Raw genomic sequence first — 57,671 nt, 5'->3', positions numbered from 1 at the left:
CCGTCTATGCCTCCCGCCTTTCTGCCGTGGTGGACGGGCTGGGGGACTGGGCAGAGGTGCTCACCCTGTCCATCGGCACTGATGGCAATGCGGGCCAGAACAGGCTCACACTGCCGATCAACCAGCTTCCCACGGTGACGGCGGACACGATCAGCGTGCAGGTGGTGGCATGATCGACATACGGGAGACCATCCTCGCCCAGTATGCCAACAGCCCTGCCCTCACCGGCATCCTCGAGCGCTTCAATGCGGCGGTGGACCCGCAAAGGTCTATCGAGACCTTCCTGCATGATGTCTGGAACCCGGCCACGGCCAAAGGCTGGGGGCTGGACGTGTGGGGGAGGATTGTTGGGGTCGGGCGGGTTCTACGCATTGACACGACAGGCTATTGGGGATTTGCACAAGGCTATCCGACCTCCAGAACCTTTGGTGAAGGCATCTGGTATTCCGGGCGTAGAGCAACAGCCAATTACCGCCTGACAGACGAAAACTACCGCCAGCTGATCCTAGCCAAGGCAGCAGCAAACATTTCTGCCGGGTCCATCGCTGACATCAACCGCATCCTCATGATCCTCTTCGGCAACCGTGGCAACTGCTACCTGGCCGATACGAGCGACCACACCATGATGCTCGTTTTCTCCTTCCGCCCCACAGCCATTGACGTTTCCATCATCGCGTCCGGTGTGCTGCCCCGCCCCTCTGGCGTGCAGTACCGCTACACCTTCATCCCCCCTGCCAAAAATGATTTCGGGAATGACATTCTATGAAGACTTCCGACCTTCCAGAGAAAATTACCGTTCCTTTTGCCCAGAATGCAGGTCTGGCCTATCGGCGTGACATCCCTCTCCAGAGCAGTGATGCAGGGGCGGCCTCTTTCATGCTGGGTTTCCCTGCGCTGACCTTTCAGCCTACGGGGGCTGGGGGCACACCACCAGATGGCCGGGACATGAACGGCATCCTGTTTGCCCTCTCATCCATCGCACGGGCATGGTGTGCAGGCACCACGATGACATTCGATGCGTCATTCGCCCATGATGTCGGAGGCTACCCGCTGGGAGCTGTTCTGCGATCCACCACGGACCCGACCATTCTGCTCATCAGCCAGCAGGACGGCAACATGACCAACCCCGCAACCGACCCTGACGGAACATACTGGCGGCGCATCGGCAATGATGAGGCACTCCAGCACACACTGGGGGCCCTCTCCGACCGTCTGGACAGCAGGCTCAGCCGTCTTGATGGAGCCTCAGCCAATCTCCTGTTCGCCGCACTCTATCAGGACGGATCAATGCCCGCTCCCCCAGCATGGGCCACACGCCTTCATGTCGTGGCACTGGGGGCAGGAGGGGGAGGTGCCAACTGCCAGGCATGGGGCGAATTCTCCAACACCAATTCTTCAGGCGGTGGCGGTGGAGCTGGCGCCTATGCAGAGGGTATCTTCTCCATCTCTCCTGCCGATACCCTGTCCGTCAGGGTCGGTCGGGGGGGCACCACAGAACAGCCTGGCGGCGATACCGTACTGTTCATCAACGGAACTGCCGTCATGACGGCAGGTGGCGGCAGAGGAGCCTCATGGCAGGCAAAGGCCTCCAGTGCTGGGGCCCCTGGCGGTTCCGCACATGGAGGAAACATCCTCATGCAGACCGGTGCCCCAGGGTCAGACGGGCAGAACGGCCCGTTCATTCTTGTTGGCAACGGAGGCGACTCTGCTTTCGGGGGCGGTGGACGGGCCGGTGCACAGGGAGGACTGGATGCCTCCTCCTTCGGTGCGGGAGGAGGTGGAGCCTATGATGCCTTCTCCAAAAACACACTCTTTTCTGGCGGCACAGGAGGCAACGGCCTGATCCGCTATCGCTGGCTGGTCTGAGCGTCATCCAGCCTTTGGGACCGCCCGCAGGCGGCGCAATGAAACCAGCATGAGGAAACCATGACACAACCAGCAAACAGGGTTCCTGCCTGGCGCTCCTACACGGCAACGGGAAACCCGACAGACATTGTCCCCTCCACAACCGTTGCCAGGGAAATTGGCGGCAAGATTGACGCCATCAACGGCCAGGCAGCGGGGCTGACCATTGATGGTGACAGTACCCTTGCAGGAGAAAAAGTCCGGGATGTTCTGGCCCGCTTCCCGGAAAAACTGGTGACCAGCTACGGTGTCACCCACGACCCTGACGGCCAGCACACAGCCGCCAACAGTGCCGCCTATCAGGCCGCCATCAATGACTGTGCAGGCACCTTCCGGCTGGTGCACCCTGCCGGGCTGTCCGTCATGCTTGGAACGCTCCGCATCACCCGCCCGGATACGCATCTCGTCCTGGATGGTATCATCACCCTGGCGCCAGACAGCAACACGAACTGTCTGGACATCTATGCCCCCGGCCAGTCTCTGGAGCGGATTTCCATCACGGGACAGGGAATCATTGACGGAAACCGGTCCGGCCAGCAGGGGGGACAGACCGCCGTAAGTGGCGGCATATGCGCCAACACGCTGAGCCATACAGACAATACGCCTGATATGCCTTCATTTCCAACACGGATCGACAATCTGCTGATTTCCGGAATCACGATCCGCAACACCTTCAACTGGCCGCTTTCTCTGGGGTTCATCAGCAACAGCCTCATTACCAACGTCACACTGCTGGATGGCGGCAACAGCCCCCAGTTCATCTGGTCGGCTGACAACTGCTGGTTCACGGACAGCCTATCAACCGGTCACACCGATGGCGGTTTCGTCTTCTACATGGGCTGCCGCCGCTGCGGGGCCACAGGTAATACGGTCTCCGGCAACCATGACGGGATCGGCGTCTATGCCGACAGTTCCGACCAGCCCGCCAACGAGAACATCCTGATCGCCAACAATCATGTCCACGACAATGCCGACGGGGGCATTGGCATCACGACGACAGACCAGAAAAGTGCAGACGGGCTGATCCAGCGGAACATCCTCATTACGGGAAACATCCTCTCCAACAACAATACGCACGGACGCAACGGGGGCGGATCCATCGGCATCGTGGCGGCTCATGGCGTACAGGTCCGCAACAACCTTGTATCCCGTGATGGATCAACCGCCAGAACGGGCAACCCGGTCTATGCCGCCTATGTCTCAGACAGCTGCCAGTTTGTCGAAATTGAAGGCAATCATTTTGAGGATATCGGCTCCACTGCCAATCCGGGAACGGCCATCTATCTCAACAGGCCCACTGGCGCCATCATCCGCAACAACATATTTGCCAACACGGCCGGTACCTCCGGCCCGCTCCGTACAGGCCTTGGCGGAACGGTCGGTGCTGCTGGCCTCATCAGCGGCAATGTAGCAGCCGGACCAATGGCCGGCCCCCTACTGGCTCTGGCATGGCAGACTGATACAGCTTTCATCAGCCAGCCAGATGGCATGGGCGGACTGCTGGATACCCTCCCCCGAAGCAGCAACATCGTGGCATCAGGCCATTATGACTATGATGGCCGTACACTGAGCAGGCAGATCGGTGCCACGACCGATGATACGGGCCTCTTCCTCCAGACAGCACGGAACCAGACCACGGGAGCCGTTTCCGGCGATATTGTCCTGAACAAGGGCAACATCTTCCGGGTCTTTTCCCTCTCGCTGAACGGGGCCATCACCACACCGAACGGCCACGTCCTACTGAACATACGCAGCCCATCCGGCGCACCGCTCATGATGCAGGTTTTCACCATAAAGGCAGCCCATGGAGACAGGGTCACCTTTCCGCAATCCTTCACCAGCGACACCGTGTCGGTAATGGTTCCGCCATTCCATAACGGAACCAACATGATTGTTGGTGGCCCCTCAACCCTCTCCCCACCGGACCGCACCGGCTTCACGGTTGGAAAATTCTGGGTCGGACTGGGAGGTGCCAATATTGATCCGGCCGATGACATTACTGTCATGGCCATTGGAGAGCTTTCGTCATGACCCAGAACATGGCCTATTTCGCCATAATTGATGAAGGAGCCGCCATGGAGCCTGTCCCCATCCGTGGCTGGACCATCATTCCCCTCACGCAGGACAGGAAACAGGCCGATGGCACCATAACCGCCCACAGCCTGACGGAAGAAGAGCTGCTCCAGCAGGTCACACCGCACATGCCTGCGGGAAGCCGGGCCATCCGCCTGCATGTCACGGATGAAGACTGGAACGCCCGCCCTGTTGTAAATCCAGTTCTCTCCAAGGGGGGCATCACACAGGGAAAAACACCCTCCACCACCCTGCGGGACCAGGCCGCCGCCATGATGCTGCAGGTTCAGCAACAGGCAGCCATGACTGCCGCCATGGGCGAAACCTTCGGCCCCAAAATGCGGGCCTGTGTCAGCACACTGAGAGCCATCCTGGATGGTTCTGACACACCAACGTCCCTCCCCACGTTACCCGCCAGACCAACAGATTGAGAGCCCCCATGAATCCCTATTTTGCAGGCTGTTTTCTCCTCACCATGCTGGCCTTTCTGGGAGGGCTGATTGCCTATGCCAACAGGGCTGGACGCAACAGCGCACGGGTCCGGTCCAGCCAGCAGGACGCGGCAACAGCCCAGGCCACAAGCAAGGCCGCCCGCACCATGCTCGAAGCCCGTACCAACGGCCTGCGGACCCGCACCCAGCTGCTGGACACACTGGAAAAGGGACAATTCTGATGGCCCCCGCTCCACCGCCTGCGGGACTACTGGCAGGGCTGGCCTTGTGCCTGCTGGCAGGCTGCAACCAGCCTCCCTTTCGTCCCCTTTGCCCGGCGCTTGTCCATTATTCGCCAGAAGAAGAGCGGGCTGTCGCCAGAGAGCTCCATCTCCATCCTGACCTGAAGGAAACGCCCCTCTTCCTTCTGGATTATGGAAATGAACGCCATGAAATTCAAAAAATCTGTAGCTGACCACCACGCTCTCACCCCACATTGACCGCCCGCCAAGGCGGTTTTTTTTTATGGAACTGCTCCCATGATGCCCACACACCTTCCTGACAGGATCACCCCTCTCAACGAGCGGATTGCCGCCCTGGAGGCAGTACAGGCCCGTCATGATGAAGACCTCACAAAGCTCAGCAACAAGATCGATAATCTGGCGCTGGAACTTCATGCTGGCATTGCCTCCCTGAGCGAACAGATACGGGAGAGTAATTCATTACGGTCACGCACTGTTACAGCCGCCATCACAGGCGGCGGTGCGGTTGGCGGAGCAGTCGCCGTGGGGCTCTATCAACTCATCCACACGCTCTACCCCCATTTCTTCGGAGGCTGATGACCATGCCCCAGACACCCACCCGGCCACCCCGTGGCATCCGCAACAACAATCCGGGCAACCTCAACTTCGCCCATCAGTCCGGCGCAATGCTGGAGCCTGCGGAGCCAGGCATCACGCCCCGCTTTGCCCACTTCTCCACATCAGAAGCTGGCCTGATGGCCTTGCGGGACCAGCTCTGCCGTTACATGGTACGGGACAGGCTGGATACCGTCGCCTGCATCATCAGCCAATGGGCCCCTCCGGCCGAGAACGATACCCGACGCTACATTGATACTGTTGCGCAGGCCCTTGGCGTGACGCCAGATACAGTCCTCGGCCCGCCTACGGCCACCCTGCTTGCCAGCCTGATGGAGGCCATCATCCACTACGAAAATGGCCAGAACCCTTATGGACGGCTGGTGGCCCAGGTCGCAGCAGCCCTCCCTGCCCTCCGGCAGACCCCAGCGACCTGACTGACGCTTCCATCTCATCATACATCAATCCCATGACCGCCTCTCTGCGGCCTTATCATCACGGAGATACCGCCAATGGATATCAGCTCCTTTTTCACCACCCTGCCCGATGGTCTCCAGAACTACGTGGCACTGGTCATCATCCTCTGCAATCTGATGACCGTGTTCATCCGCCCGCCAGCGGCCGGTTCCCGCTGGATACTGCCATACCGATGCATATCCACGCTGGCACTGAATGTCGGTTGGGCCAGAAATCACCTCCAGCCAGGGCACCCAGCGAAAGAAGCCTCACATAATTCCTGAGCCCCAGGCAGAGACCGTCTCTCTCCGCCCTCGCCTGTGAGCTGTCTCACCTGCTACAGAACAGACAGCGTCATCACGTCAGGACCATCGGCCATGTCACATGCTCTCATTGCCTGCCTGCTCTACGGCCTGGCGGCCTTCGCTGAAATTGCAGGCTGTTTCTCTGTCTGGGCCTGGCTGCGGCTGGGGCGGTCCCCGCTCTGGCTCCTGCCCGGCGGGCTGTGCCTCGGCCTGTTCGCTATCCTGCTGACATTCAGCCCGGCTGACCATGCCGGGCGAGCCTATGCCCTGTATGGCGGCCTCTATATCATCACCAGCCTCTTTTGGGGCTGGGCCGTGGAGGGTCTGGCACCGGATGCATGGGACATGGCAGGGGCTGCCCTCTGCCTGGTGGGAGCCCTGCTCATTCTTCTGGCCCCCCATAGCCGGACCTGACCACCTGCCTCAGGACCGATAACTGAAGCGTGGCAGTGTCCAGTTGTAGCGGATGGAGAGCAGACGGAAACTGATGCCAAAAATCATGGAGATCAGCAGCTCGATGTTCCTGTTGTCCACAATATGGGAGCAGCAGAGAAACACGACCCCCGTACTGACAGACACCGTGCCATACAGTTCGGACCGGAACAGCAGCGGAATGTCATTGCAGAGTATATCCCGCAGCACGCCGCCCATACATCCCGTGATCATGCCAGAAATGATGACACAGACCACAGAAAGATGTTCCGTCATCGCTACCTGGCAGCCCATAACGGTAAAGACGACAAGGCCAATTGCATCCAGAAACAGGAACAGTTTGCGCAACCTGTGCATGTGCTGGGCCACCATGATGGTGGCCAGGGCGGCAAACCCGGTAATGAGCGGGTAACTGGGATGCCGCACCCAGGACAATGGATAATGGTTGAGCAGCACATCCCGGATGGACCCTCCCCCCAAGGCGGTGATCCATCCCAACAGGAACACCCCTACAAGATCCATCTCCAGCTTGCCCGCCAGCAGGGCAGCCGTCATGGCCTCGGCAATGATGGCCACGATATACAGCGTGGTGTAGAGATCAAAGGTCATGCCGGATTCCCTGCCATGCGCCACTCTGCCAGAAAAAATGCAGCCCTGCCGCCTAGCGGACCACCAGCCGCCCGTAATTGGCGAACAGGACATGCGTGTCATCCTCCCCAAAGGGTGCTCCCTTCTTCAGGCAGAGGATAAAACGATTCATGAACCGCATGGAGGCCAGCGTATCGTTGGCAGCATCACCGTTGAATTTCACCATCAGATGGTTGAAGTCACCATCAACCGCATAATAGCGCTCAGATGAAAAACACTCACAAAGAGCATGAAACTCCCGCTCCATCGAGCTGACCATCTGCCGGTAAAAGAGATGGGATGCCTCGATCTCACGATAAAAAGCCTCATGCCGGGGCTCGACCCGTGGGTGTGCAGTAGGGAAAGCTGTCAGATCCTGTGAAAAAAGCTCATGCTTGGACAAACGCCCGATCTTCTTCCCCAGCTGGCGCACCTCCGCCTCATAACCAAGCAGACTGTAAACTGAATCAACCATAAAGATAGCTCCCTCCCTGAGCCGTCTTCTCTACCCGAGGGCAGAGACATGAGGCATGACGGACCACATGACATCGCAGAATGAGTAACATACCTGTACACACAGCAGAACGGCTTTCTTGCACAGGCATGACGGCATGTTTTACCGGTCAGGATGGTTCAGGGCCCAGCAACGTGATGTCACGACATTCTGATCCCTGGCAGGATTGGGCATCGTCAGGGCACACAGGACCGTACTTCCAGCCCTGTCCGGCATATCCCCCCGGAACAGAACCAGCACCTCCTCCCCTCCGGCCTGATGGGCAGCAACAACACGGTATTGCCTGTCCAGCAGGGTTTCCAGGGAATCTTCAAGGGGCGTCATCCGGGTTGGAATGGCCAACGGGCTGTACGGCGCCTTGATTCCTGAAGCCGGCAGGGCCAGCCCAGCCGCCATGGCACCAGCCGGAACCATGAGACAGGCCAGAAGGGCCATGCTGCCTTTCGTAAACCGCCACACGGTCCAGTCTCCCTTCACGTTCAGAACAGCTTCGCCGCAATGGCACCAACCTGCACCGTCCCCTTGAAATAACGATTGGCTGGCAGAACAGCCGTAGCCTGGCCATCATGCATCTTCAGGACGCCTCTCACCCGCGTGAAAATGGACGTCGCATGATCGCTGTTCTTCCGGCTCAGGTTGGCAGAGATCACATAGCTTACCGTACCATCATCATACCCGCCACCAGCACCATGGCGCAGACGCACCCTCATGCGGTACTGGTCCAGCCTGTAGCTGTCCTGACCGATGGAAACCGTCTTCTCATCCTGTTCCTGCCGGATATTCGGGCCGATCTGGGTCTTCAGCACATCCACTGGCGTGCTGTTGCCCGCCACAAGGGCTGTTGGAGACAGCTGGGCCTGCACCTCATACACACGGTCCAAGCCCTCTGCCTGGGCAGCTCCAGCCATTAAGCTCATGCCCAGTGCCATCATCCCACCATAAAGACCGGCTTTCCCATATCGTACCATCATCAGTCCCAGAACCTCCCTATCATTCCACACTTGTCACAGACCGGCAGGGCACAGATGCCAAAGGAGGCCCAGCCTGTCACCATGACCGTCTCCTTCCCGGCAAGCTGTCATTTTGTTCCCCAACCGGAACATGAATTAACATTCACACATCAGCTTTGCCGTGCAAATCAAGATTCCGACAGAGAAGGACTTTCAGCCCGGGCTGGAGCGATCATCAAGAAGAATCTGCATGAAGGTCAAATCCAGCCAGCGCCCGAACTTGCAGCCGACCTGCCGACACTGCCCAACCACAGCAAAACCCAGCTGTTCATGCAGTCGGATGGAGCCGACATTGCCCGATTCAATCCCGGCAACCATGGCATGATATCCCCGCTGGCGGGCCTCTTCCAGAAGAGCCACCATCAGAGCCCTCCCGATCCCGGCCCTCTGCCTGTCCTTGTGAACATAGACGGAATGTTCCACGGTATGACGGTAGCCATCCCAGGCGCGCCATGGCCCGAACGTGGCATAACCAGCCACTCCACCCCCGTCATCAACGGCCACCAGCACGGGAAGGCCTGCCTCATCGTGGGCTTTCAGCCAGGCGGCACGATTGGCACTGTCCACCACCCTGTCATTCCATATGGCTGTCGTCGTACTGACAGCATGGTTGTATATCCCGGTAATGGCGGCAATGTCCCTGTCTTCAGCTGGCCGTATCTTCATCCCTGCTTCCTCTTCTTCCGGGCCCGCTCCCCTACCTGCCAGAGGGCCTGCCCATAGCAGTACGTTCCACAGAACAGGCAGCAAAAACAGCACCCTTTCATATTTTTTGCAGAAGCCTCCAAAAAACCATTCCTTTATTACGTAAAATTAATTACTGATGCCTGAAGATGACATCCATCACCCCCGCCTTGGAGAACAGAATCATGTCGTCCTCCTATCACTTTCTTTTTCAGTTGACCGTCACAGCTTCCCTACTCGTTGGTTTTGCGGCAGCAGGACCACTCAGCGGCCTGCGCAAACGCCTCCCCTTCCGGCGGCAGTAAGAAGCGGCGGCAGTGCGGCATGGAAGCCTGACATCAGGACTCCTTATATCCTGTATAAATTATACAGGTTTGACGTCTCTTCCCTCTTCCCCATAAAATCCGGCCCATTACAGAGCATGATCCACCTGCCAGCCTTCCTGTAGCAGGCGGAATGCGGGGAAGCCGGAGGGAGCATGAGACTGGAGACTGCGTCTGAGCCCGTTTTCTTCTGGGGCGGCCTTCTGGCCGGGGCCGTGTGGGCCGTGCTCCTGTGGATGCAGCTCCCCGGCAATACGCCCAGACCCGAGAAGCTGGGCCGTACTGCCGGTGTGGTCGGCATTGCCCTGTCCAGCGGGCTGGCATGGCTGCTATGGGCTCATGTCTTCGGTGCCATAGCCGCCTTTTTCTGCCTTGGTGGGCTTGGCATGGTACTGCTGTGCATCATGCCCATCCTCTGGGCCATTCTCATTTCCACCCAGTCCCATACGTCCTGATGGAGGAATCACGAGGCAGGGACAGGCGGCCGGTTCCCCCACAGCCCCATCCTTCTGCCGTATTGTGGCTGCGATTGGGCATCGGTGGCCTGCTGGCAGCTCTTTTCATCATGGCGGCCTGTTGGGCAGACATAACCCTCCCCTGTTTCCGCCCTTATGGCATGACGGGCTTCTGCCTGCTGATGACGGGCGCCTGTCTGGCCGGGATTACGGGGCTGACCCTGTGTATCGGCCTCGGCCCGTGGCAGAAGCTCCAGCATCTGGCCATCCGGTACCGCGCCCTGCATGGCTGGATCGGCATTACAACCGGCACTCTGCTTTCCATGAGCTTTCTGGCCGGAACCATGACCCTGTTTGCCGCCCCTCTCCAACAATGGAGCCAGCCGCCTCTGCCGGACCATGGAGCCCTTCCACTGGCAGACATCCCCGCAACGCTTGACCAGATTCTCACATCCCGGACAGAAGACCTACCCTCCATCTTCCCCGGCCTCCATTACAGGGTCGGCCTCAAAACATCAGATACGGCCACCCTCAGCATCCCGACAGGGCCAGAGTTGCCCCTCGGCCTGCCAGCATCCCATATTCTCATCAGCCTGCCTGCCTCTCATACTCCCTCCCTTCACCAGCTGACCCTGTCCCCTGTTCCCACGTTCATCGGAGGGCTGCACCGCCGTCTGGGCCTGCCACTGCCTGAAAACTGGGCCATGCCTCTTGTCGGTACCGTCTGCCTCCTTTACGGCCTGGCGCTGCTCTCCGGTGTCATTCTTCTTCTGCCCGGCATATGGCGCCACCTCATGAGCGTCCGCCTGCAGGGCCACAGCCGCCGCCTCTGGCTCGACCTCCACAGTCTTCTCGGCCTCTGCTCCCTGCCCTTCCACCTCATCATCGCCCTGACAACGGCACTTTTTGCCTTCTCGCCGCTACTGTACCCTGTCTCCTCGAGGCATGACGGCATCCAGCAGGCAACTGCCAGAAAGGTACCACCAGCATCATCGCTTCTTCCCCCCGAAAAAGCCCTGTCCTTCCTGCATGAACTGGCACCAGATTTTCATCCCCTCACGCTGGATTATGTCCTGTCCCCTCACGGCACGGACAGTCAGGCCGAGCGCCTTGCCCTCCATGCCCCGCTCTACAATGCCAATGGGGAGCGGAGCCTGCCTCCAGCAGGACAGTCTTATCTGCTGGCAGAAGGAACAGACCTCCAGAACCCGCTCATTGGCCGGGATCGTGGCGCTGTCCTGCTGACCCCCGAAACAGGCCACCTGATCGACAGCCAGAATCTACCCGGCCAGCAAACACCCGCCCGCCATATCCTGACATGGTGCCTCGCCTTGCATTTCGGGAGTTTTGGCGGCGAATTTGTCCGCTGGCTCTATGTGGCACTGGGTCTGTGCGGCGTCGGTTTTTTCCATGCTGCCAACCAGCTCTGGCTCAACACCCACCGCCGCAGGAAACCGGGACAGACATCCTGCGTGGAAACACCCGCCACCCTCTGGCTGGGCCGTCTGAGCGAAGGGACACTGCTGGGCTGCCTGCTGGGGCTGTGCGGCATCATCGCCATCAGCCCCCTCATGACCCATCTGACACCGATCCCCCATCTGTCCAGCGTCTCAACGCCGGACATGGAACACTCATACCAGCAGACCAGCCTAGCCTACCATGGGCTGATTGCCTTGACACTGGTCAGCTACTGTCTGCTGCCCAGAGCCTTATGCCGCGGGATCATTCTGGCCCTTGCGGCCTTCTGTCTTTCGGGAGCCGTCACAATTGTGCTTATGCGTCATACAGCCGTGCAGACCCCTCTTGCGGCAGAACTGACCATCGCCTTCAGCTTTGCCAGTCTGGCCCTCTGGGCTGGGAGTCTTCTCACGCTCTACCGTTGGAAACAGGTCGCTCCCACTGGCAGGTGATACCCCCCAGCGGAAGCCGGCCTGATACATGCTCAGCTCTCGGAGGCATCGGCTGAAGCATCAGCCTGACCCGCCTTTTCATCGTCAGCAGGCAGGCCCGCCCAGTCCCGAATCATCGTCTCCGTCAGGTAAAGCAGGGTTGGACCGATGAAGACACCAGCAAAACCCAATGTGGACAACCCACCAAAAGCGCCCACCATGATAACGATGACAGAAATCCGCACATACCGGCGAATGATGAGCGGCTGAAGGAAATTGTCTCCTGCAATCACCACAAGCGCAAACAGCAGCATGATAATGGCGTGCATCAACGGTGCCGTAAAATAAAGCCAGACGGTGCTGAGAATCATCACCCATGCCCCACCGAACTGTAGAACACAGGAAATGAACATGACCGCCGCCACGACACTGCCCATCGGCATACCGGCGGCCATCAGGCCAACCCAGCCGAACAGTGATTCAAGAATGGCTGTCAGCGTGACACCCAGAGCAACACCTCGTGTCGTGATCTCGGCCTGCTTCAGCAGGGCACGTCCCTTTCTGCCGCCAAGCTGACCACCAATCCGGTCCAGAAGCATGATGATGCCCTCCGCCCGGCCCAGCAGCAGCACCATGACGATCAATGTCAGAGCGAATTCCAGCAAAAGAGACCCAAAGCTGCCCGCTGATGCCAGAAGAACATGCAGGATCTTCTCTGGCGACGGGATGACCTGTTTCAGCAGCTCCGGCAGGCTGTTTTCCCGCAGATGATCCCAGAACGGAATGATATTGCCCCCAACGTAAGGGATACGCCCCACCCAGGCGGGCGCTGCTGGCAGCTGTATTGTCGGCAGGATCCCAATGAAATGGGACACGGCATCAACATGCCGTGCAAAAATGACGATCACCAGCACGGCAGGCAGGAAGAAGATGATCATGGCGGCCAGGACGGTAAAAAAGACCGCCGCTGACCGGCTGCCAAAGCATATGGTCTGCAACCGCTGAACCAGCGGCCAGAGCGTGACAGAAATCGTTGCCCCCCAGAGAATGGGGGGCAGGAAAGGATGGATGATCCATACCGCGGCCAGAAGCAGAAGCCCCACGGCCAGAGCGGTCAGTACTGGCCGGACCGGGCTGACCGCAGCCCGGGTCGTAGCCTCGGCTGAAGCAAAGAAATTCCTGAAACGCGTTATCATGACCTATCCTGAGCAAAAAGGTGCCTGTATGGCCCCAATAAAATAGAATCCCGGGAAAGATGGAAGACCGGTACCATGACTATGGTTACAATCTTTTCATCCACACCTCGTGACCTATCTCAATGAAAACTGCTAAAAGATTGCTGGGACGGATACCGGCACGGTATCGTCTACCCGGCGTTGCCAATTCACCACATGAGAGGATTTACCTGCATGTCTCAGAAAGAAAACAATATCGCCCGCAGCATGACCCGCGAAGACCTCATCTTCGCTCTGGTGCAGGATGTGGTCCGCATCGAAGGTCCGAACACCAAGATCGACCGTGCCTACCTTCTCAAGCTCGTGGCTGAAATTGCCCGTTCCGTCGACGGTAAGTAAAACCTCCCTGCACGACAGTGGCATGGAAAGCCAGGGTGCCAATCACCCTGGCTTTTTTTTCATGTCTGGGACCCATCATCAGATGGCAGCGTCATAGAAACCTGCGGCACCATGAGGCTGATACCTTCCTGGCTGAAACGTGCCAACACCCCGGAGACAACAGCCGTTCTCACGGCATCACTGTTCGTGCCCCGTGCAACATAGATCGCCAGCGTCGCAGAAACCGTATCCCCCACCTTGTCGCCCAGCCAGCTCTGCGGGGCCGGGTCCTTCAGAACATCCGGCTGATCCGCCACGACAAGCATGAAAAGCGCCTTCACCTTGTCCACACTCACATTGGTCGGTACAGCGAAAACAAGGCTCATCTTCAGCGGATTATGACCCGCACTGTAATTCTGCACATTCGCCGTGATAAACTGGGAGTTGGGAACAATGAGTGTCGTTCCATCACTCAGCCGGATATCCGTTGCCCGGACATTCACACGCTGAATCACCCCCGTATTGCCACTGATGGTGATCTTGTCCCCAGCCTGGGCCGGACGTTCCGCCAGCAGGATCAGACCAGAAATGAAGTCTTTGACGATGGACTGGAGACCAAAACCCACACCCACTGACAGCGCACTGACAACCCATGTCAGATTCTGTACGGAAATGCCGATCATGGCCAACAGCTTGAGCCCCGCAGCGATCCACAATGTATAAGTCAGAATGCTGATGATGGATGTCCGTGCCCCATTATCCAGGGACGTGACCGGGAACAGACGTGTCTGCAGCCACTGTTGCAAAAACCGTATGGCGTAATAAACGCCCACCAGCAGCAGGGCCGCTCCCACTATCGTCCTTGGCGAGACGGGCACACCAAACAGGATACCCCCACCAAAGACATGCTCCAACTGCCGCCATGTCCCGATGAAGGAAACACCATTTCTGCCCTGCAACAGGGCAATGAATACCATGACAAGGCTGAGACCAACCAGCGCCGTGGTGATAACCTCCATCTGCGCAAGACGGCGGGCACTCAGCTCCAGCTCGGTCCACAGCCGCCCAAGACGGCTCTGTGCCGAAAAGAGGAACTGTGAAAAGTCCCGCCACGCCTGCATGAGCAGCATGACGGCCCCAAAGGCATAAAGCAGCGTCAGCACCCAGTCATTCAGCAGGAAAGCAAAGGAGATATAACCACTCAGAACGGCAACGGCCGTCACCCCCATGAGCAGGGCAGAAACACCATGCAGGGGAATATGCTGGATCAGTACGGCACCAATATCCTGCCCCGTACTGCCTGCCTCCACATCACCCAGAGCCGCCCCGTTTTTCTGGTCACGTTTGCTGGAGCGGCACGTCAGATACAGCAGGATGGATGTGGAAAGCGCAAATGCTCCTTCCAGCACGGCATCCAGCCCGGGGCCGACATCGCGGCTGACTTCGGCCGTCCGCAACGCTCCGTAGAACAAAATTCCTCCACCGAGAAGCAGACTGCACGGCAGGCACGCCCTGCCCAGAAGCCAGCGCTTGAGGGACACCCCGGCCCCGATGATGAAACCACACACCGGCAGTGCCTGTGTCAGATACGCACCCTGCATGGCGGGCACGCCATCACTGTCGAAACCCACAAGCTGCCAGCCCTGCCAGAGGATTTCCGCCAGCAGACCACACAAGACACCGGCCAACACGCTCCCCAGGGCACGCTGGCTGCGGATCACGCCCCCCCAGCTCGCCTGCCCCCGGGCTGAAGCAAGAACACGGGTCGCCAGCTGCCTCAGCACGAAGCCAAACAGCATGACCAGGCAGCCAATACCCAGAACACCAACCAGTGCCCTCGGCTCATCCTGCCCCATATCCCGGAATGTCGCATAACCATCCGACAGGGCCCGCCGCCAGAAACCGACCCCCAGAGGAGAATCGACATGCCGTACCAGCGCTCCCTGCTGGACCTTGCGGCGCAGGTCGTCCAGCTGACCTTCCAGCTGGCGGGTCTGAAGATCACAGACACGCATCCGCACCAGAAGAGCCGTAATCCCCATGGAGGTTTTGCGGGCCGTGACACGCTGCCGGGTGATGGAAGCATCCTCCCCATCCTCGGCCTTGTCGCCAAGAACCTTCAGCAGGGAATTGATGGAGCCCTCATAAGCCTGGATCTGCGCCATCCCGTCCGTCACATGCTGGCGGACCTTCGCCACCTGCTGCGTGTAGGAATCCAGCAACCGCCCGGCAGGCAGCCCCTTCAGTCCCCCCAGAGCGGCACCAACCGTCCGCAAGGTCGTCTGGTCCTGGTCCAGCTGGGTCCGCAATGCCCCCGACACACCGGCCCAGCCAAAATCACCTTCCGGCTGCCCCAGAGGCAGGGAAACTGTCCCGACGGGCGCAGCGTGCGCCGGGGCTGACCCGGAATCCACCTTGTCAGAAGCACTGGCGGCCATGCCCTGCGCAGGAGCCGCCAGCATGGCAACCAGCCCAAGGCCTGCCCCCATGCTCACCATGATCTGACGAACAGAATAACGCTTCATAAAACCTGCTTGTTTCCAATGTCTTGATTCATGACCTGCTGGGCAAACGAACACAGAAATATGGTAGAGTTATGTTACCTTCAAGATGATCCCGACAGGTTCCGTCCCATCTCCATCCCTGTCCGTATCGCAGCGGCGACATTCTCTGCTGTACGACGGACATTCTCACGGGCCTGCGCCAGCACGACCGGCAACGCCTCGGGACGTGGAACCGTATCAAAGAAAGCATCAATGCCCACCTGATGCATCCTGTCCACACCCTCTCCCGTAGAACCGACAATGGCAATGACAGGCCGCCCCTGGGCTCTGGCAACCTGAGCAACCCCCATGGGAGCCTTGCCCTGGGCACTCTGGCCATCCATCCGGCCCTCCCCGGTGATGACAAGGTCCACATCCCTGAAACGGGCAGCCAGCTGAAGCTGGTCTGCAACAATCTCCACACCTGGCCGCAGCCGTGCCTTCGTAAAAGCCAGAAGCCCCGCGCCCAATCCCCCCGCAGCACCGGCCCCGGGCACAGCCGCCACATCCTTCCCACACCGAAGGGCCAGGATACGGGCATAATGCGCCAAGGCATCATCCAGAAGAATCACATCCTCTTGTCCAGCCCCTTTTTGGGGACCAAAAACATGCGAGGCCCCCCGCGGCCCTGTCAGAGGGCTGGTCACATCGCAGGCCCCTTCCAGCGTGATGTCAGACAGGCGTCTGTCCAGACCGGAAAGGTCCACATCCGCCAGCCTGGCCAGAGCCCCACCACCAGGCGGCAGCTCCTGCCCCTGCTGATCGAGCAGGCGGGCCCCGAGAGCCTGCGCAAACCCGGCCCCTCCATCATTGGTAGCACTGCCCCCCAGGCCGAGAATGACATGTCGGCACCCATGTTCCAGAGCGGCAAGAACGAGCTGCCCAACTCCATAAGTGGTCGTCCGCAAGGGATCACGCTCTTCTGGCTGGAGCAGGGGAAGGCCCGCCGCTGCTGCCATCTCGATGATCGCCGTCTGCCCATCACCGCTGATGCCGAAAAAAGCAGGAACCGGCATCCCCAGCGGCCCCGTGACGGAACAATGCACCAGTTTACCATCCGTACCCTGCACGAGGGCTTCCACTGTTCCCTCTCCACCATCTGCCATAGGCAGACAGATATACGATGCTTCAGGAAACACGCGGGAGAAACCTGCTTTTATCTCCTCAGCCACCTCAAGTGGGGCCAGACTTTCCTTGAAGGAATCACAGACAATGGCAATTTTCATACGTCCCTCCTGCCTTCAGGGTGCTCCCCGGGCAGGAAAAGGTCTAGTCTTCTTCGCCGTAGAATTCCTCTCCCAGCACGATGGCGGGCCGCCCTTTTGAACGCCGGAAATTGTTCGTATCCCGCAAGGAATAGGCACAGCCACAATATTCCTGTTTGTAGAATCTCTCCCGCTTGCTGATCTCGATCATGCGGGCAGAGCCTCCCCCCTTGCGCCAGTTGAAGTCCCAGTAGGACAACCCATCATAGGGCGCCACGGCCCGGGCACCACAATCATTGATCTGGGCCATGTTCTTCCAGCGTGAAATGCCCAGAGAACTCGTCATGACAGGAAACCCGTGCTCATGCGCATACAGGGCCGTGCGCTCAAAACGCATGTCGAAGCACATCGTGCAGCGTATGCCACGCTCCGGCTCCCATTCCATGCCCTTGGCCCGCTCAAACCAGTTGTCCCTGTCATAATCGGCATCAACGAACGGGATGTTGTGTGCCTCGGCAAACCGGACATTCTCTTCCTTGCGCAGAAGATATTCCCGCTCTGGATGGATGTTCGGATTATAGAAGAAGATGGTGTAGTCGATGCCTGATTCCGTCATCGCCTCCATCACCTCACCAGAGCAGGGGGCACAGCAGGAGTGAAGCAGCACCTTTTTCTGCCCACCCGGAGGCTCCAGAACCGGCCTGCCGGACGGTGTCAGCGGAGCAGACACACGGCGCTTTTTCCGGGCTGCATAGCCACGTTCCCTACCGGTCGGGCTGGCCACTCCGGCATGTGTCGTTCCATCACAGGCCGGGTCATGAAGGGCATCCGGCCGGTCTGTCCGCTCATGGCTCATCAGTGAGTTCCTCTATCCGATCATCAGCACACGCCCGCCCCCATACAGAGGCACGGCAGAACTGTCGAGTAGATAGAGCTTCACGTCTCTTTCACCACGCATCTCAACCAGAACCAGCCACTGGCCACGGCCATGAAAGAGCCGAGAAAAATACCGATCTTGCTGGATATGAGCAGGCCCGAAGCAGGAAAGGCCAGCGAAGCCATGAAAAGACTGACGGTAAAACCCAACCCACAGAGCAGGCACAGACCAAAAAGCATCGGCCATGATGTCCGGGCCGGAAGAGAAGCCAGGCGGCACCGTATGGCAAGCCACGTCATGCCGAAAATTCCGGCCGTCTTGCCCAATACCAGCCCCACCACAACAGCCACGATCAGACGCAGATCAAGGCTCGTGAGAGACGTATCAGCCAACGGCACACCCACCATGACAAAACCGAACAGCGGCAACACCCCCCATGTGACCCACGGCGCCAGACCATGCTCCACACGCTCCAGAGGAGACGGGCCATCATGCCGGGCGGTCGGCAGGCAGAGCCCCACCACGACACCCGCCAATGTGGGATGCAGCCCCGCTTCCTTCAGGCAAATCCACAGAAGCCCTCCGCCAATGCCATAAAACCACAGGCAACGGACACCCCGCCAGCCGGCACAGGCCATCATGCCCACAAGGATGACCGTACCGAAAAGCGGCATGGCATGCGGTGTTCCACCATAAAAGAGGGCGATGATGAAAATGCCCAGCACATCATCAAAAATGGCCAGTGCCATCAGCCAGACCCGCCCTCCTTCCGAAACACGCCGCCCCAGCGCCAACAGTACAGGCAGCGTAAAAGCTGCATCCGTTGCAACGGGAATGGCCCAGCCTGACCGCAGGGCAGGGTCAGGTGCAGCGATCAGCGCATACAGCCCTGCTGGAACAACCACACCTCCCAGAGCAGAAAGACAGGGCAGAAGACATTGGCGAAATTCTGCAAGGTGTCCGGCTGTCAGTTCCTTTTTCAGCTCAAGCGAAATGGTGAGGAAAAACAGCGTCATCGGCCCAATGGTGACCAGCTCTGCAACGCTGGGCAGGCAGAAGGGTGACAGGCCATCCCCCAACGGGACAGGTCCCAGAGGCTTGGCCAGCAGCGCATAAAAAGACCGCCATGGTGAATTGGCTAGGATGAAACCTGCCAGCGCCATGACCAGCAGAAGGCAGGGGCCGCCTGTTTCCGGCGTCAGAAACCGATGTCTGCATGTTGCCGTCATCATCGTCCTTTTATGGCTGTCGAGACCGCTCCCCTCTTACAGCGCTCCGGGGAAAAAATCTCTACCACCTGCAAGACGGTCAGTAATGTGAGAACAGGGCCCCCTCAAACAGATAAACCAGCTTGAAATAATAAGCGTTGGTCTCCGGTACATAACGTCCGTCCACCGAATGGGCATAGCGGGTCGTGATGTTAAGCCGGGGATTGATGTTCCACATCAATCCCACGCCCAGCGTAACCTCCCGGCTACTGCTGTCCGCCACAGAACGCCCCAGCGTGTTGTCATGCCAGCCGGCATTGTTCTGCCAGTCCATGGAGAAAAATGGCTCCCACCTGCGGCTGGCTTTCCAGCTGAAACGCAGATTGCTGTGAAAGGCCGTCCCCGGATGATAGGAATGTTCCCCTCTGACATGCATGGTCGAAGCCACCACAGCCCCGAGGTCTCCACCGAAACTGAAATGTTTCCACTCATAATCAAACATGAAGCTTGAAAGATTGGACCAGTATTGCGGGTTCAGGACTTTCCGGGTGGCGCTGGGTGTCTGCATGAAGGTCTGGATACCGAACGTGCTGTGTTCATTCGGTTTGAACCACACCGCAGGCCCTGTGATGGTCGGCCCCAATCCACCATAATTTGTGCCATCCGCCAGACGGTAACTTTCCGTCTGGATGACTTCATAGGCAAAACCGACATGAGGAATGGAATCAAACGTCCAGAAATGGACGTATTTGCTCAGGCCAGACCATGTATGGCTGCCCCGTTCCGGCTTTCTGGCCCCCTGCCCATCATAATAATTTCCTGCTGCATTCCCGTCACCATACTGGACGAATACATTGAAAGGCTTGAAATCCACTGGCAGGTCATATTCATGCGGACCAATGACGGCAAACGTGATGTCCGATGCTTCTGCCGAAGCAGACGACAGCAGCCAGAACACGACCATGCCACCCAGCACCAGCAGCCCACCCGGTGATCTCACCCTCCTCAGCCACAGCATGCAGAGCCTTCCCCACAGAGCAGACATGACGCAGGGCCCGGCCGTCAACAAAAGAGCTGCATCACGTCCCCTGCCACCCCCACAGGGATGGCCAGTCTAAAACGGCTTCTGCCTGTATAGAAGGATCGGTTCTCTTTTAACAAGTCAGATCAATTACAAATATAATAGTACCCTGTCAGTACAACTTACATCAGACCCCAATGAAACCCCTCATACGACCAGATAAAGCTCAGGCTCTCACCCCGTCACATCGTCTCACCCAGAGGTAATACACGACGGCCGTCACCAGCAGACTGACAATCCATGAAATATCCACTCCATGCAGGGCTTCCACAAGCGGCCCTGTATACGGGCCGGTCTTCATGAAAGGCAGTTCAACCAGCACACCCAGGAGATAAATCAACACGACCGGCAGATTGAACCGCCCATACGGTCCACCATCCGCCCTGAAAAAGGCCATGACATCATACTCGCCATGGCGCAGCAGGTAATAATCGCACAGATTGATTGCCGTCCACGGCACGAGCACTGCCATCAGTACATCCAGAAACGACGTGTATGCCTTCAGGAAGTCACCAACCATGCCAAGGCTCATGACCAGGGCCGCCCCCAGCAGAAGAACCGTCATGACCAGCCGCCCCCACAGGCCGGCACGCCACGACGGCCAAAAGGTCTGCACCAGAGTAAGGCTGCACAACGCTCCACAATAGACACTCATGGCATTGGCCAGCGGAATGGCCAGTGCCAGCACCAGAAGAACGATATTGCCCATATGGCCGCCCGTCAGGGAGAGCGCTCCAGCCAGCGGCAGGGACGGATAGCTCAGTGACAGCAGGCTCCCCAGCACCATGGGCAGAACAGCCCCGATGACAGTTCCCCCATAGGTCGCCCAGAAGGCCTGCCGGCCGGACCCGGCCTCATCCGGCAGATACCGGGAAGAATCGGAAACATAAGGGGCATAGGCGATCTGCCAGAGAGCCGAAACGGAAAAGGCTCCGAAGAATCCGGCTACCGTGCCGTGCATGTCTGCCAGCAATGTGCGGGAAAACCCGCCCAGCCCACAACCGATGGCATAAATGACCGCTACAATGGAAATCCAGCTGGCCAGACGGGAACAGACATGGATGGCCCTGTACCCCATCATGCAGGGCAGAAGTGTCAGCACCGCAATGAGCCAGACCCCCCTGCTGCCCTGGAAGACAGGCAGCACATGCGCCAGGGCTTCTCCCCCCACGACACAGTTGGAAGCAGCAAAACCGATATACATGAGCACGACCAGCAGGATGATCGGCACCGACCCATAAACGCCAAACTGCCCCCGACTCTGCACCATCTGGGGCACACCCAGACGCGGGCCCTGTGCCGCATGGAGCGCCATGAAGACAGCCCCCACCACATTACCCAGCACCAGCGCCAAAACGGACCAGATGAGCGACAGCCCGAATACGGCTGGCCCCAGGGCCCCGGTAACAACCGTCAGCAATGTCATGTTGGCACTGAACCAGACCGAGAACAGGTCCGCTACCCGCCCGTGACGATGCGCCTGAGGAACGGGGTGAATGGTATGGGTTTCCATATGGGTACTCATGGCCCCGCTTTTCCCACACTCCCAGAGGCGTGAAAAGAGGTTACTTCATGGCAGTCCCGTCCAGACAGCAGGTCAGACTGAAAAATATCCAGAGGTGGAAGATAGACTTTGAAGTTTTACCCAAACTTCTTTAACAAATTCCGCAACAATGCGCTCTTTCTTGGGGGCAATTTCGTACCATCAGGGTTCTTTTTATAGAAATGGGGACTATTATGCCTGCCATATTCTCTTGCCCCATACGGCAGAACGTACCCATTTCTCTAAAAGAACTACGCCGTTATTCATCAGTTTTTCTCAAAAAGCTGGCCAGGCACTGGTCCTGGCTGCTGCCAGTCGCCCTCTTCTGCTTCGCCACCCCCGGTGCGCAGGCACAGGTACTTGATGAAATCGTCGGTAACGAACCCCTGCTCCGGGTTGATACCCCCCTGCCTGCCCATGGCGGCTATACGACCTCGGTTCCTCCCTTTGGCAGGCCGGAGGCCCTCTTTCCCCATGGCTTTGGCATGACGGACTGGCTGCGCAAACGGGGCATTGCCCTCCTCCTCGACAACACGAATGAATTTGCCGGGGCCATCACGCCGCCCAAGAAAAACTATCCCAACTCCCAGCATTTCGCACCCTACAAACAGGGTGCCAGCAATGCCGGGCAATATGCCGCCTCACTCAACATAAACTGGGAACAGCTCATCGGGCTGCGGGGTTTTTCCACACACAGCATTGTTGTCGGCCGCTATGGAACAACAGCCAACCGCATGTTTGGTGACTGGCTGAACCATGCATCGGAAGATTACGGCGGTGGCGGCAATGTGGTTGTCCATCTCGTCATGGCCTATGGTGAAGAAGACCTGTTCAATGGCCGCCTTGCCATCGCTGCCGGCCGCATGGCGGAAATGTCGGACTTCCAGAACAGCCCCCTCTTCTGCAACTTCCAGAATGGCAGCATCTGCGGACGGCCCAAGGCCGCCACGGACAGCAGCTTTGTCAGCGGTTATCCTGCAGCTGTCTGGGCTGGGCGCATCCGGGTCCGTCCCTCCCGCTTCCTTTATATACAGAGCGGCCTCTATGCCGGAGAAAACGGCATCTACAAGAACGAGCAGCACCGTACCGGCTTCAAGTTCAATGGCGGCAACATCAACGGGTTCCGCCTCCCCTTTGAAATGGGATGGGAGCCCCTCTTCGGCAAAAACCATCCCGGGCATTACAAGGTCGGCGGCGTGATGATGACCGCCCCTAGCCCCGACAATTATCTTGATGAGCAGGGACGTCCCTACGCCCTGACCCATGGCAGACCCCGCACACGGCATGACGGTTACGGCGCCTGGTTCATGGCCGACCAGCATATCCTGAACCATTACCACAGCAGCAAACGGGGCATCACGCTGCTGGGGGGGTTCCTCTATAATGATAAACGGATCGCCCTGCGGGAATGGGAAGCCTATGGGGCTCTCATAGACCGTGGAATTTTCTGCTCCCGCCCCTTTGACACGTTTGGTCTTTCCTTCACCTACGAGAAAATTGCCCCCGGTGTGCAGGCCACCGAGACGATGATGCTGGACACACAGCAGTTCAGCCGCCTCCCGGACCATGCAACTGGCGTACAGCGTCATGCCGCCGTGTTTGAAGTCAACTACGCCATCCATGTCTATCGGGGTGTCATTTTTCAGCCACTGCTGGAATATTTCTTCCGCCCCAATGGCCAGGGCAATCTCCGGGATGCGGCTCTGCTTGGCTTCAAAAGCCATATCGAGATTTTCTGAGAATTTTCAGCCCGATCATAACAGTTGCACATGAGCTGTTTTTAAGCTGTTATCACTGTGATCGGGATGACCTGCATCCTGCGCAGAGGGCTGCAACCATCTGCATGGGAGGGCATCCTCCATCCTATGAACAAGGATATTTCCATGCGCTTCAATACACTGCACAAGGGCCTAGCCCTTTCCCTTTTCGGCCTGGGCGCCCTGACCACATCCGCTTTCGCCGATGATGCCGCACCGGCCAGCAACAATGCCCCTGCCGCCGTCTCCAGCAAGCATGTGAAAAGCGTGCGCAAAAAAGAGCATCGCGCCTTCCATCATCTCTCCGAACACGGCCAGAAGGCCATGGCGAACATCGTGCAGGCCCAGCAGTTTCTCGCAGCCGGGCAGAGCGAGCAGGCCCTGCCGGCTCTCAACGCCGCCGTGACCCACCTCCAGGCAGCCGCCAAGGCCCGTGAACAGTTCACAGCCGCCGAAGCCGACCTGCACCCCGCTCCCCAGCATCCTGTCTCCAGCAGCCACACACCCCAGAACGGTCCGACGGACTGGGTCCCGGTCGGGGGTGAGGTCATCGCAACAGACATGCTGGAACCCAGCAAAAAGAGTGCCGTGGCAACGGCTAATGCCCAGCTGAAGGCCGGACAGACCGATCAGGCCGCCCAGACCCTTCAACTCGTCGGGCAGGACATCGACTTCATCATTGCTCTGGCTCCGCTGAACCAGCTCCAGGGTTTTGTGAACCGTGCCCTGATCTTTGCACAGGGTCACAATCCCCAGGCTGCCAACGTGGCCCTGAACGATGCCCTGAACACGCTGGTCTTCGTCTCCGAAAATGTCGTGACCGAAGCCACTGCTGCAGCCCAGAAAACCAAATAAGGCTTTCTCCTGTTTCTGCTGGAGACGGGAGTGCCCCAAAAGAAAACCGGCATGTATTCATGCCGGTTTTCTTGTATTCATCCCCCCTGATCCTGCCCCAAAACAAGGTATCCACGTAGTCCACACCCCCAAAAAGAGGTGTGGATAATCACTCACACAATACAGTGAAGGTGGCCATTTTCTGCGCCCCCGCACCTGTGGAAAACTCTGTGGGCAAGAGATAGCTCCCCTTGACAGCGAGTCTCATCAGCAAGACCGTGGAGTCGCAGGATCATGAGGGAAAAACCATGCACAGCCACTGCTGGCAGGCCAGCACAACCTCCCCGCCTGCATGGCTGTTTCCCCGCCCTTTTTCAGTGTGTCGTTGGCTGCGCTGCCTGGCTGACCTGCTCCTTATCAGGCAGGGTATCAGACCAGCCCCCACCCAACGCATTGTAGAGACGGGCAAGATCCGTTGCGAACGCACTGTCACTGGCAGCCAGATCAAGCTGGGCTTCCTGCAGTTTCTCCTGTGCTTCCAGAACGGACAGGTAAGTCGCCAGACCAGCCCGATACTGGCTGGTTGCCAGAGACAGAGCCCGCTTCTCATCATCCACGGTCTTTGCCAATCCTTCATGATGAATCTGCTCATCATGATAGGCCTGCAAGGCATTATCCACCTCATTCCAGGCCTGAAGAACCGTCTGCCGATATTCCACGGCTGCAGCACGCTGTGCTGCCTTTTTCAGACGAAGCTGACCATAAAGCCGCCCGCCCTGGAAAATGGGGAGAGAGATGCTGGGCCCGACATTCCAGGCACGGGCATTCCAGAACCCAAGGTCCCGGAAAGACAGGGTCTGGAACCCGAAATCTGCCGTCACGGTCACCTTGGGATAGAAATCCGCTGTGGCCTCACCAACTTCTGCTACCGTTTCCCGCAGATGCTCTTCCGCCTCTCGGATATCCGGGCGACGATGGGCCAGTTCCGATGGCAGACCAGCCGGAACGAAGGGGGGAACAGTCGGCACACCCGCCGTCTGTCCAAGCTCCTCATTCAGGCTTTGCGGTGGCATGCCCAATAACAGGGCTATGGCATTCTGCTCCCGCGCCACTGTCTCATCCAGATTGGCCTGCTGGGCCTCAATTCCATGAAGACGGGCCTTCATGCTGTCCACATCCAGCTCCGTAACCAGCCCGCTCTTATAGCGGCTCTGCGCCAACGAAAGCAGATTCTGCACGGTGGCATGGCTATCTGCCAGAATGCGCTGACGTTTCTGATCACCCCGCAGCTGGAGATAATCACGGGCCATGTCGGCCTGACGGGCAATGAGAATGCTGCGCCGTTCCTCCTCGCTCATCTTCATCAGGTATTTTGCCGCCTGATACTGGTAGGCCACACGCCCCCAGAGATCGATCTCATAGGTTGCATCAATCTTGTCCTGCCACTGGTTCAGCAGCGGGACCTGGGCCTCTTGGGAGCCCTGAAGAAAATTGGCCTCCTGCGCTGGCAGGTCTGGGAACCCCTTGCCTACACGCTTGAAGATTTCCTGAAGCTGCTTGGAGCTGTGCTGCGAGCGCACATAGGTTCCGTACGCTGAAAGACTGGGGAACCGCTCCGCCCCGGCAATGATCATCTGGGCCCGGCTCTGCGCCAGATTCTGTGTAGCCAGAAGGAAAGACAGGTTCTGCGTGGCCACACGGTCTTCCAGAGATGTCAGCTCAGGGTCGTGAAAACTCTTCCACCAGGCATCCGCCATGGGCAGCTCTGTCACGACAGAAGCGGGAGAGGCCTGTTTACTGGTCCTGTCCTCCGGCGCTGCATTGGCCCCATGAGGGCCATTTCCTTTAGCAGATGCCCCCTTGCCGGACGGCTGGTTGCTACCATTATGCAGGTCATAATGCGGCGGGGCCCAATCCTTCGGCTGATGATATTTAGGGCCGACCATAAGGCACCCCCCCAGCCCCAGCAGAGCCACCCCAGACAGAAGCTGCCAGCTGAAACCGCGTGAAGACAGGTTTCCCACTCCCTTACGGACGGAACGGAACAAATGAGCGTCTTTCACTGTGAAGCTCCTGTAGAATTATCAACATAAAACGGGCCAGAAACAGATCGCCCATATGGACCATGCCGCCCCAGCAGCCTATCATGCCCCTCCATACGCAGGAGCAACCCTTCCACAAAACGATGACCCAGACCGAACACCCGGCCCCCTGTCCACCCCGCAACAGCAAAGCGGCTTCCCGCAAATGCGAGCAGATACTCCAGAGTGCTGGACAGCTTTTCCTCCAACAGGGCTATGAGCGAACCTCCATGTCGCAGATCGCTCATCTGGCAGGTGTCTCCAAAGGGTCGCTCTACAACCATTTCGAGAACAAGGCTGATCTGTTCACGGCTTTTTTCGAAGAACGCAGCCGCACACGCCTCAACACGCTGAAATCCGTATCCCGGGCACCTCAGCCTGACCTGCGCACGGCCCTCAGGCAGGCAGCGGCCACCATCATCACCCTGATGATCGACCCGGAGGCCATAGGCCTCTACCGCATCGTCGTGGCAGAGGCCAACGAGTTCCCCAATCTGGCAGACACGCTCTGGCATTACGGTGTCTCCCGGACACTGACCGGCCTTGCCGACTGGTTTGCAGAAAAACATGCAGGCGGCCAACTGGTCATTTCTGACATCGACCTTGCTGCCGAGCAGTTTCTCACGATGTGCCAGACCCGTATCATCCACCGGTGCCGCCTCTCCCTGCCCGTGGACACCAGCCAGAACAGCATAGACGGCGTGGCTACCATGGTGGCGGAGAGTTTTCTCAGGATGTACGCTCCCTGAAACAATCATCCGGCAGGGCTGCTCCGCTCTCAATGGCCACCTCCCCCCTGGCCACCGCCCTTCATCGGGGACATGAGGAAGCAGAACGGCACGATACAGAGAGCCATGATCCCCAGGACATTGAAGAGCTGATTATAGGCCAGCATGGCCACCTGCCGCAGAAACTCCTGATACATATGGGCAACGGCAAAAGCATGGGCACGCAGCGGGGCCAGACCATGCGCTTCCGCCAGCTGCTGGACATGGAAAAGATAGTTTCGGAACTCTGGCCGTGAGGCAATGGCGTGTGAGGACACATCCGTCTGCTGAACCTGACGCATTTCCGTCAACGCCGCTGTAGAGAGCGAAATAGCCTGTGACCCGAAATAGTTCCTTACCATACTGAACAGGGCCGAAGCATCGCCGTTCAGCTCCCTCGGCAAGGTCGCATAGGCAATGGTGGAAATGGGCACGAACAGAAAGGCCAGTGGGGCTGTCTGTCTCATGCGGCAAAGTACCAGATACCAGAAGTCCACATCGGAATAGAGCGTGGCTGCGAAGAAGCAGGACAGGGCCATGAAGAAGAAACCCAGCCCGATGAGATACCGGACCTGCACATGCTTCATCAGCATTCCCACAAAGGGAATCAGCACCATCACAGCCATGCCACCCGGTGCCATGAGCTGCCCTGCAATGGTGGCCGTGTAACCCTGCACCTGCTGGGCGAACTGCGGCACAATCACGGCGGACGCATAGAGCAGCACACCCACAGCCCCGATCATGAATGTTCCGAGGGCAAAATTGCGATCCTTCAGCACGCTGAGCCGCAGAAGAGGATTCTTGGCCTTGAGCAGCCAGATGATGGCCCCAAGAGTGCACAGCCCCCCGATAATGGCCATGGTCGTGATGAAAGACGAGCCGAACCAGTCGTCATCCTCACCACGGTCCGCCATGATCTCCAGGCAGCCAAGACCCAGCGAGATCAGACTGATGCCGACAACATCCACCCTCTCCTTCACGGCCTTCACCCATGGCGGATCTTCCACCAGTGCAATCACGGCCATGACCGTCATGATGCCGAAGGGCACGTTGACGTAAAAAATCCATCGCCATGAATAGGTGTCCGTGAGCCATCCTCCTACCAGCGGCCCCAGAACCGGCCCCACCACGATGGCCAGGGCCGTCAGACCGAAGGCTGCGCCACGTTTCTCTGGCGGGAAAATGTCCAGAATGATGGCCTGCTGCACCGGCTGCAATCCACCGCCAAAAAAACCCTGCATCAGGCGGAAAATTACCAGCATGGGAAGAGAAGTGGAGAGACCGCAGAGGAAGGAGGACATGGTGAACATCGCCACGCAGATGAGGAAATACCGTTTCCTTCCAAACCGCTTCGCCAACCAGCTCGAGATCGTCAGCACGATCCCATTGGCCACGAGGTAGGAGGTCAGCGCCCATGTGGCATCATCGTAAGAGCTGCCCAGCGAACCTGCGATATGCGGCAGAGCCACGTTGACAATTGTGGTATCCAGCACTTCCATGAAGGCTGCCAGCGTCACGACAACCGCCACAAGCCAGGGGTTGTGCCTGGGCTTCCAGTTGTGATGCTCCTCTGTCGATGTGTCAGCCATCGCCGGCCTCACTCATCCACATGGACGGTTGGCTCGACCGACATGCCCAAGGAAAGAGGCCGTTCATCATCAAGCCCGCTGTCGATCAGGATTTTCACGGGAATGCGCTGCACGGTCTTCACGAAGTTCCCCGTTGCATTCTCAGGCGGAAAAGCGCTGAAAGATTCACCGGACCCCTTCTGTATGGTATCCACATGGCCCTTCAGATGCAGCTGGGGGTAAGCATCCACCTCAATCTCGGCCTTCTGGCCCGGCCGCATGTGGGCAAGCTGGGTCTCCTTGTAATTGGCGACGATCCAGACATCCCTGGCCACAATGGAGAACATCTCCTGCCCTGTCTGCACGAAATTGCCCTGCTCCACCGTACGCTGCGACACCCAGCCATCCCGTGGGGCCCGGATGTCCATCCAGTCCACATTCTGGCGGGCCAGCTCCAGCTCGGCCTGGGCTGATTTCAGCGTGGCCTGTGCCTGTGTGTAATGGGCATAGGCATTGCCAATGTTCGCATCCACCGGCTCAGCCTGTGTCAGCTGCCCCTGTGCCTGAAGAACGGAGGCTGTCGCCTCATCCAGCGCAGCACGGGCATAGTCGATATTCTGCTGGGTCGTAGCAGCACGTTCCACACGATGCTGCCGGACATAATCCGTCTGCGCCCGGAAGAGGCGGGCCTTGGCTTCTTTCAGGGCACCCTGGGCAGCCATCAACTGGCCGGGATAATTCTTCTGCGCCACGGCGTAAGAAAGGTTGTAGGACACCATGTCCGCCTCGGCCTGTGCCACGGCAGCCTCAGCCCGATGCAATTGTGCCAGATAGTCCCGGCCATCAATCTGCACGAGGAGATCACCCTTGTGCACAAACTGGTTGTCATCCACCAGCAGGCGGGAAACATACCCGCTGACATGCGCCGCAATGGAAATCTTGCGGCCTGTCACATAGGCATCATCCGTCTCGACCTTGTTCCGGTTGAAAAAGAGATATAGCCCGATCCCCAGCACGACCATGACCAGAATAAGGACCAGAATGAGCTTCCGTGCCCCACGGTCCCTGAACGGCCTGCCCGCCTGCTGCTCCTGTCCACCCTGTGTGGCAGACTGCGTATCAGACTGTGTAGCGGACTGTGCCATGGTCACCTCTGGAATATGAAAATCATCCGTCCCCCGTCCTGCCCGGCCAGAAACCTCGTGGCATGATGGGACCAGCAATGCTGTGGGAGAAAAATGACCAGTCGGTCATTCTGTGCATGAACAGGCGATATCCCATCCATGTGGAACAATCAAGCAATTGTTGGGCAATTGCCACGACAGTGCCATCATCTGCCCAGCCATGGCTGCCTTGCGCAGGGCGAAAAGACCATGCGGCAGCCAGGCCAGCAGAACCTGTTCAGCCCTCTGAAGAAGCCCTGCGACGACTCGCTGCCTGAAAGGTATTGTGCAGCAGGCAGGCAATGGTCATCGGCCCGACCCCACCCGGAACAGGCGTGATATGCCCGGCAATCTGGCTTGCCTCCTCAAACACCACATCCCCGACGAGACGGCTCTTGCCCTCCGGGGTCTGCACACGGGTGATGCCCACATCAATGACCGTGGCACCGGGTTTGATCCAGCTTCCCTTCACCAGCCCCGCCTTGCCGGTAGCCACGACGAGAATGTCCGCCTCCCGGGCCAATGCCTCGATATTGCGGGTATGGATGTGCGCCACCGTGACCGTACAGTTGGCCCGGAGAAGAAGCTGCGCCATCGGCTTGCCAACCAGATTGGAGGCACCGATGACAACCGCATGCATCCCGGTCATGTCCTCATGGACGGACTGCAACAGCTTGAGACAGCCCAGCGGTGTGCAGGGCACGATGCCATTCTCCATTCCCAGCGCCAGACGGCCCGTATTGACCTCACCCAGACCATCCACGTCCTTGTCAGGATGGATGGCGTTGGTCACGGCAGCAGCATCAATCTGCGGTGGCAGCGGCAGCTGGACGAGAATCCCGTCCACCTTGGGATTGGCATTCAGCTCCTCGATCAGGGCCAGAAGCTCCTCCTGCGAAGTGCTTTCCGGCATCATCTGCATGAAAGACTTCATCCCCGCCCGATGTGTCTGGATCGCCTTGTTCTTGACATACACCTCCGAGGCCGGGTCATTGCCAACCAGAACAACGGCCAGACCGGGCAGCTCATGCCCCTGCTCGACCAGATGTTCAACCTGCTCCCGGATCCCGGCCGTCATGCTGGCGGCCATGGCCTTGCCATCAATCAGTGCCGCCCCGCCATCTGCGTGTACGCTGGATGCTGCCGTCATGCTCAGTAACCCTCTGCCAAACCCGTATTCCCGCCTCTCTATGCCCATTGGACAAGACATGACAAGACCCGATCTTTCCGCTAGAGACTGGAAAACGGAAATGGACAGCCTCTCCAGCCAAAGACGAAGGAACTCACCCCGTGCGTGACGATCTACGCAAGAATTTTGCCAGCGATAATGTGACCCCTGCCTGCCCGGCTGTCATGCAGGCCATCGCTGAAGCCAATACCGGCAATGTTCCTTCCTACGGTCACGACGATCTTTCCCTGGCCCTGAACCAGCGTTTCGGAGATGTCTTCGAGGCAGAGGTTGCCGTTTTCCCCGTCACGACAGGGACGGCGGCCAATTCACTGGCCCTCTCGGCCATGGTGCCACCCTATGGCGGTGTCCTCTGCGACCAGAGCGCCCACATCAACACCGAGGAAGGTGGTGCGCCGGAATTCTTCATGCAGGGGGCCAAGCTGGTCGGCCTTCCCTCTCCAGAGGGACGGATGGACCCGGCCAGTCTGCCCCCCACTCTCCAGCTGAACCGCAGCAAGGGTGTTCTGGCCCCCCCTTTTACGGCCCTCTCCCTGACACAGGCCACGGAATGGGGTACGACCTATTCCTGCGAGACCATTGCCGCCCTGTCGGAAAGTGCCCATGACCACGGGCTGACCGTTCACATGGACGGTGCCCGACTGGGCAATGCCATTGCCCATCTGGAATGCAGCCCCGCCGACACCACCTGGAAGGCGGGCATCGATGTCCTGAGCTTTGGCGGCACCAAGGCAGGAGCCATGGCCGCTGAAGCCATTGTCTTCTTCCTCAATGACCGGACCCGCCCAATGGTGGATACCATGACCCGCCGCATCAAACGGGGAGGGCATCTATGGTCCAAACAGCGGTTTCTCTCAGCCCAGCTTCTGGCCCTGCTGCATGACGGCCTCTGGCTGGGAAACTGCCGCCACGCCAATGCCATGTGCCAGCGTCTGCGCCACGGGCTGTACAAACACCCTGCCGTAAACCTGCCCTTTGCCACGGAGAGCAACGAAATCTTTGCTGTCCTGCCAGAAGCACAGGTAAAGCAGCTCCACTCCGAGGGCTACGCATTCTACACCTACCCCACTCCCCAAGGAGTCCCGGGGCAGCTGGTCCGGTTTGTCACCAGCTTCTACACACGCCCTGAAGATGTGGATGCCCTGCTGGAAAGTCTCATCAGCTGACAGGCCGCCAGACAGCACGACCATGAACCGGAGCCCGGAAGCAGCAGCGCCCTGACAGGCCATCACGGCACTGGGTCGCTGGATTTACGGGAAGTCCAGCCAGAGGGCCACATGGCCATCCATTCTGGTAAATGGTCCCCGCTGCCGGGACTGGAGCAGACCATACGGAAAATCCTGCCCTTTCCATTACGGAAGAGCAGGATTTGCACGGCAGTCTCAGAAAGACAGCAGAAACCGGGCCGGTATCTTACTGGCTGTCCTCGCCATCTTCATCACCATCCCCCGAACCATCCGGAGAAACGGCCACAAAGAGCTGCTGGCCATCCCGCAGGATCCGCAGCAGCGGAGGCTGGTGCTGCCTGAGCGCCTTCTGCACCAGCGCGACCACGGCATGGGGATTGGCTGTCATCTGGTTGCCAACCGCCACGATGATGTCCCCGGGACGGATGCCCGCATGGTCGGCAGGGCTGCCCTGCCCCACATCGGCCACAACACAGCCCTGCACGCTGTCATCCAGCCCCAGCTCCTGACGGATCTTGGGCGTGAGCACGCCAAGAGCCAGCCCGAGCTTGCCAGACGGCGCTTCTGCCGTGCTGCCATCCGTACCGGCCCCTTCCTGCCCGCTGCGGGCCTGATTGCCGACCGTAACGGTCAGGGACACCGTCTTGCCATCCCGCAGCACGGTAAATGTCCCCTTGGAACCCGGCGCCATGGATACGACCTTCACGGCGAGGTCGTGCGCACTGCGGACATCGTGACCATCCAGCGACAGGACCACATCGCCACTCTTCAGCCCGGCCCTGTCTGCCGGTCCCCCCTTGATGAGATTGGCCACCAGCGCCCCATGGGACGGGGCACCGGGATGGTCGCTGCTGACCAGCCCAAGGGCACGGGCCATGGTCGGGGTGATGTCCTGCGTCTCCACACCGATGAAGCCACGCACCACATGGCCAGTAGCCCGCAGCTGATCCACCACCGAGCGCACCGTGGCGGACGGAATGGCAAAACCAATCCCGATGGACCCGCCACCATTGGGCGACATGATCATGGAATTGACACCAATCACCTTGCCATCCAGCGTGATGAGCGGGCCACCGGAGTTGCCGTGATTGATGGGCGCATCCACCTGTATGAAGTCGTTATAGGCACCGGAATGGAGGTCACGCCCCAGAGCGGAAATGATGCCCGCCGTCACCGTACCGCCCAGACCGTACGGATTGCCGACGGCCACGACCCACTGCCCCGGCTGCACGTCGTCGGAATTGCCCAGCTCGACATAAGGCAGATGGTCGGCCTTCACACGCAGCAGGGCAATGTCCGTCTTGGCGTCATGACCGATGACCTTTGCTGGCATGGTCGTCCCGTCATCCAGCTTCACGCTGACCTTCGTGGCACCATTGATGACATGGTTGTTGGTCACGATGTAGCCATCAGCCGAAATGATGAAACCCGACCCCCGAGCCTCCACCATGCGGTTGGACGGCATACCTGGCATCATCTGGAACGGGAAGGGAAAGGACGGGAACGGGAATGAAAACCCCTGCGGCCCGCCATTCCCTCCGGATGGTCCCCCTTCTTCATCATCAGCGCCCTCGCGGATATGGGCCGTGATGGACACGACTGCCGGTTTGACCTGTTTTACGATCTGCACAAAGTCGGGAATCCCCTGCCCGCCCGACATCTGCGGACGGATGGGAGCATTCTGGGCCACGGCAGGCAGCGGAAGGCTGGCCAGACCCAACACGGGCAGCATGGCCATGCATGCCAGAGACAGACGGGAAGGCGATTTCATCGCAGAGATTTCCTGACGCTAGATGTTAAACTCTTATCAACTGGAACTGTCCTACTAGATAGGAACAGGGCAGGCCGCTCTGCAAGCAAGTGCCACATAAAAGAAATGTAAGGCATGGCCAGCCATGTCCCTCTCCGGCCCTTTCCCAAGGCTCTTGCTGACAGGGCGGCATGATTTTACAACAGGCACCATGCAGACCACATCCCCCCCCATCAGGCAGGGCACATTCTGGCCGGAATTTCTCCGGGGCATGAAGACATCCCTGCCGCTGCTCATCGCCTTCGTGCCGTTCGGCCTCCTTCTGGGCAGCAGAGCCGTACAGAAGGGATTCTCCATTGTGGAAGTTCCCCTGCTGACAGGCCTCAACTTTGCTGGTGGGTCAGAATTCGCCGCTGTCGGCCTCTGGTCCATTCCCCCTGCCATCCTGCTGCTGGCCGGGGTGACCTTCCTCATCAACAGCCGTCACATTCTCATGGGGGCAACGCTGGCCCCGCATCTGCGCCATCTGCCTCGCTGGAAGATCTTTCTGCTGCTCTTCTTCATGTGTGACGAGGTCTGGGCGCTCACGCTGGCTGACCTGCATGACAGGCCGGGATGCCGCTTCAGCACCGGCTTCTATGGCGGCATCACGGTCTGCCTGTATCTCTGCTGGCTCATTTTCACCTTCATGGGCGGCTATACAGGCAACCTGCTGGGTGACATGACCCGCTATGGCGTGGACATGGCCTTTCCCGCCGTCTTCATCATGCTGCTGAAGGGCATGTGGAAAGGGGCCCGCAATGCCCTGCCATGGTGTGTCAGCCTTGGCGTTGCCGTGCTGGTCTATCACCTGCTGCCCGGAGCCTGGTATGTCCCGGCCGGAACGCTGGCCGGAATCATCACGGCCCTGCTGGTGGTGAGGGGCGCATGATCCTCCATCTCCCTGCCCTGCTGGCCATTATCGTCATGGCTCTGGTGACGTACCTGACACGCATCAGCGGCTATCTGCTGCTCGCAGGCCGCTGCCTCTCGCCCCGCATGCAGGCCATCATGGACATCGTGCCCGGCTGCGTGCTGGTAGCCGTCATTGCCCCGGACTTCGCCACAGGCCGCCCGGCGGACATTCTGGGACTGCTCGCCACCATTCTGGCCGCCACACGTTTCTCCCTCCTGCCCACCATGCTCTGCGGAATCATCACGACGGGGCTGCTCCGGGCCGTACTGGGGTAATCAGTCCCTCTGCCGCAGCACCCGGAAGAAACGCCGAAGCTGCGCTCCGGCCTCACGTTCCCGCACACCACTGATGATCTCCCCGGGCCGGTGCAGGCAGCCCGGCCGGGCAAAAAGACGGGGCCCATGGTCCACCCCACCCCCCTTGGGGTCGTAAGCGCCATAAATCACACGACTGAGCCGGAAATGGGTGATGGCCGCAGCACACATCGGGCAGGGTTCCAGCGTCACGACCAGCGTGCAGCCTTCCAGCCGGGCCGTGCCACAATGGCGTGCTGCCTGCCTCATGGCCAGCAGCTCGGCATGAGCGCTGGCATCGTGATGATCCTCGACATGGTTGCGGGCCATGGCCAGAACATGCCCCTGCCCATTCAGCACTACGGCCCCGACAGGCACCTCCCCCATGCGGGCAGCCTCATCCGCCAGGGCCAGGGCCTGCTGCATGGCCTGCTGTGTTGTCATGACGGCGGGAAAAGACATGCACACGCACCCCTGATACTGGAAAACCAACCACAAAATCCCTCCCTGACTGCTTTATAGAGCCGTAAATGGATTGCCAAGGAAAGGCCGGACACTGTATGTCCGCAGGTTATGAAAGATGTTGCATCCCCTTCCTCCGAAACACAGCGTGGTGAACGCATCGCCAAGGCTCTGGCCCGCCGCGGGGTGGCCAGCCGCCGTGACATCGAACGGATGATAGGGGAAGGCCGCATCACCCTTGGTGGCAGCCCGGTCACCCATCCAGCCACTTTCATCCAGCCGGGTGATGTTGTCTGCGTGGATGGCAAGCCCGTGGACCCGCCCCAGCGGACCCGCCTCTGGCGCTATCACAAGCCCGCCGGGCTGGTCACGACCCATCACGACCCGGAAGAACGCCGCACGGTTTTCGACTCCCTGCCCGCCGCCATGCCCCGTGTTGTCAGCGTGGGACGGCTGGACCTGAACTCCGAGGGACTGCTGCTGCTGACCAATGATGGCGGCCTGGCCCGTGAGCTGGAACTGCCCTCCCGCCAGTGGATCCGCCGTTACCGTGTCCGTGTTTTCGGTCTTGTGGATGAACGGCGGCTGAAAGAGCTTGCAAAAGGCTGTGTGCTGGATGGTGTGCAGTATGGTCCCATCGAGGCAACGCTGGATTCCTCCAAAGGGGACAATTCATGGCTGACCGTCAGCCTGCGGGAGGGCAAGAACCGCGAAATCCGCAAGGTCATGATGGGCATGAACCTCCATGTCAGCCGCCTCATCCGCCTCTCCTACGGCCCCTTCAGCCTTGGCACTCTCAAACCCCATGAGCTGGAAGAGGTCTCGCACAAGACCCTGCTGGAGCAGATTCCGGGCCTGAAGTCCGGCAGGACCGGCAGGACACGGTCCTGACACCATGAGGATCATTGCCGGTACAGCCCGCAACCGTCGCCTTCAGGTCCCCGCAGGGATGACCACCCGCCCGACAGCCCAGCGCGCCCGGCAGACCCTCTTTGACATGCTCATGCATGCTCCTTGGTTTGGCCGGGATGAGCTGGAAAAAGCGCTGGTACTGGATGCCTTCGCCGGTACGGGTGCCCTGGGGCTGGAGGCCCTCTCCCGTGGGGCACGGTTTGCCACCTTCATGGAAGGAAGCCGTCCCGGCATTGCCGCCCTCCAGGCCAATCTCCGCAGCTGCGGCATGGCGGACCGTGCCCGCCTGCGCCATTGTGACGTAACCCATCCCCCCAAGGCGCCTCAGCCTCATACGCTCATTTTTCTCGACCCTCCCTATCACAAAGGGCTGGTGCAGAAAGGCCTGCGCACATTGTGGCGTGCAGGCTGGGTGGCTGACGGAGCCCTGATTGTTGCAGAAACGGAAACCACGCCTCTCCAGAATGATGGCCGGGACCCTGGAGAGCCCTTCCAGCCCTTCCATGCCCATCTCCTGCCCAGCCTTGCGGCTCCCCCGCCAGAACTGCTGGCACAGCGCAGTTTCGGCGCTGCCACACTGCATGTCTGGCGCCATGATGGCAGTGTCAAAGGCAACCGCCCTGTGCCCTGATCCGGGCGAACGGGTGGTTCCGCTTTCCAGAATCAGTCCGGACAGGCTATATTGCGGGCCGATCATGCCTTCCTGACCCGCCAGAGGATCTGCCCCTGTGCTTTCCCGCTTCCGCCTTCCCGCCAAGCTGCGTGCCATCCTGCCTGCCTCACGGCGCAGCCATGCCAGCACCGTTGACCCATTTCCCGGGCATGACATGGCGGACGACACCCTGGACATTCCCGCATGGCATGACTCCCCCTTTTCCCGCATCCTCTCGGCACGGATGATGGAAATACTGGCTGTCATTCTCCTCATCATGGCACTGGCGATTGCGGCTTCCCTTTTCAGCTTCAATCCGCATGATCCCTCCTTCAACACCGCCACAGGCACTGAACCGACCAATCTGCTCGGACGTTTCGGAGCCACCATTGCCGATGGGCTGATGCAGCTGCTCGGCTTGGCAGGCATTGTCCCTGTCCTCGTCCTGCTGGCATGGACGTGGCAGCTCCTGCGCCATCACCATCTTGGCCTGCCTCTGCTCCGCCTCGTAGCTGCGGCACTGTTCTGTCCGGCCGCCGCAATGACGATCGGCCTGTTACAGCTGACCGTTCCCGGGCTGGGCATTGCCTGGCCTACCAGCAGCGGGCTGGGAGGGGAAACCGGCATTTTCTTTGCCCAGAAGCTGTTGAATCTTGTCTCGGGTGAAACTGGCAGCATGGGGGGCATTCTCTCCATCCTGATCAGCCTTGCCATACTGGCCGTCTTCTGTCCCCTGTCCATGGGGCTGCAGGGGCGGGAGTGGCGCTCCGTTGGCCGCGGCCTCAGCGCCCTGGTGCGCCTCCCTGTCAGGGCCCTGCTCCGCTCCCGCAGAGCAACCCCCGAGGCAGAACGGCATGTCGCTTATCCTTCAGGCTCTGGCGGTCCCATCCGCCATGGACGCCCGGCCATGGGAAATGCCCCTCTTCCATCCGGTTTCATCATGCGCAACCTCAGCCGACAGGCAGAGCGGACAGCGCCAGCCCCCACCGGCACCACGCCATGGTCCCCCATGCAGCAGGGGGCGGCCCCCTGGCAGAAGCCCTCTTCCGCCCAGACACAACCCCCTCCCCGGCCTGACCCGGTCCCTGTCCAGGAAGAAGACGCCCTTCAGGCCACACAGCCGGAAGACGAAGCCGACAATCCCTATGCCCGTATGCTGGCCCATATCCGCCACGACCCCGGGCGGACAAGCACGGTCCAGCGCCGCCATGCGGAAGAGACCCATGACGACATCTCCGGCGCCCCCCTGGATATCCAGCCACAGGAACTTTCCGGTCCGGCACAGCAGCCCGGCTTCCTGAAGCGCTTCATGGCCGCCACCAGCCCGGCGACTGGTGCCGGGTCGGGCTCTTCCGGCATGGTGGAAGAAACAGCCTACAATGCTGCTCCCACCATGCAGGCAGCTACGGATCATGCAGTCGGCATGAACGGGGCTCCGGCCCATGAAGGCTCCATGCAACCGGGCGGGGCATCTGTCATGCCACCACGCCCTGTTCCGCCACCACCCGGTATGGCTCCGGGACCACTGCCCGGCATGACAGCCCCTTCCGCCTGGCTGCCACCTTCCATTGGCCTGCTCAACCCGCTGCCAGACCAGAACGAAACCGGTCCTTCCGAAGAGGCTCTCCAGGCCAATGCCCAGATGCTGGAAAAAGTGCTGGATGATTACGGCGTACAGGGAACCATTACCGATTACCGGGCCGGGCCAGTCGTCACACTCTATGAGCTGGAGCCAGCCCCTGGCGTGCGCTCCTCCCGGGTGATCGGACTGGCTGATGACATCGCCCGCACCCTTGCCGTGCTGAGCGTCCGCATCGCCACAGTGCCGGGCCGGAATGTCATCGGGATTGAGGTCCCCAACAAGACCCGTGAGACAGTCTATTTCCCTGAGCTTCTGCTCTCACCGGCCTGGAAGGAAAACCGCAGCAAGCTGCCACTGGCCCTTGGCAAGGACATTGCCGGGGAGCCCATCATGGCCGATCTGGCACGGATGCCGCATCTGCTCGTGGCCGGAACGACCGGGTCCGGCAAGTCAGTCGGGATCAACGCCATGATCCTCTCGCTGCTCTACCGGCTCAGCCCGGAAGACTGCCGCCTCATCATGATCGACCCGAAGATTCTGGAGTTGTCCATCTATGACGGCATCCCGCATCTGATGACCCCGGTGGTGACCGAACCACCCAAGGCTGTCAGTGCTCTGAAATGGGCCGTACAGGAAATGGACCGCCGTTATCGCCTGATGGCGGATCATGGTGTGCGGAATATCAGCAGTTACAATGACCGGATACGCCACCTGAAAGCCTCCGGTGAAACACCTACCCGCCGCATCCAGACAGGCTACGACCCGGAAACGGGCCGCCCCGTTTTTGACGAACATCGCCTGCCATTGGAACACCTCCCCTACATCGTCATCGTCATTGATGAGATGGCTGACCTGATGATGGTGGCCGGTAAAGAGATTGAAGCTTCCGTGCTGCGTCTGGCCCAGAAAGCCCGTGCCGCTGGCGTGCATGTCATCATGGCCACGCAGCGTCCTTCTGTTGATGTGATCACCGGAACGATCAAGGCCAACTTCCCAACCCGCATTTCCTTCCAGGTCACCAACAAATACGACAGCCGCACCATTCTGGGTGAGCAGGGGGCCGAACAGCTTCTTGGCCGGGGTGACATGCTCTTCATGCAGGGTGGTGCCCGCATCACCCGTGTGCATGGGCCGTTCATCAGTGATGAAGAGGTCGAAGCCGTGGTGGCCGACCTGCGCTCCAAAGGCTCTCCTGTCTACAACACCGAGGTGCTGGCTGACGAACAGGAAGAGGAAGAGGCATCCTCCAGCGGCAAAGGGGGCGGCAAAGGTTCTGATGAAGATCAGGACAGTGCCCTTTATGAACAGGCAACGGAACTTGTCGTCCGGGCCCAGAGGGCATCCACCAGCTTCGTGCAGCGCCATCTCCGCATAGGCTATAACAGGGCTGCCAACATCATCGACCAGATGGAGAGAGAAGGTATCATCAGCGCTGCCAACCATGTGGGAAAACGGGATGTTCTGGCAACAAAGGCCTCTCTGGGGCTGGACCGGCACGATCCTGATGACGAGGACTGACCCGTGGCGCCCCCTCCCCTCTTCCAGCCCGGAAAGAAGCTGCCCCTCCTCTGGGAGGACCGTCATTTTGTCGTCATCAACAAGCCGGCAGGACTTGCCGCCCATCCCGGCCCCAAAGTCCAGGACAGTGTCGAGAGCCGTCTGCTCCCCCAGAAGCGGGGCGGCCCGTGGCTGGTCCACCGGCTGGATGCTGATACGGCAGGGTGCCTTCTCATAGCCCGACGCAAATCAGCCCTTGTTGCTGCACAGAAGGCCTTTGCCACACATGAAACCATCAAACGGTACTGGGCACTGGTTGAAGGACATCCCACCAGACAGCAGGGCACCCTCGCAACCCTGCTGCGACGTGTTTCCTCAATCCGGCAGGGATGGAAAATGGTCTCCGACCCCATGCCCGAAACAGTACACCCTTCCCAGACTGACCAGGGCCGTCTGGCCCGGACGTCATGGTGTGTTCTGGCCAGTGACGGAACATCCAGCCTGCTGGAGCTGACCCTCCATACAGGACGGACCCACCAGGCCCGTGTCCATTGCGCCGCACTGGGCACGCCCATCATCGGGGATGGTCTTTATGGCAGCCGCCATGATGCAGGCCGGATGCGTCTGCTCGCCCGCTCCCTGGAAGTGCCCGTCAGGCTGGTCTCTCCACCGGAAACGGACAGAACCGTCCCCCGGCTCGCCAGCTCATGCCGCATAAAGGCCACAGCAGGAGACGTGGAACTGGAGCGGTTTCTCCAGGCCCACGCCATCCCAGCCAGACCGTAATATCCTCAGGCAGAATGGAACAGATCAGCTTCCAGCTGGTCCGGGTTATCCCTGTAACGCTCGGGGTCCGTCTGTTCCGTAATGGCAAAATAGGCCCCATTCTTTATGAAATCCATATAGTTGCGGCCTGATTTCAGATAATGGAAAACGCACCAGAGCAGATTGCAGTTCTTTTCCAGAATGGGAAATACCCGCTCTTTCTCATGATAGGGGATATCCATTTCCGGGACGAAGGCATGATATGTATCCGCATTGAGCGGCATGTAATCGTACCCGTCCACCCCATTGTTCTTGAACTCGTCAGACGCCAGGAGCTGGATCAACTGAAAATAGATACCTCCACCCTCCTCAAGATAAAACAGGACCCTGTCCCGGAATACCGGGTCTTCATCCACAAACATGGACTCCAAGGAGTTATGCACGATGGTGGCCAATATCGGGAAATAGACGGCCATGTCGACGTTATATTTTGAACAGATGTAGTACCAGCGGTCTTTCCGTGAGTAGAAATCCGTGAAGGTGGCGGCAAACCCCCTCATGACATCGCTTATGAACCGGTTGGCCCCCTGGATGCGCTGATGGATCTCCTGGCCAGCACGTTCTGCGAGGATCAGCTCTGTCAGGATCGTATTCTGCATGCCAATCAGGTCAAATCCATTGGAATAGTAGGGGTCCCATATTCCGTAGGCATCCCCCACCAGAGCCCAGCGCTCATCACTCACCCAATAATCGGACTGGGTAGCAAACCGCCTCAAGATCCTGAAGTCCATGATGGGAAACTGTTCCTCATCAAGATAATCCATCAGGACCCGGACATTGTCTCTCAACCAGAGCTTTGTCTTCTCCCATGTGGCGAGATCCTGGAACTCGTACATGTTCTCATCAAAAATGATGCCGACACTTGTCACGTTCTCGGAAAGACGCAGGATCCATACCCAGTATCCTACACCTTCCAGATGAATGGAGCTCCATGACCGATTCTCCGTCGTGAAAGGGTTGTCGCTGGTCAGTGGCAGAAAATCATCCACATTGACACCACCCCCAACCCGGAACCAGACAGACGAATGGTTGAGTGGCAACCTGTGTGTGAGGTCGAATTTACGGGCCAGCAGCTTCTTCAGCCCGGCAGCATCAACAAGCCAGTGCGCTTTCAGTGTTCTGGAACTTTTATCATTCCTGTCCAGAACATGAACGTGCTTTTCACCATCAACCGTTTCGAAATCAAGATATTTATGGTTCAGGTAAAAATCCACCTTGTCTTTGACAAGGTCAAAAAGATCATTCTCAAGCTTCCCACGCTCGAAATGAAAGGCATGGTTGGGAGTGAAATTATTGTAACCCATTTCCTGATAGGATGATTCATTGATCTTGAAAAAACGCATTCCCAGCTTCCGCGGGTAACGCTCCTTCATGAATTCCTTCAGCCCGAGCATCTGATCAAAATAAACAGCCCCTATTTCATTGAAGGACTCACCGACCTTGTCTGATATGTCATCGAGGGGAAAGGAAGAATCATGCACAATGGCAATGCGCAGGTCACTGGACTTTTTCCTGAGCTGATAGGCCAGTGTCAGTCCAGCAAATCCCGCACCAATAATAAGGACGTCATACATCACAACTCACCCTGTACTCCACACATGACGCAACTGCCAGCTTCTGGAACCTGACAATCAGATACACTGGGCCGTCCCGATCCGTTCATCCCACATTGTCATATGGGACGGCTTCCTTCACCGGATTGCTCCCACGACCAGTATCACCGTGGAAAGCCATATCAGGCAAGTCATTTTGTTAATTAAAAATAAACCATCCCCGCAGAGGGAATCTGATCCCCTGAACAGGCATGAACCTCACACGGGGTCCATCAGCATCCGTGTCACGGCCTTCTTGAAAGGGGCCAGACGGTTGGCCAGCATAAGTCCGGCCCGGCGGGCCAGAGGGAATGGTCCATCATCCCGGGTGTAGGCCACAGCAATGGCATTGGTCGCCGTAAAGAGCGGGAAAGTTGCCTTGCGATGTCGCCGCTCAAAACGCTGGAGCGACGCCGCATCACCCGGGTCCCCAGGTCCAGCGCTCAACTCCTGCACCAATGTTTCCTGCCCCCGGATGCCGAAATTGAAACCATGTGCCGTAATGGGGTGCATACCCACGGCAGCATCACCAATCAGGGCCACACGGGGAGCCTGAAAGCGATGGGCATAGACGGCCTTGAGCGGGTAGGTGATACGGTCGCTCATCACCCGCAGGAGGCCGAGCCGTTCATCCGTCCGACGGGTGATCTCGGCATTGAAATCATCCGGGGCCGCTACACGAAGTCGGGCAATATCATCCGGCGGCAGGGTCAGCACCAGAGACGAAATATCGCCCATACCCCCATCCGGGGCGACCGGCAGGAGGGCGATCGTCTGGCGTTCATCAAACCATTGCAGGGCCGTATTGTCATGCGGTGTAAGGTGCCGCATCCGGCAGACAAGGATGCTCATGCCGAAATCATGCACGATGGCCCCGATCCCGGCCAGCTCTCGTATCTGGGAGAAGCGGCCATCCGCCCCGACCAGAAGACGGGCCTGCATGGCCCGCCCATCCGACAGCCGGACCTGCACGGCATCCCGCCCGGTCTGATACCCTGTCACGCCTGTCTGGCAGAGCAGGGTGATGCCCTCTGTCCGGCTCACGACACGATGAAGGGCACGACGGATGAGATGATTGGCCACCAGGAAGCCCAGCGGTTCCCCTTCTGGCCCCGCATCGGACGAGGCAGCCCCTCCCCCATCCGGCGCATGGAAAATGAGAGGAGGGCCGCCCAGACTGCCACTCTCTACCCGGGCGACATCAAGAGGGCAGATGGCCTCTGCCGGAATCTCGTCCCAAACGCCATGCTGTTTCAGCCAATGCACGGTATGGTGGGTCAGGGCAATTTCCCGCCCATCGAAGGACGGAGCCTCCAGCACGCTGCAGGGAGCTTTTTCCACCACGCTCACCTGCCAGCCTTCCCGGGCAAAAGATAGGGCGGCCGCCAGACCGGCAGGACCACCACCAGCGATCACCACATCACAGGCGGAACCCCCCTTCTGCTCTGGCCCCTCTGCCTGATGATCATTACCATGTCGTGTCATGATGCAGCCCCTGTCCCCCAGTTCTCCCTGGTCACGGCTTTAACCCACCAGGCATGCCCCGGCAAGCAGCCCGTCCCCGTCCTCAGCGTTGCCTGTCATCCGCACCGAATGTGACAGGTGTCTGCCCATCCCAGAAAGCCACATGATCACCCACATCCGGGCGGACATGGGCCCGTTCCGGCTTTTCTGGCGTACCGACAAGCAGGAACCCCGCAAGCCGGTGCGGGGCCTCCAGCCCCAGCTGGCTGAGCAGGGACCGGTCCTCACAGAACCTCCCGCTGATCCATACCCCTCCGAATCCTTCCATGTGCAGGGCATTGAGGACATTCATGGCCCCGGCGGCCACAGCCATTTCCTGCTCCATGACGGGAACCTTGTGCTCCGGCCGGAGATGCATCCCCAGTGCAATGACCATCGGCGTCTCGGAAAAACGCCTGCGCCGCTTCTCACGCTTCTTCTCCGGGGCATCAGGCTCCTGCCGGGCCACGGCGGCAACAACATGTCCGGCAAAGGCCGGGCGGGCATCGCCAGCAATCACCACATACCGCCACGGGCAGAGATGCCCATGATCCGGAGCCCTCAGCCCGGCGGAGAGGATGCGGGCCAGCACCTCTCCCTGCGGAGCCGGAGCGACCAGATCGCCTGTCGAGGAACGCTCCAGCAACACATCAAGCGGGGAAACGGATGAAGCCTGCGCCATGATGACGGCTCTCCTGAAAATCTTGTCATGGTCTGTTAACTGGACAGTCTCACCCACAGCGTCACAATAAGCAAGTTTGGAAAGCAGCCCATATTGGTATAGCAGAAAGACATGACGACTCAGACATCACGAACCGCCACATTGAATCGCCAGACAGGCGAGACCGACATCACCCTTTCCCTCGCCATTGACGGACACGGGAAGAACAGCATCCAGACAGGCATCGGCTTCTTCGACCACATGCTGGATGCCCTGGCCCGGCATGGCGGGCTGGACCTCACCGTACAGGTGAAAGGCGACCTCCATATTGATGACCACCACACCATCGAGGATGTGGGCATCACGCTGGGAGAGGCCCTCCACAAGGCCATCGGCGACAAGCGGGGCATCGAACGTTTCGGCTCTGCCCTTGTCCCTCTGGATGAAGCGCTCTGTGAAGCGGTCGTGGACATTTCAGGCCGTCCCTTCCTGGCCTGGAACATCACCTTCCCCCGTGAGATGATCGGCGCCATGGCCACGGAAATGGTGGAAGAGTTTTTCCGTGCTCTCTGCATGTCCGCCCGCATCACCGTGCACATGAATGGCCGTGCCGGAACCAATGCCCACCACATTGCCGAAAGTGCCTTCAAATCCTTCGCCCGGGCCCTGCGCATGGCGCTCTCCCGCGACCCCCGCAGCGCCGGGCAGATTCCATCCACCAAAGGGGTGCTGTAAGGCTCCCTCACGGTTTTTCCTTGATTTGTCTCCCCCACCTGCCTGAAACAGGACCGGGCAGCTTGCAGTATGGAGAGTGTTCATGCGTGTTGTTGTAATCGACTACAATGGCGGCAACCTGGCTTCTGCTGCACAGGCAGCACGAAGGGCCGCAGCCCTGCGAGGGCTGGAAGCCGACATCGCCATCTCCCGCAACGAGGCTGACATCCTTGCTGCCGACCGTCTCATCCTGCCTGGCCAGGGTGCCTTTGCCGACTGTGCGAAAGGGCTGGACGAGGGCGCTCTCCGCCCCCTGCTGGAAAAGGCAACAACAGAAGGCACGCCCTTTCTCGGCATATGCGTGGGGATGCAGCTCATGGCCCAGTACGGGCTGGAACATGGCCGCACGGAAGGGCTGGGCTGGATTGATGGCCACATCGCTCCCATGGATGACAGTACCCGACAGGGATTCCGGCTGCCGCACATGGGGTGGAACACTCTCTCTTTCACACCCGGTGCCCATCCGCTGACAGAAGGGCTTGAGCCGGGAAATCACGGCTATTTTGTCCATTCCTATGCCCTGGTGGACGCCCGGGCAGAAGAAACCATCGCCACGGCGGATTACGGCATGACCATTCCGGCCATCGTGGCCAGGGGCAACCGCTGCGGCACACAGTTCCACGTGGAAAAAAGCCAGGATGTAGGTCTGACCATCCTGGGCAATTTCCTGACATGGCAGCCTGGCTGATGCAGGGACGGCCATGGAACCAGCCTCCAGACAGTTACCGGGCCGAACGGCTGGGCCACACCATCAGCGAGGATGACCTCGAAAGCCTGATGGAAAGCACCGTGGCCGCCATTCTGGCCGAGGGCGTGTTCGACTGGCACACGCCCCCTGAAAGTGCCGTCCTGAGGCGTTTCTTCGAGGGCCTCCTGCTGGTACCGGACCGGGACGTCTTCATCGTCCGGGCACCGGATGGCAGCATCTGCGGGGCGGCTGTTCTCGCTCATGCCACGTCCCGGTCCGAAATATACGGTGCCAGCGCCACCATCACCGCCTTTTTCATCGTTCCTTACGAGCGGGGAAAAGGTCTGGGCGCCCTCCTCATGGAGGCCATCATCAACAGGGCACTGACCCGGGGCGCCAAGGTACTGGACTGCCGTGTGCGTGAAACACTGCACGACGCCATAACACTGCTCACCTCATTCAACTTCACCCACTGGGGCACACACCCCTATTTTGCACGAATCGGAGACCGGACAGTGCGCGGACTATTCTTCTCAAAACTCCTCGTCCCTGAAGAAAGAGCCATGCAGTGGCAGCCTGCCGGCACACCGCTCTCCGTGCCACACCATGGCCCCGCACCGGGCGGAATCCTCCGCAAACCGTTGACCCTCTACCCGGCCATCGACCTCAAGGGCGGGGCCTGTGTCCGCCTGCGGCAGGGGGACATGAATGCTGCCACCCATTATTCCGACAATCCTCCTGCCCAGGCCAAGCTGTTCGAACAGGCCGGGTGCCGCCACCTCCACATTGTCGATCTGGACGGCGCCTTTGCGGGCCGGTCGGCCAATGTGAAGGCTGTGGAGGACATCATCGCCACCACATCTCTTCCTGTCCAGCTCGGCGGAGGGCTGCGGGACATGAAAGCCATTGAACGCTGGCTGGAAGCCGGTGTCAGCCGGGTCATCCTTGGTTCCGCCGCCGTGAAAGACCCCGGCCTTGTCCGGCAGGCCGCCCGTGCCTGGCCGGGCCGCGTGATCGCCGGGATCGACGCCCGGCAGGGCCGTGTTGCCACCGAAGGCTGGGCCGAAGTCTCCGAGCTGACCACCACCGACCTCGCCCGCCGGATGGAAGAGGCAGGCGTCGCCGGAATCATCTTCACCGAGATCACCCGGGACGGCATGCTGGAAGGTCTGGACATTGATCAGACGGTCGAGCTGGCCCGCCATGTCTCCATCCCCGTCATCGCCAGCGGCGGCGTGGGCACGCTGGACCATCTCCGGGCCCTGCGACAGGCGGCCGATGAAACACCCGGCATCACCGGCGTGATCGTGGGGCGCGCCCTGTATGATGGCCGCATCAATCTGCCGGAAGCCCTGTCCGTACTGGAGGGATCATGCTGAAGCTACGTGTCATCCCCTGTCTCGACGTCCATGACGGGCGGGTCGTCAAAGGGGTCAATTTCGTCTCCCTGCGGGACGCCGGAGACCCGGTGGAACAGGCCCGCCTCTATGATGCCGCCGGAGCGGACGAGCTGACCTTTCTGGACATCACGGCCAGCTCGGACAATCGGGACACCATTCTTGACGTTGTCGAACGTACCGCCGCCGAAGTCCGCCTGCCCCTCACCGTTGGTGGTGGCGTGCGACGCTGTGCGGACATCCGCAGACTTCTGCTGAGCGGTGCCGACAAGTGTGCCATCAACTCCGCCGCCATCCGCACGCCAGAGCTCATCAATGAAGCAGCGGAACGGTTTGGCAGCCAGTGCATCGTCGTGGCGATAGATGCCCGCTCCGATGGCCATGGCGGATGGGAGGTCTACGCCAAGGGCGGACGGGAACCAACCGGACTGGATGCCGTCGCCTGGGCCGAGCAGATGGCCACACGGGGAGCCGGAGAAATCCTGCTCACCAGCATGGACCGTGACGGTACACGGTCCGGCTTTGACCTTGATCTGCTGGGAACCATCTGCAAACGTGTTTCCGTTCCCGTCATCGCCTCCGGTGGTGTGGGGGAACTGGCCCATTTCGTGGAAGGAGCCCGGGCGGGTGCCAGCGGTCTGCTGGCCGCCAGCGTGTTCCATTTCGGCCAGTTCAGGATCGGTGAGGTCAAACAGGCCCTGCACGATGCCCGGCTGCCCGTCAGGCTGGGCCGCTAGGGACTGGCATGACAAAGGACAGGAAACATATGGCCCAGAATAATACCCCCTCCCGTGAGACAGGCCGCAAAGAGGTTCTGGAACGACTTTACCATACGGTTCTGGCCCGCAAGGGAGCCTCACCATCCGTCAGCCATTCGGCCCGTCTCATGGCCCGGGGGCGGAGCAAGATTGCCCAGAAATTTGGCGAAGAAGCCGTCGAATGTGTCATCGAGGCCATCAAGGGCGACAGGCAGGGCCTCATCAGCGAAAGTGCGGATGTCCTCTATCATCTGATCGTGATGTGGGTTGATGCGGGCATTGATCCGGCGGATGTCTGGGCCGAGCTGGAACGCCGTGAAGGCACGAGCGGCATCGAGGAAAAAGCCTCCCGGCCGAAACCGGCCTTCTGAAGGCACGGCTCATAGGTGGGTTGCCTCCCCCTCCCTTGACTTCCCCCCACCTCACTCCCCAATCATGGAGGAAGAGGAGGAACCCATCTTATGCCGACCGCTACCCCCGCTTACGATCCCAACAATGTCTTCGCCAAGATACTGCGGGGAGAGATTCCCGCTGAACGTGTCTGCGACAGCAAACATTCTTTCGCTTTCTACGACATCTCTCCCCTCGCCCCGATCCATGTTCTGGTGATCCCCCGTGGCGCCTACACGGACCTGCACGACTTCATCTCCCGTGCCAGCGATGAAGAGATTCTGGATTTCTGGAAACTGGTGGACAAAATTTCCGCCGAGCAGTCCCTCATCCCCAGCGGGTTCCGCCTCATCAGCAATGTGGGTCGTGACAGTGGACAGGAAGTGCCGCACTTCCACGTCCATCTTCTGGGTGGGCGCCCGCTCGGCCCCATCCTGGCGGCTGACCAGTAACGGCACCGCCCCATCCGGGAAAGCCGCCTCTGGGCGGCTTCCCCCCCCTTTCGGGACTGGTTGGAAAACCTTTTTTTACAAAAGGTATCTTTCCCTCTTGCACTTCCCCGCCATTCCCTCTAGAGAGGGCTCACGCCTTTAGTCCCGTTCGTCTAGAGGCCTAGGACACCGCCCTCTCACGGCGGCAACACGGGTTCGAATCCCGTACGGGACGCCAGACATTTCATGAAAACTCTGAACAATCTGGCCTGACAGGCATCTCTTGGACATCATCCTGACGTACCATTCTTCCCCTTGGTGGGCAGACACGGAGTGCGCCTGCCCACCCGGTTTCAGAACGAGACCTTACTGCATCTTGCCCAGAGCCTCGGCCATGACGGGAGCATCATAGCGGGGTGCGGCGACCTCCAGATAGGTACCCTGCCCCGGCCTGACAGCGTCCAGAGCCTGACGCAAAGCCCTGGGTGTGCTGATGCGCTCGCACTGCCAGTCCTTGCCGCCAAACCCACGGGCCAGAGCCGTGTAATCCCAGCTGGCAATGTCATTGTAATAACGTTCCCCGTCATCACAGAGCAGACGCTCGATCAGATAGCCATCATTGTTCAGGACAAGGATGAGCGGATGACAGTCAAAACGGGCAAACTCACCGAGAGCCTGTACCGTCAGCTGATGTGACCCGTCACCGGTCAGCAGGATGATCCGCTTGTGAGGGGCTGCGATGGCCATGCCGAACGCCGCCGGCGTGGCCCAGCCGATGGACCCCCACAGGCTCTGCTCCTCATAGTCGACCCCTTCAGGCAGACGGATGAAGCCCATGCCCATGGCGACCGTCCCCGTCTCACTCACGACGATATCCCCAGCCCGGAGATGATCCCGTATGGCGGCATAGAAGGTATGGGTTCTGATCACCCCATCATCCCCTTCGTCAGCCTGCCGAGGGGGCAGTTCCATCCCCAGATAGCCGGGACCGGCGGGGCAGGATACGGTATCGGCCAGATCGGCCAAGGCTTCGATCACATCGGCCAGATCAACGGCATGAACGGCACCATCACCAAAACGCACCTCATGCGCCATGACACTGATGATGCGTTCCGGGTCCAGCTTCTGGGTGAAAAGCCCGGTGTTGAAATCCGTCATTTCAGCACCCAGCGTCAGGACGAGATCGGCCTGCTCCACAAAGTCGGCGACATCTTCCTGCACGAGATGCCCGCCATACATCCCCACAAACCCTTCAGCCTGTTCATCCACCACGCCCTTGTCCATGAACATGGTGGCATGGGGCAGACCGGACCGGCTGAGGAACCGTCTCATCGCCTCCCGGCAGCCAAACCGGGCCGTCAGGATACCCGGCAGGACACAGGGAGACGTGCTGCGCTCCAGCTCGGCCATGATGCGCCGTGCCACGATGGCGGCCTGTTTCCCGCTCCGCACTTCCGGAAGGGCCATGTCACCATCAGGCATGACCACATCATCATGAGCTGCATCGAACGGGATGCCAATATAGATCGGCCGCCGCTCCCGGCGCAGCGTGGCCAGAACACGTTCCAGCTCCTGCACGCAGTTCTGGCCATCCAGAATGGTACGGGCACAGACGACATGACCGGCAGCATCATAAAAGGCCGTGGTCTGCCCGTTGCCCAGGGTATGATGCACAAGCCGCTTTTCATCCAGCACGGCCCGCTTGGGCAGGCCAACCAGATGGATGACCGGCAGATGCTCCGCATATGCCCCGGCAACGCCGTTCATGGCACTCAGCTCGCCAACGCCATAGGTCGTGTTCAGGGCCGCAATCCCCCGTATGCGGGCGTAGCCATCGGCCGCATAGGCGGCATTCAGTTCATTGGAGCAACCAATCCAGCGCATGTCCGCCCTGGCCGTGATGGCGTCATTAATCGGGAAGGCATAGTCACCCGGGACACCGAAGACATGCTCCACACCCAGCCGGGAGAGCTGGTCCAGAAGATAATCGACAACCTTTGCCATCGCACGTTCCTTTCATCATTGGCACGTCAGTCCGCGCCTCTGAGGAAAGCCTATCCAGCCCATCTTCAATATGATAATATTATATTTCTATACAGACTATAGCCTTTTCCCTATGCCATACCCCCAACTGACCCTCCGGGAACTCCACTACTTCATGGCCGTTGCCACACAGGGCAGCTTCAGCCGTGCGAGTGACCAGCTGCACATCAGCCAGCCTTCCCTGAGCATGGGCATACGCTCTCTGGAAAACAAACTAGACGTCCGCCTTTTCGAGCGGTCCCACAAGACCATCACCCTGACGGAAAAGGGCAAGACCTTCTTTCTTCATGCTGAACGTCTACTTGAGGCCGAACAGAATCTTCACCGGGCGATGGCGGATGATTCAGGCCCCCTGAAGGGGACGGTCCATCTGGCACTCCCACCCATATTGGGGGCGATCTATTTCCGTCCCATCATCCGGCAGTTCTGCAGCCTCTATCCCGATGTCGTGCTGAACATCGAGGAACATCCCTCCGACAGGCTGGTGGCCCAGCTTCTCGGCCATCACACGAACATCGCCGCCCTCATAGGGCCTGTCCAGAACAGGCAGCTGCGCACCATCCCCTTTGCAGAGGCAGAACTCTGCCTGCTGATGGCCGACTCACACCAGCTCGCAGGCCGGGAGAGCTGCTCCTTCACGGACATTCTGGATGAGAAGATCGTCCTCATGAATGAGAACTTCAAGATAAACCGTTTCATCTCGGAAGCCTTTGCCAGTCACGGAGCCGCGCCCCATGTCACCGGGCGCACGGGTGACACAACCCTCCTGCTGACCATGGTTCAGGCGGGTGTCGGCGTCACCATCATTCCGGCGGCCTTCCACAATCCGGCCCAGAATGACGGGCTGTACTGCTGCCCGTTGCAGGACCCGACCATCCGCATCACCATTTCACTCGCTGTCCGCCGCAACAGCCCCCTGAACAAAGCCGAAGAAGCCTGGTTGCAGACCAGCTTGCCCTGACCCCCTGCCCGAGACGCCTGCAAGCACCAACATGCCCCGGCCTCCATTCGGCTCTCCCCGGCACAAGGACAATTTTCCAACGCATGGTTTATAAAAGCCATGAAAAGACAAACATTCCACCTACATCACAACCTGCAGTCGACATGGTCTCTGACTGCCTTCCTGCTGGTATCAGAATACTATCTCTGTAGAATGATGGAGTCTCCGTGGAAAAACGCACAGAAGAACCCATGAGGCCGAGTGCCGGGTCGCTCTGCTCGATACGCCTTACAAATAACGAAAAATATCCATGGAAAACCATTCATGCAGACTTTATGAAGGCTAAATATCAAATAAAATTTTTAATTATCAATGTATATATTCTCTTCAATGCCAATTTTACAAAAACCTCTTCACTACAACCACATATTGCATCCACTATAAAATTACTTATCCCAACAAGTTGTTTGGATTTAACAAAAATGTATCTTGAATTTCTTTAAAGTGTTCCTTAAGCAAGAGTAAACCCAGTCTACTTCAGTCATGATCTGTACGTCCCGTCCGTACATCTCATCAGACGGACAGAGCAGCGTGTGCAACATCTACAGGAAGGTGCGATCACAATGACAGACCTCAACTTTTCGTACGGGAAAACGACATCTGTCACACTGGCCCCCTCAGAACAGGTGCCAGCCTATGGGCGGAAGGCATCTTCTTCCATGAAGGTATCGGCCAGGATTGCGCTGCTTCTGGCAAGCGTATCGTCCTTCTCCATCATCAGCACACCTGCACGTTCGGATGATACGGCACAGTCCCAGCAAGGCGGTACTGTCCGCACCTTTTCCCCTGCTGCTGGAGAGACTGATACAGTCACAGACACCATTACGGATGGTAAAGGAAACACCCCCCTCTCCGTAGAGCAGGCTGGTGCGGGGACGACTGTCCTTTCCGCCGCCAACAGCTATACCGGGACAACAGACATCACGCAGGGGACGCTGGCTCTCTCCGGCAATGGCAGCATCGCCAATTCCAGCGGTGTCACCGTGGGCAAGAACACCACGTTCGACATCAGCGGGAGCAGCTCCAACGTCACGGTGCAGGACCTGTCCGGTGCAGGCAATGTCACTCTCGGCCAGAACGGACTCACCCTCTCATCAGCCAAGGCTGGCAGCCCCTATGACGGCGTCATCTCCGGGACGGGCGGCCTGACCGTTGACGGCGGGTCCAAGACCCTGACAAATGCCCAGACCTACAGCGGTGATACCAGCATCAACAACGGGGCCACCCTTGCCCTGACGGGCAATGGCAACCTCGCCAACACCCGTGTCCAGCTGAACAACCGGGATGTTTCCGGCCCTTCAACCTTTGACATTTCGCAGGCCTCACACCCGGTTGATGTCCAGTCCATCATGTGGGGCAACAATGGCGCTGTCGTCAATCTGGGCAGCAACACGCTCAACATCACCAACAGTGGCTCCAATGATACAAATGGAGCGACCTTCAAGGGGGATGGAGCAACCCTAAATGTTTCGGGTTAGAAACAGGGCTTCAACGGCACCATCACCGGCAATACCAGCCTCGTCGCCAATGCCAGTATCGTTGACATGTATGGCAGCAAGCAGTTCGACTACACAGGCAGCACGACCGTCAACAATGGCAGCTCGCTGCATGTGTACGGTGCTGTCATCGGTACGCCGCAGGTCACTGTCAGCAACGGCGGCAAGCTGGATGGCACGGGCACCATCGGTTCCTCAGGCAGCACGACAACAATCGAACAGGGTGGGAGCATCAACCCCGGCACGCCTGCTGCCTACCGGCAGACCCTGTCCATCGGCAATGATCTCACAACCCGGGGCACATCCGATTTCAGCGGTCTCCAGGACAATGGCTCCAGCAGACTTTCCAATGGATCCATCTCTGTCGGTGGCAACCTGGATCTGGGCGGAACAGTCAAGGCGGTTGACCTCTCCTCACAGCAGGGCTCCGGTGTCCAGACTCTCTTCCGCTACGCAAAGCAGCTGACAACCAGCAATCCAACCCTGAATGTATATCAGTTCACGGGGGATGAGACTGGCAAGCCCTTCCTGTCACCAGACACCAAGGGTACGAGCTACCTTCAGACAGGCAACCATCAGGTCAATCTGGTCACGGCCAATGCCGGGGACAATCTGGCGTTCTGGAATGGCAGCAAGACAACTGCTGATGGCCAGATACGCGCAGGCGATGGTACCTGGTCCCAGGGGGCAAACAGCGCCACCAACTGGACCACGGCCAACGGCAGCCAGAGTTCCGCCTGGCAGGGCAAGGAATACGCCATTTTTGGCCAGCCTTCCGATGATGCCATCCAGCAGGGCAAAAACGCTGCCCAGAACGTGACGGTGGATGGCAATGTCGATGTGGCTGGCATGCAGTTCAGCCAGAATGCCCGCCCGTCCTCCTATTCCGTCATCCCCAAGGATGGAAACAGCTCCATCACACTGTATGGCAACCGCTATACGGACAAGGAGCACCCGGACAAGCTCAACCGGTATTTCTACATCACCGACAGCACAGGCCAGTCTGGCACCCAGACTGATGCTGACATCAAGCAGTACGAGCAGAACAACGGTACCCTGGTCAACAAGTCAGGACTTGTCTCCACAATCCGTGTGGGGGATGGTTCAGGCTATGGTGACACCAACCTTGCCATCATCAAGACACCCATCAAGGATGATCCCAGCAGCCCGACGACCCTCGTAAAGACGGATACGGGTACGCTCGTTCTGGACGGCAACAACAGCTACAATGGCGGAACCGTCATCACCAATGGTGTGCTGGAAATCACCTCCGATGCCAGCCTGGGCGCCCAGAACGGCACTCTGGGCATCAGCGGGGGGACGCTGCGGATCGGCCAGGACCTCGCCACCAACGCCAACCGCAATACTGTTCTGGGATATAACGGCGCCACCATTGACCTCAATGGTCATACTTACGACAACAATGGCTCCATCGTTGGTCCCCGGGGGGCCAACATAGCCATCAGGAGCACCACGGACAATTCCGGGCTCAGCACGGCCCTGCAGAATGCTGGCGGCCCCCAGAGCGGCACTGTGCCGGTACTCAACCTCAATGCCGACAACACCTATCTGGGCAGGACGGACATCCAGGGCAACTGGGGTATTGGTGGGTCCAATGTCGTTGTCAATGCCAATGACAAAACCCCATTTGGCACCTCTGACAGCACAACAAAAGGTGGCGACCTGAACATCACGGCAGGGGCCATCGTCAACATGAATGGCGGGCAGGACAAATCTGCCTCCATGGGCAACCGCAATGTCGTCATCAATGACAACAGCGCCCTGTATTTCAACAACAGGAGCGTTGCCGACACGGCCAACATCACGAACACGAACAACGCCAGCGTCACCTTCAGGAACGACAGCTCGGCCTCTCAATCCACCATCAGCAATGCCGGGCATGTGTTCTTTGCGGACAATGCAACAGCAGACCAGGCCACAGTCCAGAACAACAGCGATGGGGCCACTGTTGATATCACGAAGGCGACCAATGGTGTGTCCATCGGCTCCCTGTCCGGCAATGGCAACGTGTCTCTGGGCGACCAGACACTGACAGTCGGTGCCCTCAACAAGGACGACACTCTTTCCGCCATCATATGGGATGCTGGCAACCACAAGGGATCCGTTGTCAAAACGGGAACGGGCACCCAGACACTGACAGGCAACAACAGCTACACCGGCTCCACGACCGTCAACAACGGTACCCTTGCCCTCGCTGGCCAGGGTACCATTACCAACTCCTCCTTTGTTGATGTCAACAAGGGGGCAAAGCTGGACATCAGCCAGTCCGCCAATGACCAGAATCTGACCGACATCCGGGGTGGCGGTGATGTGGCTCTTGGTGACCACTCCCTGTCCCTGACGCAGGCTGATTCACAGCACAGCTATGATGGTGTCATCTCTGGAACCGGCGGCCTGAAAATCCTTGCCGGGGAAAAAACACTCACCGGGCAGAATACCTACACAGGTGATACGGTCGTCGCCCAGCAGGCAGGCCTGACCCTGGATGGCGGAAAGCTCGACAGCCAGCTGTTCAATAACGGCACGTCCGTTCTCCAGAACGGTGCCGAGATAACGAAGACAGTAACGAACGACCATGGCGGCACGCTGACGGCACATGACGCAAAACTGGCGGACATCACCAACGGCAGTACGGCCGGGCAGATCCTGCTCGACAAGGGGACAACCGCCTCTGGCACGCTGGCTGCTTCTGATGGCCAGTTCACCATTGGTGAAGGTGGGGCCAGTGTCGGCTCTCTCTCTGGCAGCAGTAAAAGCACGGGTACCCTCAATGACACCCTGACCATCACCAATGGTCATGACGGCTATAACGGCACCCTCGCCGGCAATGGTGGCCTGAACATCACCGGGGGAAGTGGCGAATATCTCAACGGCCAGAACACCTATAAAGGTGAAACCCATGTCGGCCCCAATGCCAACCTCACCCTGCAGGGAAGCATCGCCGGGGACCTCAACAACGATGGGCAGACCTACATCAACCCCAACACAGCAACGGCAGGCAAGGCCAGTGTCGGCGGGAAAACAACCAACACGAACCAGCTCACCGCACAGAGTGCCATCCTGGGCAATGTCAGCAACAAGAGTGGCACCACAACCCTGCATCAGAGCACCACGCAGGACCTTACCAACGAGGCCGGCACAACAACACTCGACCGCACCACGGTAAACGGGCAGACTACGAATTCCGGCACACTCACCACCTCTGCCTCAAAACTGGGTGACATCAGCAACAACGCCGGAACAGCCACGCTGGATGGCAACAGCACTGCCGGGCATGTCACCAATGCTGCTGGAGCCAGCTTCACCCTCCAGAACAGCGGAACGATCCGCTCTGCCGACAACCAGGGCTCCATGACACTGGGGGCCTTCAGTACAGTTTCAAGAGATGTCACCAATACTGGCAACGGGTCCCTGACGCTCGACAACAGCACCATCGACGGTACCCTTACCCATAATGGCCAGAGTCTGACCG

The 57,671-nt window shown here is 59.2% G+C and carries 55 protein-coding genes and 1 tRNA gene (1 of these 56 running past the window's edge); 34 read left to right on the top strand and 22 right to left on the bottom strand.

Features of this window, described 5'->3' with window-relative positions:
* The 11 genes from GM608_RS01440 to GM608_RS01390 form a co-directional block, all read left to right on the top strand.
* Positions 1-173 carry the 3' portion of a baseplate J/gp47 family protein gene (locus GM608_RS01440; protein ID WP_333644863.1) on the top strand. Its footprint begins 1,054 nt before the window's first position, so only the last 173 of its 1,227 coding nucleotides appear in the window; its start codon lies off the left edge, out of view; it ends in the stop codon at positions 171-173.
* Entirely contained in the window at positions 170-766 is a 597-nt protein-coding gene (locus tag GM608_RS01435) for a DUF2612 domain-containing protein (protein WP_333644862.1), read from the top strand. Before GM608_RS01440 ends, GM608_RS01435 begins: the two co-directional genes overlap by 4 nt.
* A complete protein-coding gene (locus GM608_RS01430; protein ID WP_081562641.1) occupies positions 763-1,866 on the top strand; it encodes a glycine-rich domain-containing protein in 1,104 nt (367 codons plus the stop codon). Before GM608_RS01435 ends, GM608_RS01430 begins: the two co-directional genes overlap by 4 nt.
* A 60-nt stretch (positions 1,867-1,926) precedes the next feature.
* The gene (locus GM608_RS01425; RefSeq protein ID WP_043562094.1) at positions 1,927-3,936 is read left to right on the top strand and encodes a right-handed parallel beta-helix repeat-containing protein; all 2,010 of its coding nucleotides are present in this window, start codon (positions 1,927-1,929) and stop codon (positions 3,934-3,936) included.
* Positions 3,933-4,409, top strand: coding sequence for a hypothetical protein (locus GM608_RS01420; protein ID WP_086431776.1), 477 nt, complete (start codon positions 3,933-3,935; stop codon positions 4,407-4,409). The genes GM608_RS01425 and GM608_RS01420 overlap by 4 nt, the downstream gene beginning before the upstream one ends.
* Before the next feature lie 8 nt (positions 4,410-4,417).
* On the top strand, positions 4,418-4,651 hold the full coding sequence (locus GM608_RS01415; RefSeq protein WP_043562088.1) for a hypothetical protein: 234 nt from the start codon (positions 4,418-4,420) through the stop codon (positions 4,649-4,651).
* On the top strand, positions 4,651-4,884 hold the full coding sequence (locus GM608_RS01410) for a hypothetical protein (RefSeq protein WP_043562086.1): 234 nt from the start codon (positions 4,651-4,653) through the stop codon (positions 4,882-4,884). Before GM608_RS01415 ends, GM608_RS01410 begins: the two co-directional genes overlap by 1 nt.
* Before the next feature lie 64 nt (positions 4,885-4,948).
* A complete protein-coding gene (locus GM608_RS01405) occupies positions 4,949-5,248 on the top strand; it encodes a hypothetical protein (protein ID WP_043562083.1) in 300 nt (99 codons plus the stop codon).
* Between the two features lie 5 nt (positions 5,249-5,253).
* Positions 5,254-5,703: a structural protein P5 gene (locus tag GM608_RS01400; RefSeq protein WP_333644860.1), complete on the top strand. Its 450-nt coding sequence runs from the start codon at positions 5,254-5,256 to the stop codon at positions 5,701-5,703.
* 75 nt (positions 5,704-5,778) lie between these two features.
* Positions 5,779-6,006, top strand: a complete 228-nt coding sequence (locus GM608_RS01395; protein ID WP_052349246.1) for a hypothetical protein — start codon at positions 5,779-5,781, stop codon at positions 6,004-6,006.
* Between the two features lie 93 nt (positions 6,007-6,099).
* Complete coding sequence (locus GM608_RS01390) at positions 6,100-6,441, top strand: YnfA family protein (RefSeq protein ID WP_333644859.1); 342 nt, start codon at positions 6,100-6,102, stop codon at positions 6,439-6,441.
* A 9-nt stretch (positions 6,442-6,450) separates the two neighbouring features.
* On the opposite strand, the gene GM608_RS01385 is transcribed toward GM608_RS01390, so the two are convergent.
* From GM608_RS01385 to GM608_RS01365, 5 genes are all read right to left on the bottom strand, one after another.
* Positions 6,451-7,068: a trimeric intracellular cation channel family protein gene (locus GM608_RS01385; RefSeq protein WP_043562075.1), complete on the bottom strand. Its 618-nt coding sequence runs from the start codon at positions 7,066-7,068 to the stop codon at positions 6,451-6,453.
* Between the two features lie 52 nt (positions 7,069-7,120).
* A complete protein-coding gene (locus GM608_RS01380) occupies positions 7,121-7,561 on the bottom strand; it encodes a hypothetical protein (RefSeq protein WP_043562073.1) in 441 nt (146 codons plus the stop codon).
* A 141-nt stretch (positions 7,562-7,702) separates the two neighbouring features.
* Positions 7,703-8,059, bottom strand: a complete 357-nt coding sequence (locus GM608_RS01375) for a hypothetical protein (protein ID WP_143539973.1) — start codon at positions 8,057-8,059, stop codon at positions 7,703-7,705.
* 20 nt (positions 8,060-8,079) lie between these two features.
* Positions 8,080-8,571, bottom strand: coding sequence for a hypothetical protein (locus tag GM608_RS01370; RefSeq protein WP_081562649.1), 492 nt, complete (start codon positions 8,569-8,571; stop codon positions 8,080-8,082).
* A gap of 192 nt (positions 8,572-8,763) precedes the next feature.
* The gene (locus GM608_RS01365) at positions 8,764-9,276 is read right to left on the bottom strand and encodes a GNAT family N-acetyltransferase (protein ID WP_081562651.1); all 513 of its coding nucleotides are present in this window, start codon (positions 9,274-9,276) and stop codon (positions 8,764-8,766) included.
* A gap of 496 nt (positions 9,277-9,772) precedes the next feature.
* Here GM608_RS01365 and GM608_RS01360 point away from each other — a divergent pair, with 496 nt between their 5' ends.
* Both GM608_RS01360 and GM608_RS01355 read left to right on the top strand, forming a co-directional pair.
* Entirely contained in the window at positions 9,773-10,072 is a 300-nt protein-coding gene (locus tag GM608_RS01360) for a hypothetical protein (RefSeq protein WP_333644857.1), read from the top strand.
* The gene (locus tag GM608_RS01355; protein ID WP_333644856.1) at positions 10,072-11,982 is read left to right on the top strand and encodes a PepSY-associated TM helix domain-containing protein; all 1,911 of its coding nucleotides are present in this window, start codon (positions 10,072-10,074) and stop codon (positions 11,980-11,982) included. The genes GM608_RS01360 and GM608_RS01355 overlap by 1 nt, the downstream gene beginning before the upstream one ends.
* 32 nt (positions 11,983-12,014) lie before the next feature.
* On the opposite strand, the gene GM608_RS01350 is transcribed toward GM608_RS01355, so the two are convergent.
* On the bottom strand, positions 12,015-13,157 hold the full coding sequence (locus GM608_RS01350; protein WP_192848586.1) for an AI-2E family transporter: 1,143 nt from the start codon (positions 13,155-13,157) through the stop codon (positions 12,015-12,017).
* A 213-nt stretch (positions 13,158-13,370) separates the two neighbouring features.
* On the opposite strand from GM608_RS01350, the gene GM608_RS01345 reads away from it, so the two are divergent.
* Positions 13,371-13,535 carry a hypothetical protein gene (locus GM608_RS01345; RefSeq protein ID WP_156878809.1) on the top strand — a complete coding sequence of 55 codons (165 nt, stop codon included), beginning with the start codon at positions 13,371-13,373 and terminating at the stop codon, positions 13,533-13,535.
* Positions 13,536-13,594: 59 nt separating this feature from the next.
* Here the strand turns inward: GM608_RS01345 and GM608_RS01340 are convergent, their stop codons facing one another.
* The 6 genes from GM608_RS01340 to GM608_RS01315 form a co-directional block, all read right to left on the bottom strand.
* Complete coding sequence (locus GM608_RS01340) at positions 13,595-16,039, bottom strand: DUF3772 domain-containing protein (RefSeq protein ID WP_333644855.1); 2,445 nt, start codon at positions 16,037-16,039, stop codon at positions 13,595-13,597.
* Between the two features lie 80 nt (positions 16,040-16,119).
* Positions 16,120-17,283 (bottom strand): glycerate kinase, encoded by a 1,164-nt coding sequence (locus GM608_RS01335; RefSeq protein ID WP_333644854.1) that lies wholly within the window; start codon positions 17,281-17,283, stop codon positions 16,120-16,122.
* A gap of 43 nt (positions 17,284-17,326) precedes the next feature.
* Positions 17,327-18,118 carry an epoxyqueuosine reductase QueH gene (locus GM608_RS01330; RefSeq protein ID WP_086431766.1) on the bottom strand — a complete coding sequence of 264 codons (792 nt, stop codon included), beginning with the start codon at positions 18,116-18,118 and terminating at the stop codon, positions 17,327-17,329.
* 80 nt (positions 18,119-18,198) lie between these two features.
* A complete protein-coding gene (nhaA, locus tag GM608_RS01325) occupies positions 18,199-19,371 on the bottom strand; it encodes a Na+/H+ antiporter NhaA (protein WP_081847779.1) in 1,173 nt (390 codons plus the stop codon).
* A gap of 76 nt (positions 19,372-19,447) precedes the next feature.
* Complete coding sequence (locus GM608_RS01320; protein WP_081563390.1) at positions 19,448-20,311, bottom strand: transporter; 864 nt, start codon at positions 20,309-20,311, stop codon at positions 19,448-19,450.
* 283 nt (positions 20,312-20,594) lie between these two features.
* Positions 20,595-21,953 (bottom strand): cytosine permease, encoded by a 1,359-nt coding sequence (locus tag GM608_RS01315; protein ID WP_043562053.1) that lies wholly within the window; start codon positions 21,951-21,953, stop codon positions 20,595-20,597.
* 212 nt (positions 21,954-22,165) lie between these two features.
* On the opposite strand from GM608_RS01315, the gene GM608_RS01310 reads away from it, so the two are divergent.
* Positions 22,166-23,710: a carbohydrate porin gene (locus GM608_RS01310; RefSeq protein ID WP_333644853.1), complete on the top strand. Its 1,545-nt coding sequence runs from the start codon at positions 22,166-22,168 to the stop codon at positions 23,708-23,710.
* 144 nt (positions 23,711-23,854) lie between these two features.
* Positions 23,855-24,583 carry a YfdX family protein gene (locus GM608_RS01305; RefSeq protein ID WP_081563391.1) on the top strand — a complete coding sequence of 243 codons (729 nt, stop codon included), beginning with the start codon at positions 23,855-23,857 and terminating at the stop codon, positions 24,581-24,583.
* A 353-nt stretch (positions 24,584-24,936) separates the two neighbouring features.
* On the opposite strand, the gene GM608_RS01300 is transcribed toward GM608_RS01305, so the two are convergent.
* Entirely contained in the window at positions 24,937-26,610 is a 1,674-nt protein-coding gene (locus GM608_RS01300) for an efflux transporter outer membrane subunit (RefSeq protein WP_227656462.1), read from the bottom strand.
* A 98-nt stretch (positions 26,611-26,708) separates the two neighbouring features.
* Between GM608_RS01300 and GM608_RS01295 the strand changes: the two genes are divergently transcribed.
* Entirely contained in the window at positions 26,709-27,392 is a 684-nt protein-coding gene (locus GM608_RS01295; protein WP_227449770.1) for a TetR/AcrR family transcriptional regulator, read from the top strand.
* Positions 27,393-27,421: 29 nt separating this feature from the next.
* On the opposite strand, the gene GM608_RS01290 is transcribed toward GM608_RS01295, so the two are convergent.
* From GM608_RS01290 to folD, 3 genes are all read right to left on the bottom strand, one after another.
* A complete protein-coding gene (locus tag GM608_RS01290; protein ID WP_043562050.1) occupies positions 27,422-28,999 on the bottom strand; it encodes a DHA2 family efflux MFS transporter permease subunit in 1,578 nt (525 codons plus the stop codon).
* Between the two features lie 8 nt (positions 29,000-29,007).
* Positions 29,008-30,123 carry an HlyD family secretion protein gene (locus GM608_RS01285; RefSeq protein ID WP_043562047.1) on the bottom strand — a complete coding sequence of 372 codons (1,116 nt, stop codon included), beginning with the start codon at positions 30,121-30,123 and terminating at the stop codon, positions 29,008-29,010.
* A gap of 256 nt (positions 30,124-30,379) precedes the next feature.
* Positions 30,380-31,291 carry a bifunctional methylenetetrahydrofolate dehydrogenase/methenyltetrahydrofolate cyclohydrolase FolD gene (folD, locus tag GM608_RS01280; RefSeq protein ID WP_086431762.1) on the bottom strand — a complete coding sequence of 304 codons (912 nt, stop codon included), beginning with the start codon at positions 31,289-31,291 and terminating at the stop codon, positions 30,380-30,382.
* A 140-nt stretch (positions 31,292-31,431) separates the two neighbouring features.
* On the opposite strand from folD, the gene GM608_RS01275 reads away from it, so the two are divergent.
* Positions 31,432-32,496, top strand: a complete 1,065-nt coding sequence (locus GM608_RS01275) for a low specificity L-threonine aldolase (protein WP_043562045.1) — start codon at positions 31,432-31,434, stop codon at positions 32,494-32,496.
* Positions 32,497-32,743: 247 nt separating this feature from the next.
* Here GM608_RS01275 and GM608_RS01270 read toward each other — a convergent pair whose 3' ends face one another.
* Entirely contained in the window at positions 32,744-34,288 is a 1,545-nt protein-coding gene (locus GM608_RS01270; RefSeq protein WP_043562042.1) for a Do family serine endopeptidase, read from the bottom strand.
* A gap of 250 nt (positions 34,289-34,538) precedes the next feature.
* Between GM608_RS01270 and GM608_RS01265 the strand changes: the two genes are divergently transcribed.
* Together GM608_RS01265 and GM608_RS01260 are read left to right on the top strand one after the other, a co-directional pair.
* Complete coding sequence (locus GM608_RS01265; RefSeq protein ID WP_227449769.1) at positions 34,539-35,198, top strand: AzlC family ABC transporter permease; 660 nt, start codon at positions 34,539-34,541, stop codon at positions 35,196-35,198.
* Complete coding sequence (locus tag GM608_RS01260) at positions 35,195-35,497, top strand: AzlD family protein (protein ID WP_043562038.1); 303 nt, start codon at positions 35,195-35,197, stop codon at positions 35,495-35,497. Before GM608_RS01265 ends, GM608_RS01260 begins: the two co-directional genes overlap by 4 nt.
* On the opposite strand, the gene GM608_RS01255 is transcribed toward GM608_RS01260, so the two are convergent.
* Positions 35,498-35,977, bottom strand: a complete 480-nt coding sequence (locus tag GM608_RS01255; protein ID WP_227656459.1) for a nucleoside deaminase — start codon at positions 35,975-35,977, stop codon at positions 35,498-35,500. It lies immediately after the preceding gene.
* A 111-nt stretch (positions 35,978-36,088) separates the two neighbouring features.
* Here GM608_RS01255 and GM608_RS01250 point away from each other — a divergent pair, with 111 nt between their 5' ends.
* From GM608_RS01250 to GM608_RS01235, 4 genes are all read left to right on the top strand, one after another.
* Positions 36,089-36,868, top strand: coding sequence for a pseudouridine synthase (locus GM608_RS01250; RefSeq protein ID WP_043562036.1), 780 nt, complete (start codon positions 36,089-36,091; stop codon positions 36,866-36,868).
* Between the two features lie 4 nt (positions 36,869-36,872).
* On the top strand, positions 36,873-37,520 hold the full coding sequence (locus tag GM608_RS01245) for an RsmD family RNA methyltransferase (protein ID WP_333644850.1): 648 nt from the start codon (positions 36,873-36,875) through the stop codon (positions 37,518-37,520).
* Between the two features lie 97 nt (positions 37,521-37,617).
* Positions 37,618-40,641: a DNA translocase FtsK gene (locus GM608_RS01240; protein WP_333644849.1), complete on the top strand. Its 3,024-nt coding sequence runs from the start codon at positions 37,618-37,620 to the stop codon at positions 40,639-40,641.
* Between the two features lie 3 nt (positions 40,642-40,644).
* A complete protein-coding gene (locus GM608_RS01235) occupies positions 40,645-41,406 on the top strand; it encodes an RNA pseudouridine synthase (RefSeq protein ID WP_333644848.1) in 762 nt (253 codons plus the stop codon).
* 5 nt (positions 41,407-41,411) lie between these two features.
* On the opposite strand, the gene GM608_RS01230 is transcribed toward GM608_RS01235, so the two are convergent.
* The 3 genes from GM608_RS01230 to GM608_RS01220 all read right to left on the bottom strand — a co-directional run bounded on the left by GM608_RS01230 (position 41,412) and on the right by GM608_RS01220 (position 45,222).
* Entirely contained in the window at positions 41,412-43,019 is a 1,608-nt protein-coding gene (locus GM608_RS01230; RefSeq protein ID WP_081562670.1) for an NAD(P)/FAD-dependent oxidoreductase, read from the bottom strand.
* A 237-nt stretch (positions 43,020-43,256) separates the two neighbouring features.
* Positions 43,257-44,522: a 5-demethoxyubiquinol-8 5-hydroxylase UbiM gene (gene ubiM, locus GM608_RS01225; RefSeq protein WP_081562671.1), complete on the bottom strand. Its 1,266-nt coding sequence runs from the start codon at positions 44,520-44,522 to the stop codon at positions 43,257-43,259.
* An 82-nt stretch (positions 44,523-44,604) separates the two neighbouring features.
* Positions 44,605-45,222, bottom strand: coding sequence for a nitroreductase (locus GM608_RS01220; protein WP_043562027.1), 618 nt, complete (start codon positions 45,220-45,222; stop codon positions 44,605-44,607).
* Positions 45,223-45,333: 111 nt separating this feature from the next.
* Between GM608_RS01220 and hisB the strand changes: the two genes are divergently transcribed.
* The 7 genes from hisB (at position 45,334) to GM608_RS01185 (ending at position 49,877) form a co-directional block, all read left to right on the top strand.
* On the top strand, positions 45,334-45,936 hold the full coding sequence (gene hisB, locus GM608_RS01215) for an imidazoleglycerol-phosphate dehydratase HisB (RefSeq protein WP_086441412.1): 603 nt from the start codon (positions 45,334-45,336) through the stop codon (positions 45,934-45,936).
* Between the two features lie 82 nt (positions 45,937-46,018).
* Complete coding sequence (hisH, locus tag GM608_RS01210) at positions 46,019-46,663, top strand: imidazole glycerol phosphate synthase subunit HisH (protein WP_333644847.1); 645 nt, start codon at positions 46,019-46,021, stop codon at positions 46,661-46,663.
* Positions 46,648-48,042: a 1-(5-phosphoribosyl)-5-[(5-phosphoribosylamino)methylideneamino]imidazole-4-carboxamide isomerase gene (gene hisA / locus GM608_RS01205; RefSeq protein ID WP_333644846.1), complete on the top strand. Its 1,395-nt coding sequence runs from the start codon at positions 46,648-46,650 to the stop codon at positions 48,040-48,042. Before hisH ends, hisA begins: the two co-directional genes overlap by 16 nt.
* Positions 48,036-48,797 (top strand): imidazole glycerol phosphate synthase subunit HisF, encoded by a 762-nt coding sequence (hisF, locus tag GM608_RS01200; RefSeq protein ID WP_103765784.1) that lies wholly within the window; start codon positions 48,036-48,038, stop codon positions 48,795-48,797. The genes hisA and hisF overlap by 7 nt, the downstream gene beginning before the upstream one ends.
* A 29-nt stretch (positions 48,798-48,826) precedes the next feature.
* Entirely contained in the window at positions 48,827-49,189 is a 363-nt protein-coding gene (locus GM608_RS01195; protein ID WP_052349243.1) for a phosphoribosyl-ATP diphosphatase, read from the top strand.
* A gap of 90 nt (positions 49,190-49,279) precedes the next feature.
* Positions 49,280-49,660: an HIT domain-containing protein gene (locus GM608_RS01190; protein WP_043562011.1), complete on the top strand. Its 381-nt coding sequence runs from the start codon at positions 49,280-49,282 to the stop codon at positions 49,658-49,660.
* Between the two features lie 141 nt (positions 49,661-49,801).
* Positions 49,802-49,877 (top strand) — tRNA-Glu (locus GM608_RS01185).
* A 128-nt stretch (positions 49,878-50,005) separates the two neighbouring features.
* On the opposite strand, the gene GM608_RS01180 is transcribed toward GM608_RS01185, so the two are convergent.
* Complete coding sequence (locus tag GM608_RS01180) at positions 50,006-51,643, bottom strand: thiamine pyrophosphate-binding protein (protein WP_333644845.1); 1,638 nt, start codon at positions 51,641-51,643, stop codon at positions 50,006-50,008.
* 70 nt (positions 51,644-51,713) lie between these two features.
* Between GM608_RS01180 and GM608_RS01175 the strand changes: the two genes are divergently transcribed.
* From GM608_RS01175 to GM608_RS01165, 3 genes are all read left to right on the top strand, one after another.
* Positions 51,714-52,643, top strand: a complete 930-nt coding sequence (locus GM608_RS01175; RefSeq protein ID WP_333644844.1) for a LysR family transcriptional regulator — start codon at positions 51,714-51,716, stop codon at positions 52,641-52,643.
* Positions 52,644-53,341: 698 nt separating this feature from the next.
* On the top strand, positions 53,342-54,160 hold the full coding sequence (locus tag GM608_RS01170; protein WP_333644843.1) for an autotransporter-associated beta strand repeat-containing protein: 819 nt from the start codon (positions 53,342-53,344) through the stop codon (positions 54,158-54,160).
* A 66-nt stretch (positions 54,161-54,226) separates the two neighbouring features.
* Positions 54,227-57,671, top strand: a 3,445-nt coding sequence (locus GM608_RS01165) for an autotransporter-associated beta strand repeat-containing protein (RefSeq protein WP_333644842.1), incomplete at its 3' end; no start/stop codon positions are given.

This window comes from Bombella sp. ESL0380 (assembly GCF_009725805.1).
GTDB lineage: Bacteria > Pseudomonadota > Alphaproteobacteria > Acetobacterales > Acetobacteraceae > Bombella > Bombella apis.
This window is presented reverse-complemented; position numbering and strand designations above follow the sequence as displayed.

Bases quoted from the DNA above. Each gene is read 5' to 3' on its own strand.
- GM608_RS01435 (WP_333644862.1), top strand. From the start codon at position 170: ATGATCGACATACGGGAGACCATCCTCGCCCAGTATGCCAACAGCCCT.
- GM608_RS01430 (WP_081562641.1), top strand. From the start codon at position 763: ATGAAGACTTCCGACCTTCCAGAGAAAATTACCGTTCCTTTTGCCCAG.
- GM608_RS01425 (WP_043562094.1), top strand. From the start codon at position 1,927: ATGACACAACCAGCAAACAGGGTTCCTGCCTGGCGCTCCTACACGGCA.
- GM608_RS01420 (WP_086431776.1), top strand. From the start codon at position 3,933: ATGACCCAGAACATGGCCTATTTCGCCATAATTGATGAAGGAGCCGCC.
- GM608_RS01415 (WP_043562088.1), top strand. From the start codon at position 4,418: ATGAATCCCTATTTTGCAGGCTGTTTTCTCCTCACCATGCTGGCCTTT.
- GM608_RS01410 (WP_043562086.1), top strand. From the start codon at position 4,651: ATGGCCCCCGCTCCACCGCCTGCGGGACTACTGGCAGGGCTGGCCTTG.
- GM608_RS01405 (WP_043562083.1), top strand. From the start codon at position 4,949: ATGATGCCCACACACCTTCCTGACAGGATCACCCCTCTCAACGAGCGG.
- GM608_RS01400 (WP_333644860.1), top strand. From the start codon at position 5,254: ATGCCCCAGACACCCACCCGGCCACCCCGTGGCATCCGCAACAACAAT.
- GM608_RS01395 (WP_052349246.1), top strand. From the start codon at position 5,779: ATGGATATCAGCTCCTTTTTCACCACCCTGCCCGATGGTCTCCAGAAC.
- GM608_RS01390 (WP_333644859.1), top strand. From the start codon at position 6,100: ATGTCACATGCTCTCATTGCCTGCCTGCTCTACGGCCTGGCGGCCTTC.
- GM608_RS01385 (WP_043562075.1), bottom strand. From the start codon at position 7,068: ATGACCTTTGATCTCTACACCACGCTGTATATCGTGGCCATCATTGCC.
- GM608_RS01380 (WP_043562073.1), bottom strand. From the start codon at position 7,561: ATGGTTGATTCAGTTTACAGTCTGCTTGGTTATGAGGCGGAGGTGCGC.
- GM608_RS01370 (WP_081562649.1), bottom strand. From the start codon at position 8,571: ATGATGGTACGATATGGGAAAGCCGGTCTTTATGGTGGGATGATGGCA.
- GM608_RS01365 (WP_081562651.1), bottom strand. From the start codon at position 9,276: ATGAAGATACGGCCAGCTGAAGACAGGGACATTGCCGCCATTACCGGG.
- GM608_RS01360 (WP_333644857.1), top strand. From the start codon at position 9,773: ATGAGACTGGAGACTGCGTCTGAGCCCGTTTTCTTCTGGGGCGGCCTT.
- GM608_RS01355 (WP_333644856.1), top strand. From the start codon at position 10,072: ATGGAGGAATCACGAGGCAGGGACAGGCGGCCGGTTCCCCCACAGCCC.
- GM608_RS01350 (WP_192848586.1), bottom strand. From the start codon at position 13,157: ATGATAACGCGTTTCAGGAATTTCTTTGCTTCAGCCGAGGCTACGACC.
- GM608_RS01345 (WP_156878809.1), top strand. From the start codon at position 13,371: ATGTCTCAGAAAGAAAACAATATCGCCCGCAGCATGACCCGCGAAGAC.
- GM608_RS01340 (WP_333644855.1), bottom strand. From the start codon at position 16,039: ATGAAGCGTTATTCTGTTCGTCAGATCATGGTGAGCATGGGGGCAGGC.
- GM608_RS01335 (WP_333644854.1), bottom strand. From the start codon at position 17,283: ATGAAAATTGCCATTGTCTGTGATTCCTTCAAGGAAAGTCTGGCCCCA.
- GM608_RS01330 (WP_086431766.1), bottom strand. From the start codon at position 18,118: ATGAGCCATGAGCGGACAGACCGGCCGGATGCCCTTCATGACCCGGCC.
- nhaA (WP_081847779.1), bottom strand. From the start codon at position 19,371: ATGATGACGGCAACATGCAGACATCGGTTTCTGACGCCGGAAACAGGC.
- GM608_RS01320 (WP_081563390.1), bottom strand. From the start codon at position 20,311: ATGGTCGTGTTCTGGCTGCTGTCGTCTGCTTCGGCAGAAGCATCGGAC.
- GM608_RS01315 (WP_043562053.1), bottom strand. From the start codon at position 21,953: ATGAGTACCCATATGGAAACCCATACCATTCACCCCGTTCCTCAGGCG.
- GM608_RS01310 (WP_333644853.1), top strand. From the start codon at position 22,166: ATGCCTGCCATATTCTCTTGCCCCATACGGCAGAACGTACCCATTTCT.
- GM608_RS01305 (WP_081563391.1), top strand. From the start codon at position 23,855: ATGCGCTTCAATACACTGCACAAGGGCCTAGCCCTTTCCCTTTTCGGC.
- GM608_RS01295 (WP_227449770.1), top strand. From the start codon at position 26,709: ATGCCCCTCCATACGCAGGAGCAACCCTTCCACAAAACGATGACCCAG.
- GM608_RS01290 (WP_043562050.1), bottom strand. From the start codon at position 28,999: ATGGCTGACACATCGACAGAGGAGCATCACAACTGGAAGCCCAGGCAC.
- GM608_RS01285 (WP_043562047.1), bottom strand. From the start codon at position 30,123: ATGGCACAGTCCGCTACACAGTCTGATACGCAGTCTGCCACACAGGGT.
- folD (WP_086431762.1), bottom strand. From the start codon at position 31,291: ATGACGGCAGCATCCAGCGTACACGCAGATGGCGGGGCGGCACTGATT.
- GM608_RS01270 (WP_043562042.1), bottom strand. From the start codon at position 34,288: ATGAAATCGCCTTCCCGTCTGTCTCTGGCATGCATGGCCATGCTGCCC.
- GM608_RS01265 (WP_227449769.1), top strand. From the start codon at position 34,539: ATGAAGACATCCCTGCCGCTGCTCATCGCCTTCGTGCCGTTCGGCCTC.
- GM608_RS01260 (WP_043562038.1), top strand. From the start codon at position 35,195: ATGATCCTCCATCTCCCTGCCCTGCTGGCCATTATCGTCATGGCTCTG.
- GM608_RS01255 (WP_227656459.1), bottom strand. From the start codon at position 35,977: ATGTCTTTTCCCGCCGTCATGACAACACAGCAGGCCATGCAGCAGGCC.
- GM608_RS01250 (WP_043562036.1), top strand. From the start codon at position 36,089: ATGAAAGATGTTGCATCCCCTTCCTCCGAAACACAGCGTGGTGAACGC.
- GM608_RS01245 (WP_333644850.1), top strand. From the start codon at position 36,873: ATGAGGATCATTGCCGGTACAGCCCGCAACCGTCGCCTTCAGGTCCCC.
- GM608_RS01230 (WP_081562670.1), bottom strand. From the start codon at position 43,019: ATGTATGACGTCCTTATTATTGGTGCGGGATTTGCTGGACTGACACTG.
- ubiM (WP_081562671.1), bottom strand. From the start codon at position 44,522: ATGACACGACATGGTAATGATCATCAGGCAGAGGGGCCAGAGCAGAAG.
- GM608_RS01220 (WP_043562027.1), bottom strand. From the start codon at position 45,222: ATGGCGCAGGCTTCATCCGTTTCCCCGCTTGATGTGTTGCTGGAGCGT.
- hisB (WP_086441412.1), top strand. From the start codon at position 45,334: ATGACGACTCAGACATCACGAACCGCCACATTGAATCGCCAGACAGGC.
- hisH (WP_333644847.1), top strand. From the start codon at position 46,019: ATGCGTGTTGTTGTAATCGACTACAATGGCGGCAACCTGGCTTCTGCT.
- hisA (WP_333644846.1), top strand. From the start codon at position 46,648: ATGGCAGCCTGGCTGATGCAGGGACGGCCATGGAACCAGCCTCCAGAC.
- hisF (WP_103765784.1), top strand. From the start codon at position 48,036: ATGCTGAAGCTACGTGTCATCCCCTGTCTCGACGTCCATGACGGGCGG.
- GM608_RS01195 (WP_052349243.1), top strand. From the start codon at position 48,827: ATGGCCCAGAATAATACCCCCTCCCGTGAGACAGGCCGCAAAGAGGTT.
- GM608_RS01190 (WP_043562011.1), top strand. From the start codon at position 49,280: ATGCCGACCGCTACCCCCGCTTACGATCCCAACAATGTCTTCGCCAAG.
- GM608_RS01180 (WP_333644845.1), bottom strand. From the start codon at position 51,643: ATGGCAAAGGTTGTCGATTATCTTCTGGACCAGCTCTCCCGGCTGGGT.
- GM608_RS01175 (WP_333644844.1), top strand. From the start codon at position 51,714: ATGATAATATTATATTTCTATACAGACTATAGCCTTTTCCCTATGCCA.
- GM608_RS01170 (WP_333644843.1), top strand. From the start codon at position 53,342: ATGAAGGTATCGGCCAGGATTGCGCTGCTTCTGGCAAGCGTATCGTCC.